Origin of the sequence: Rhodococcus sp. IEGM 1302 (genome assembly GCF_030056935.1) — a bacterium.
Lineage (GTDB): Bacteria > Actinomycetota > Actinomycetes > Mycobacteriales > Mycobacteriaceae > Rhodococcus_F > Rhodococcus_F qingshengii.
The window spans coordinates 1-56,602 of record NZ_JASHKY010000008.1; the positions used below are offsets into that span (position 1 = coordinate 1).

Below are 56,602 nucleotides of genomic sequence, written 5' to 3' on the forward strand. Positions count from 1 at the left end.
TTCGTCCGCAAGGTCAAGAACAAGGAAGACGGCGTGAAGCTCATGGGCTTCGGGCACCGCGTCTACCGCAACTACGATCCGCGCGCTGCGCTGGTCCGCGAAACCGCGCACACCATCCTCGCCAAGCTCGGCGGCGACGACGAACTGCTCAACATCGCAATGCAACTCGAAGAGGCCGCCCTCACGGACGACTACTTCATCGAGCGCAAGCTCTACCCGAACGTCGACTTCTACACCGGCCTCATCTACCGCGCGATGGGCTTCCCGCCGCGCATGTTCACGGTGCTGTTCGCCATGGGCCGTCTGCCCGGCTGGATTGCGCACTGGCGTGAAATGCACGAGGATCCGGCTACGAAGATCGGCCGCCCGCGCCAGATCTACACCGGCTACACCGAGCGTGACTACAGAGACATCACGTCCCGCTGACGCGTGACCTAGCGATATCACCACCCGCTAGTCTTCTGTACCCAACATTTCGCCTCAACGAGGAGGACCCATGAGTAGCAAGCCCGTAATCGAGTTCCAGGAAGGCCCCGCGCCGACCGATCTGGTCATCAAGGATCTGGTTGTCGGAGAAGGCGCCGAAGCCGTTCCCGGTGGCACCGTCGACGTTCACTACGTCGGTGTCGAGTTCGAGTCCGGCGAAGAGTTCGACTCTTCCTGGAGCCGTGGCGAGTCCATTCAGTTCCCGCTTCGTGGCCTGATCAAGGGCTGGCAGGACGGCATCCCGGGCATGAAGGTCGGCGGACGCCGTCAGCTCACCATTCCGCCGGAGCTGGCATACGGCCCCGCCGGTGCAGGGCACCAGCTTTCCGGCAAGACCTTGGTCTTCGTGATCGATCTGCTGGACGCCAAGTAATCCACTGTGCGCCTTTATTAACCCCCCGCGGTTAATAAAGGCGCACAGCACAAGCAGCCCCGCACCGTCAGGTGTGGGGCTTTCTTGTGTGGTCAGCTCGCGGTCTTTCGTCGGTAGAGCCAGTTGGACCACACGAATCCCACGGCGGCGATGCCCAGGCACCACGCGAGGGCGATGGCCGCGCTGTTCCCGATCGGCGTGCCCATCAGGAGTCCGCGCACAGTCTCGATGATCGGAGTCACCGGTTGGTGCCGGGCAAACCCCTGCAGCCAGGACGGCATGGTCTCAGCCGGTACGAAAGCAGTGCTGACGTAGGGCAGGAACATGATGGCGAAGGTGAATCCGCTTGCAGCCTCCGGGTTCTTGGCCAAGAGTCCCAAAGCTGTCGAGAGGTACGACATGGCAAAGACGAAGGCGACGATCACAGCGGCGACGCCGAGCCAGCGCAACGGATCGCTGGTCGGGCGAAATCCCATGATCAGCGCAACCACGACCACGATCGCCGTAGTCAGGACGTTGCGGACGACGCTGGCCAGTACATGACCGGTCAGGACCGACGGCGGAGATATCGCCAAGGTCCGGAAACGGTCGATGATCCCGTCCTTCATGTCGCTCGAGACGCTGACCGCGGTGGTCGAGGCGCCGAAACCGGCGCACAGAAGGATGATTCCGGGCACTACGTAGTCGAAGTACTCGCTACCGGTGTTGATGGCGCCGCCGAAGACGTAGACGAACAGCAGCATGAGCATGACCGGAAGGGCTATCGCGGTGATCATCGAATCCGGACTGCGCAGAACGTGTTTGAGATTCCGGCGGAGCATCACCGCGGAATCGATTGCAATGGTGGAGGTCATCGAACGCTCGCAATCTCGGGTTGGCCTGATCCGGTGAGCGCGAAGAACACGTCGTCCAGATCCGGAGTGTGAACGGAGAACTTCTCGACGGTGATCGACGGATCCTCGATCGAGTCGAGGATCGCTTTGATCGACGGAACTGCCCCGTCGGAAGGGATGTGCAGGGTCAAGGTCTCGGCATTCGAATGCGCCTGCGGCAGTGACGCCGCGGCGAGTTCGAGTTGGGCCAGGTTCTCGAATTGCAGTGCGACGTGGCCGCCGGGAACAAGGCGTTTGAGTTCGTCCGGTGTTCCCTCGGCGACGATGCGGCCGCCGCTCAGCACGCCGACCGTATCGGCCAATTCGTCTGCCTCGTCGAGGTATTGGGTGGTGAGGAAGATGGTGACGCCTGACGCTGTGAGTCCTCGAACGATCGACCACATGTCGTGGCGGCTTCGCGGGTCCAGGCCGGTGGTGGGTTCGTCGAGAAAGACGACGTCCGGTCGGGCGACGAGGCTCATTGCGATGTCGAGTCGTCTGAGCATGCCGCCCGAGTAGTTGCCGGCGCGTTTGTCGCCGAAGTCCGTCAAAACGAACTGGTCGAGCAATTCCTCGGCACGGCGACGGGAGTTCTTCCGGCCCAGGTGATTCAGTTCGCCCAGTAGGGTGAGGTTCTCGAATCCGGTCAGCAAGGTGTCGACGGCTGCGTACTGCCCGGTCACGCTGATGCGCCGCCGAACGTTCTGTGGATCTCCGGGCAGTGAATGCCCCGCGACCATGACCTCGCCTCCGTCGAAGGGGATGAGGGTGGTGAGAATTCTTACGGCCGTGGTCTTTCCGGCGCCGTTTGCGCCGAGGAGGGCGTACACCGATCCGGCCGAGACCGCCAGGTCGAGTCCAGCCAGTACCTGTTGATCGCCGTAGCGCTTACGGAGTCCGCGGACCGAGATTGCGGGGATCGTTCCTGACATCGAGACCTCCAAGTAAGAACTGTGTATGTCATAAACTCGTGTTTATAGCGTACACAGTTCTAGGATGATGGCAAGAGTGAAGAGTGGGAGCTTATGGATCGCGGAGCGCTACCGAGAGCAGTTGAACTGGCCTGGGGACTGGACCAGCCGGGAACGCGGGGTCCGAAGAAGGGGCTCAGTCTCGAGCAAATTCTCGACACCGCGATCGAATTGGCCGACGCAGAAGGCGTCACCGCTCTGTCGATGGGCCGCGTGGCCAAAGCGCTCGGGTTCACGACCATGTCGCTCTACCGCTACGTGGCAAGCAAAGACGAACTGATCGAACTGATTTCGGATCGGGTGATCGGGCCGCCGCCGGTAATTCCCGACGGCGTGACCTGGCGCGTCAAGCTCGAGGCGTGGGCGAATCAGGAGTACGCCACGATGCTGAGTCGACCGTGGTGGCTCAAGCTGCCCATCACGGCTCCACCGACCGGGCCCAACAACATGGCGTGGCTCGACGCGGGTCTGAGCGCCCTCGACGGGGTCGCCCTGAGCGCCGCGTCGAAGTTCCAGGTGGTGACCAACGTGTCGTTGTTCGTCATCGGCCGCGCTCGATTCTCGGCTGACCTGGCGTCTCGTTCAGCGCAGTCGGCAGACGACGACGTCGCATACGGCGCTCTCATTGCTCGTGTCATCAATCGGGAGGGATTCCCCTACCTGAGTGCCGCAATCGAGGAAGGCGGCTTCGAGGACGGCAGCCCGGAGGGTGAGGCCGCCGGCGACGATGCCTTCGATTTCAGTTTCTCGCTTGGCTTACTTCTCGACGGAATCGAGAAGCTGGTGCAGCGGTCAGGACACCAGCGCGGTGGCGCTGACGTCGTCGATGATCAGATCGGTGATCAGCCCGCCCCGTAGTGCTCCCTCCAGGGCCGGCAGTTTTGCTGTTCCGGCGACGATGCACACGCGCCTGGCGACCTTCTCGAAAAGGTCCAGTCGCGGGCCGCTCGCGCGCTCGTTGAGTTCGATTCCGCGGTAGCTCCCGTCCGACCGGAAGAAGACGGTTGCGATGTCGCCGACCACTCCGTCGCGTCGAAGTGCTTCTGCTTCATCGGGTTCGAGGTATCCGGCGGTGTAGACGTGACTCGGTACGTTGCCGCCTGGTACGCCGATGCTGAAGACTGCCAGGTCCATTCGCTTCTGCATGTCCAAGACGCGTTTGATGCTTCGTTCGCGCCACAGTTGCTCCCGAGTTTCCGGGTAGTCGAAGAAGGCAGGCACCGGAAATCCTTGTGGCAGAGCACCGTAGGCGTCGGCGATGGTTCTGATGATGTCGCTGGCGTAAGAGATTCCGGTGGTGCGAGTATTCGCGGCGCCGTTGAGTTGCACGACGTACGAGTTGTACGTGCGTTTGGGGGCAAGGTGCTTGCTGACTTCACTGAGTGTGGTTCCCCAGGCGATCCCCATCACCATGTCGCTGTCGAAGAACGACGCCAGCAGGCGTCCGGCAAAGGTTGCGACCTTTTCGAGTCGCTCGAGATCTCCCACCAGTTCCGGCACGGTCACCACGTGGGCGCGCACTCCGTACCGTTCCGAGAACTCGCGTTCGATGCGAGGAGCCTGGCCGTGCGGGGTGCTGATCTTGATCTCGACGAGACCCGAGGTGCGCGCGTAGGTGATCAATCGGGAGACGGTGGATCGGGACACCCCCATGTCGCGGCCGATGGCAGCCATGGTCTGGTCCTGGAAGTAGTAGAGGCGTGCGGCCTGAACTGCGTCGGCGATGCGCGGGTCCGCCGGATCGGAGGTAGCGGAGTCCGAAGTGGGAGTTTCCATGGGTTCGTCCTGTCTGCACGTACGTGCAAGAGCATTGAACCGAATCTTATCCGAGTAGGCCCAGGCTGAGGCGCTCGATCACGCAAAGTCCCAGAAGTGTGTCTGTTACCCGCGTTACGGTGCGCAAATGGGGCATTTGCACATATGTGCACGAGCTATGCGTGAATGTGCAAACGGCCTTACGCTACGGGTGCAGCAATCCAAACTATGACATGCATCACAACGAAGTGAGGGTGGGGATGGAGAAAGCCAAGCGATTAGGGCTTCCAGGCGAGTTGGCAGCCGAGTTCGCCGGAACGATGATCTTGATCTTGTTCGGCGTCGGAGTTGTGGCGCAGGTTGTGTCCGGCGGGAGCGGTGGGGGTCTCGGCGGACACGACAGTATCGCGTGGGCCTGGGGACTCGGCGTCATGTTCGGCATCTATGTCGCAGGCCGGGTGACGGGTGCTCATCTGAACCCCGCAGTGACCTTCGCCTTTGCGATCTTCCGGGGATTCTCCTGGCGCAAGGTCCTGCCCTACACGCTGGCGCAGACCGCTGGAGCCTTTGTCGCGGCCCTGATCGTCCGGTGGAATTACAACGACATGCTCAATGCCATCGATCCCGGACACACAACGGCGACTCAGACGATCTTCTCGACGATGCCCGGAAACGGAACGCTCCCGGTCAGTCTGGGATCAGCGCTGATAGATCAGATCATCGGCACGGCGATCCTGTTGTTCCTCATCGTTGCGGTGACCGATACTCGGGGAACTCCGCCGCTCGCGAATCTTGCGCCCTTCGTCGTCGGTTTGATCGTGGTGGCAATCGGATTCGCATGGGCGACCAACGCGGGTTACGCCATCAATCCGGCCCGTGACTTCGGTCCGCGGCTGGCGTCGTATCTCACCGGTTACGGCAGCGCCTGGCGAGATCAGTACGGGAGCCTGTATTTCTGGGTGCCCATCGTGGGGCCGCTGATCGGCGCTCCGATCGGGGTGTTCCTCTACGACAAGCTGATTGGTCGATTCCTGCCTGACGAGTCGGTGGAGAAGGCAGCCGAGGAGCCGGCCACGATACCGGCCTGATGGCGAATCATCATCTCTGACAGTAAATCTTTCGCACTTTCTTCGACACCAAAGGGGTAGCACGATGGCGCAGTTCGTAGCCGCGATAGACCAGGGAACCACCTCCACGCGATGCATGATCTTCGATCACAGTGGGCACGTAGTCGCTGTCGAACAGCACGAGCACACACAGATCTTTCCGCAGGCAGGCTGGGTCGAACACGATCCGATCGAAATTTGGGACAACGTCCGCAACGTCACCGCGGGCGCCTTGGCCAACGCAGATCTGACCGCGGCCGACATCGCATCCGTCGGCATCACCAATCAGCGTGAGACGGCAGTGGTCTGGGAACGAGCAACCGGAAAGCCCGTTTACAACGCCATCGTCTGGCAGGACACACGCACCGATCGAATCTGTACTGCACTCGCCGGCGAAGACGGCCCCAGGAAGTACACCGAAGTCACCGGATTGCCGTTGGCCACGTACTTTTCGGGCCCCAAGGTCAAGTGGATTCTCGACAACGTCGAGGGCTCGCGTGAGAAGGCCGAAGCAGGCGAGTTGTGCTTCGGCACGATGGACACCTGGGTGCTGTGGAACATGACCGGCGGCGTCGACGGCGGAGTGCACGCTACCGACCCCACCAACGCGTCGCGCACCCTGTTGATGGATCTCGACACTCTCGCTTGGGATTCGGCGATCTGCGCCGACATGGGCATCCCCGAATCGATGCTCCCCGAGATTCGCAGCTCGTCCGAAACTTTCGGATTCGTGCGCGAACGCGGAACGTTGTCCGGCGTGCCGATCGCCGGAATCCTCGGCGATCAGCAAGCAGCGACTTTCGGTCAGGCCTGCCTCTCGCCCGGAGAAGCGAAGAACACCTACGGAACCGGCAACTTCGTGCTCCTCAACACCGGCACCGAAAAGGTGATGAGCAAGAACGGCTTGTTGACGACGGTCTGTTACAAGATCGGTGAGCAGCCAACGGTTTACGCACTGGAAGGATCGATCGCCGTGACCGGTTCGCTGGTCCAGTGGCTTCGAGACAACCTCGGCATGATCGACAACGCGGCCGACATCGAGGTGAACGCGCGCTCTGTGGACGACAACGGTGGCGCGTACTTCGTGCCCGCGTTCTCGGGCCTGTTTGCACCGCATTGGCGCGCGGATGCACGCGGTGCGATCGTCGGTCTGACAAGGTTCGTGAACAAGGGGCACCTTGCCCGGGCGGTGCTCGAAGCGACTGCGTACCAGAGTCGTGAGGTGATCGAGGCGATGAACCTCGACTCGGGTGTCGACTTGAAGGTTCTCAAGGTCGACGGCGGAATGGTCGCGAACGAACTCCTCATGCAATTCCAGGCCGATCTGCTCGACGTCGAGGTGATCCGCCCTGTCGTTGCGGAGACCACGGCATTGGGCGCTGCGTACGCCGCTGGTCTCGCGGTCGGGTACTGGGAGAGCGAGGACGACATTCGCAGCAACTGGGCGAAGGACAAGAGCTGGACGCCGTCGATGGATTCGGCCGAGCGTGAGCGCCTGTATGCAGGCTGGCAGAAAGCCGTCACTCGGACACTCGACTGGGTCGACGCAGACTGATCGCGGCGCCCCCATTTCTACCTATTTTCAAGTGAAGGAACAGTTTTCATGAGCACAGCACAAGCATTGAGTCCGTCCTCGCGGGCGGAGTCGCTGAAGAAGTTGGAAGAAACCGAACTCGACGTCCTCGTTATCGGCGGTGGCGTGGTCGGAGCGGGTAGCGCGCTCGACGCCGCAACTCGCGGTCTGAAGGTGGGCTTGGTGGAGGCTCGTGACTTCGCGTCCGGAACCTCGAGCAGGTCGAGCAAGCTGTTCCACGGCGGACTGCGTTACCTCGAGCAGTTCAATTTTGCGCTCGTGTTCGAGGCACTGCGTGAGCGGTCGCTGGTTCTGAATTCGCTGTGCCCGCATCTCGCGAAGCCGGTGCCGTTCATCTACCCACTCGAGAAGTTGATCGACCGGCCGTACGTCGGTCTGGGCATCGGCGTCTACGACGTGATGGGCGCAGGCCGCGGGGTTCCCTCACACCACAAGCATGTGGGCAAGAAGAAGACTCTCGAATCGTTCCCTTCCGGAAAGCGCTCTGCTATCCGGGGTTCGGTCAAGTTCTACGAGGGTCAGGTAGATGACGCCCGCCACACGATGATGCTGGCGCGCACGGCGGCCGAGTACGGCGCGCTGTGCGTCAACAGCACCCGCGTAATCGGCTTTCTCCGTGAGGAGGACCGCGTAGTCGGGGTGAAGGCCGTGGATCTGGAAACAGGTCGCGCGTTCGAGATCCGTGCTCGTCAGGTCATCAACGCCGCCGGTGTGTGGACTGACGAGATTCAGGAAATGGTAGGTGGTCGAGGACAATTCCAGGTTCGCGCTTCGAAAGGTGTGCATTTGGTCGTCCCGCGAAACCGCATCAACTCTGCGACCGGAATCATCACGCGGACCGAGAAGAGTCTGCTGTTCGTGATTCCGTGGGGAAGCCACTGGATCATCGGTACGACGGACACCGACTGGAACCTCGACCTCGCCCATCCGGCAGCGAGCCGAAGCGATATCGACTACATCCTCGGACATGTCAACAAGCTCCTTCAGGACGAGTTGACGCACGAGGACGTCGTCGGTGTGTACGCGGGGTTGCGTCCGTTGCTGTTCGGCGAATCGGATTCGACCAGCACTCTCTCGCGTGAGCATGCGGTGTCGAGTCCGGTCCGAGGTTTGACGGTGGTCGCCGGTGGCAAGTACACCACTTACCGCGTGATGGCCAAGGACGCTGTCGATTCCGCGGTGCACGGATTGGAACAGAAGGTGCCGAAGTCCTGCACCGAGCGTATCCAACTTGTGGGTGCCGACGGCTACTTTGCCGCGCACAACAATCGGCATCTCACCGCTGAGCGCACGGGACTGCACGTTTCGACCATCGAGCACCTACTGGGTCGGTACGGCACTCTGGCTGACGAGTTGTTCGAACTCGTCGAGGCGCGACCGGAACTGGGGCAGCCGTTGGACTCCGCCCCCGAGTACCTCAAGGCGGAGGTCCACTACGCTGCGAGCCATGAGGGTGCACAGCATCTCGACGACATCCTTACCCGTCGTACCCGCATCTCCATCGAGGTTACCGATCGCGGCGACGCGGCAGCAGCGGAAGTAGCCGAACTGGTTGCGCCGGTGCTGGGTTGGACTCCCGAGCACATTGCCGAGGAGATCGAACACTACCGGTTGCGTGTCGCAGCCGAGCGGGAATCTCAGGAGCAGCCCGATGACCTGACCGCTGATGCGGCGCGCCTCGGTGCACCGGACGTTCGCACCGGAGTCGCTGTCGGACAGGTTTGAGTCCGAGACACCACCAATGATCGGCCGGGACCCTGTGTCCCGGCCGATCGACCGAACTGCCTCGGTGTCAATCGAACTCGTCTGCCGAACATTCGGGGAGGTCGATCGTCACCACCGCGCCCCCGTTCGGATGGTTCGCGAAGTCGATACGAGCGCCGATGACCGCCGCTTGTCCCACTACGATCGTCAAGCCGAGGCCCAGGCCCGAGTTCGGGCCGCGTTCGACGGAGTTGGTCTGAAATCTCTTCGGCCCCTGGCGAAGCCACTCTTCAGTGAACCCGACGCCCCGATCCCGGACCGTGATGCGGGAGTGGTCGACGTGGACATTGATCGGCGACTTTCCGTGATTGCGAGCATTCAAGATCAGGTTGGCGATGATCCGCTCCAGTCTGCGCGCGTCGGTGTACGACACGGGGGTGCCGTGAACACTCACTTCACACTCGACTCCTGTGGTGGAAATCGCGTGACGCACCACCGGTGCCAGTTCCACCGATTGGATGTCAGCCTGCTCGGAGGTGGTGTCGAGGCGTGCTACTTCGATGACGTCCTCGGCGAGCCTCCTGAGTTTATGGACGCCGTCGCGCACCAATTCGGTTGGCCTACCGGGTGGCAGGAGCTCTGCGGCGCCGACCAGTCCGGAGATGGGTGTTCTGAGATCGTGCGCGATGTTGGCTGTCACGCGCTTCTCGGCGTCCAATTGTCCCCGTAGAGCATCGGACATCGCGTCGACCGCATCCGCCAGCTCGGTGATCTCGTCGTCGAAAAGCGACCAGGTGACCGAGCGGACGCGGATGTCCGCTCCGGTAGACACTTTGCGAGCCGCACGGGCGGCCGAGCGCAATCGATACGACATCGCGAGTCCAAGCAGAACACCCAGGACGGCACCCGCTGCGATCACTGCGATGGTGGCGTTGCGAAGTGTCCGATCGACGCTGGCGATCGATTCCCGCTGCGCGGTGTACGGGACGCGAATCGCCACCACCTGAGTGTTGACGTCGGCAGCAGCCCAGACAAATGGCTGGTCCCCGCTGTCGACAAGGTAGGTGGCACGTTTGCCGCCCGCCACGGCCTGACGCAACTCTTCCGGAACGTCGAGACCATCTGTGGTGGCGCGGAACAGTGCACGCATGCTGCCCGTTTCGTCCTGCAGCACCAGTTGGAGATTGCGATCAGCTGCCGCCCGCGCTGCATCCTCTTGGTTGTGTGAAAAGGTTTGATGCATCACGGTACTGAGCGTGATCGAGGCGACGGCAATCACGAACGTGATGGCCGCCGCGATCTTCCACTGAAACGACAACCGCCTCCCGGTGGACGGGAGCTTGGCGGCGAGATCCCGCGATCTCACCGATGGTTGTCCATCGTGTAGCCGAACCCCCGGACGGTCCGGATCTGTTCGGAGCCGATCTTCGTGCGCAATCGCTGAACGTGAACGTCGACGATGCGCGTATCGCCGCCCCAGTCGTAATCCCAGACGTCCGAGAGCAGTTCGGAGCGAGACCAGACTTTGCGCGGCACACTCACCATGACCAGGAGCAGCTTCATTTCGGTGGGTGTGAGAGCCACTTCGGCGCCCGAACGCGTGACGGTCACCAACTCGCGATCGATCTCCAGATCGCCGAGAGTCACGATGTCTTTCTCCGTACCGGAATGGGATTCGACCCGCCGGAGCACACTTCGGATACGGGCCACCAGGACACCGCTGTCGAAGGGCTTGGTGACGTAGTCGTCGGCACCGGCTTCCAATCCGAGAACGATGTCGACCGGGTCGTCGCGCGCGGACAGCATGATGACCGGCACCGACAGTTCCTCACGAATGCGTCGGCACAGGCTGATTCCGTTCAGGTCGGGAAGCATCACGTCGAGGACGGCGATATCCGGCTTGGCGTCGACCGCCATATCCATTCCGGTCAACCCACCCGATGCGGTGATCACCCGAAACCCGTTGCGTTCGAGATTCAATTGCGTTGCTTCGCGTATGACAGCGTCGTCTTCGACCAGCAAAATCAACGGATCGGTCATCGGCCTTCGCTTTCATGGGAACGGAACACTCTCAAACCCTTCACCGGTCCACTTGTATGCAGTCGACGATTGACAGAACTCCGGAATGCCGGGGTCTTTGCACAGGTCGACCATGACCGACAATCCTCCGGTTGAGCCGACGACGTAGCGTCCTGGGTCTTGCACTCCGAAGACTTTGTGAGCGCCCGATTCGTCGATCTGGTAGACGAATCCGGCGACCATGAAGCTGACCGGTGGGGCCGGTCGTCCCCAGATGCCGACAGACTCGCAGGTGAAGACATTGACGACGGCATCTTGCCAAACGGCGCCTGTCACGGGGGAATACCGGATTTCGAAGGGGAAGTTCGCATCACCGCACAGTCGGAGACTGTCCTTGACCGCATCGGACACTTCCGGGTCTGCTCTGAGGAGGGCAACAGGATCGATGCTCAAGCCCTGTGAGAGATCCGAGGGGTCGAGTGATGCTGCGATATTCGGAGTGGGTTCTGATTCAGGCTCGGTGGAACAGGAGGCGAGAGCAAACGCGACCGGCAGGCAAACACCGGCGAGCATTGCGCGGCGACGGCGATCAATCACGGATGAACTCCATTCCATCCCAGTGGAACTCGGTCCGAAGCGGTGGACGGGGGCAACATTCGAACTCCGGTGGCCGCGGATCCGTTTCCAGGACAGACAAACTCGCGGCGCGTTGACCGCTGACGATGAACTTTCCGCGCTCTTCGACGGAGAACAGGCGCTCACCCAGTTCGGGATCGTCTTCACTCGAACCGGCCTTGCCGCTGCGGTAGACGTAGCCGGCAAGGTTGACCGAAATCGACACTCCGGTCCCGGGTTGGTGGGCCGGTTGGCACGGATACACATTCATGACGACGAGTTCGGTCTCCGGCACGATACGCGGTGCGCCTGGATCGAGAAGGATGGACCCGACCGAGATCGGATACCAGTCAGGGCACGACCGAAGTTCTGTCTTCACTCCCTCGGACACCCCAGGATCGTCGAGGAGCGCCCGGCCCAACCTCGAGTTTTCGGCAACCCGTCTGGCCAGGTCTGCAGGTTGTGTGACGGGCAACCCGGTGGAAGCGACATCGCCTTCGATCACAACGCCCTGGGTGGACGCGCAGCCGGTGATCACGGACGCTCCGAGGGTTGCTGCCGCGAGCGCTGTACCGAACAGGCTGCGAGTACGGTCTGATCGACCGCCGCAGATGTCACTCCGATACAACACGTTCCCCTCCCCGGCCGCTGCGAACCCTCTCATCGGCATGTGCGTTTTCATACGATCACAGGTGATCTCGATATCGGAGTTTTGCCACCCACCGTTACGTAATCGTATGAATGTCAGGACCGTCGAGAGTTGGTACGCGACCGACGGAATTCTGTTACGAAACCGATGGAATCAGGCTCCTAGAGTGAGTCACGTCGGTGTTCACCGCTTGGGCGGAACGAGCTGATCCGCGTATCGAGGAGTGTGAGAGCAAATGCCTGAACTATTGCTGACCAACAAGACTCGGCGTCTGCGAGTGCTGCTCGCCGTACTGACGATCGGGGTGGTGTGCGCGATGACAGGGTGTTCGAGTGATGACAACAGCGCTCCAGGAGACGAACCGACGACTACATCGGTGGTCGCGGCGTCTACGACCCCACCGCCGCTGACCGCAGCGACCACTTCGGAGACAGTCGAAGGCTCGAACTCGGTGGGCGGCGGTACGGACGCATCCACCCCCGGAGTCCCGGCGGGCGGAGCAGCGCCGGCCTGGACCCCGGTCTCGACCAGCGCGGTTGCCCCTGCGGCCCCTGGTCCGGCTACCGAGTCGACCAAGTGCACCGATCAGATCAATTATGTGGGTGACCCTCGTTCGAATGCGGAGATCAACAGCATCGGAGAGCAGATGGGTTCATGCCCGGCGCCGCTCCCGCCCGATGCCGTCGAGCCCTCCGAGAAATGCACCGACCAGATCAACTACGGCGCTGACCCTCGTTCCAACGCCGAGATCAACATCATCGGGGAACAAACCGGGATCTGCCCCGAGCCGATACGCCCCTAGCGACTTCAAAACCTGAGCAGTAGTCGGGAATTCGACCAAGAGCCGAAGCAGGGGGAGATCGGAATGACAAGCAGGGCAGGTGGACGTTCGATCGACAGTGTTGCCGACGATGCGTCCCGAGGGGATCGGGACGCGATTGCAGAACTCCTTCAACGCATCGTGCCTCTGGTGACGCGGCGCTGCCGTGCCGAACTGCGACCGCTCGACGCTGATCGTATTGCCGTCGGTATCTGCCGATCCGTCCTGTCCGACATTCGGCGACGTAGACGTGCCGGAGAAGCGTTCCTCGCGCATCTGTACGACGCGATCAGTCGCGAAATCGATTCGCTACCCGCCTCCAGTCGACTCACTCTGCCCTTCGGTGATCTGTCGGCCGCAGAACGCAACGTCTTGGTAGCTCGCATCGTTGTCGGCTTCGACGTGCGCGAGACGGCGCTGTCACTGAGAACGACAACGAGCGCCGTCGAACTCGCCCAACACCGCGCGCTGGCCAAGATCAGACGCGACAGCCTGAGCGGCGCCTGAATCAACGCTCGAAAGTCAACAGCTGCAACCCTTCGCAACTCCCGGCAACCTCACGCAACTCTTTCCCTTCGCCCGTGACCTGCACGACACTGCATGGCGACGAGTGATCGAGAACGAGGAGTGTGACTGTGGTTCAACGGACGGCGCAGAAGCCGACAACCCCAGGATCGAAAAAGACCGGCGCCAAGCCTCATTCGGGGCTGGACCGGGATGCATTGCTGAAGGCGTACGAGAAGATGTCGCGCATCCGTGCGTTCGAGGATCGACTGCACGAAGAGAATGCAACCGGTGACATCCCCGGCTTCATTCACCTCTACTCGGGCCAGGAAGCCATCGCGGTGGGAGTGTGCGAGAACCTGAGCGACGCCGATTACATCGGATCCACTCACCGCGGTCACGGGCACTGCATCGCCAAGGGCTGCGATCTGAACGGCATGATGGCCGAGATCTTCGGCAAGGACGACGGCCTGTGTCGCGGTAAGGGCGGCTCGATGCACATCGCCGACCTGTCCGTGGGAATGCTCGGCGCCAACGCGATTGTCGGCGGAGCCCCGTCGTTGGCGATCGGCGCTGCACTGAGTGGTAAGACGCTTCGAAACGGTGTCATCGCAGCGTCGTTCACGGGTGACGGTGGATCCAACCAGGGAACCGTCTTCGAGGCGATGAACATGGCTGTGGTGCTGGACCTTCCGATCGTCTTCGTGATCGAGAACAACGGATTCGGTGAGGCCACCGGAACCGACTACGCAGTTGGTGCACCCGACATCGCCGCGCGCGCCGCATCCTTCGGCATGCCTGCCGTCAAGGTGGACGGCACCGACTTCTTCGCGGTCTACGACGCAATGGCGGAAGCATCCGAGCGCGCCAGGATCGGCGGCGGCCCCACCACGATCGAGGCGGCGGCATTCCGTTGGCACGGCCACTTCGAGGGTGACGCGCAGCTGTACCGCACGGCGGAACAGGTTGCGCAACTACGGGAAACCAAGGATCCGCTCAAGAACTTCCGTAGCAGCGTGGATGTGAAGAAGGTCAGCACCGCTGATCTGGACGCGGTGGACGAGCAGTCGCGAGTGCTGGTGGACGAGGCGGTAGCGAAGGCGCGTGCCGCGGCGTATCCACCCGTCGAGAATCTGCTGACCGATGTCTACGTGTCGTACTGAGGAGCCCGAGATGACAAGCGTGGAAGCCGAGAACGTGTCGAAGAAGACCTACCGCGAGGCCGTCAAAGAGGCCATCGCCCAAGAAATGCAACGCGACCCGAGCGTCGTTCTCATCGGTGAGGACGTACGGGGTGGGCATGCCGGTACCAATCCCGATCTGGAGACGAAGAAGATCGAGGCATTTGGCGGTGTCCTGGGTGTCACCAAGGGATTGTGGACGGAGTTCGGATCGGAGCGTGTAATCGATACCCCGATCACCGAATCCGCGATCATCGGAATGGCTGCCGGAGCCGCACTGACCGGACTGAGGCCGGTCGCCGAGCTGATGTTCATGGACTTCTTCGGAGTCTCCTACGACGCGCTCTACAACCAGGCTGCCAAGTTCCGCTACATGTTCGGTGGCAAGGCCAGAACCCCGCTGGTGGTGCGAGGCATGATCGGCGCAGGGTTCTCCGCCGCTGCGCAGCACTCTCAGTCTCCGTACAACGTGTTCGCGGCGGTGCCTGGTCTGAAGGTAGTCGCTCCGTCCAATGCCTACGACGCCAAAGGCCTTCTCATCCAAGCCATCCGGGACGACGATCCCGTCGTCTTCTGTGAGCACAAGGTTCTCTACGACCTCAAGGACGAAGTGCCGGACGAGCCGTACGCGATTCCTTTCGGCGTCGCCAACTACACCAGGCAGGGCGACGACGTCACGATCATCGCGTTGTCCGCAATGGTGAACCGCGCCAACGACGTAGCGGACAAGCTGGCCGCCGAGGGTATTTCGGTCGAGGTTGTCGATCCTCGTACCGTCTCACCATTGGACGAGGACGGCATCCTCGAATCCGTCGCATCGACTGGAAGGGTCGTGATCGTCGACGAATCCGCCGCCCGCTGCGGTTTCGGGCACGACGTAGCCGCGCTGATCGCCACCAAGGGATTCAACTACCTGAAAGCGCCGATCGAACTGATCACGCCGCCGCACACACCGGTTCCGTTCTCCCCGACCCTCGAAACTGCCTGGCTGCCTGACGCGGCGCGCATCGAAGAGTCGGTTCGCAAGCTGGTGAGAGCCTGATCATGGCTGACATCAAAGCTATCGACATCCCCAAATGGGGGCTCTCCATGGAGGAGGGGTTGGTCAACGCGTGGCTCATCGAGGAAGGTGACTTGTTCACCAAGGGCCAGTTGATCTGTGAGATCGAGACCAGCAAGATCACCAACGAGCTGGAGGCGCCGTTCGACGGTGTTCTCCGCAAGATCGTCGGCACACCGGGGCAGACTCTGCCCGTCGGCGCCGTGATCGGTGTGTCCGCCGATGCGTCCGCGACGGATGCGGAGATCGAGCAGTTCCTCGCCGCCCGCGGCGCAACCGCGCCGGCGGAAGAGCCGGCACCGTCACCAGCTGCTGCGCCGGCGGCTCCCGTGACACCTGCGGCTACACCGGCTGCGAAGGTGGTTGTTGCAGCGAAACCTGCACCAACCGGTTCCACCGTCGTACCGAGTGTTCTGCAGGGCACGACGCAGAGCGACGTGTTTGCGAGTCCTCGCGCACTCCGACGTGCCGAATCGCTCGGAATCGATCTCGCCGCCGTAGTGGGTACCGGTCCCCTCGGGCGGATCAGTGTCCGCGACATCGACGACGCGATTCGTGACGCCGGTGGCACTGTTGCGCCGGTAGTGCCGGCCGCGAGATCCGGCCTCCCGCTGCGATCGACCGCCGACGACAGTGCCGTGCCTGCCACCCCGGTCGCACGCAGAACTGCCCGATCACTGGGCGTCAACCTGCATGACTGTCGCCCGACGGGTTCGCGGGGGCGCGTCTGCGTCACCGACGTGCACGACGCCGCTCGTTCCGCGCAGCTCCTGCCGGAGGCGGCGGCTGAGACCGAATCTGTTGCGGCCGAACCCGAGTACGACACAATTCCTTTCACCCCCATGCGATCGGCAATCGCCGGTAGGTTGCAGGCGTCCAAGCAGCAGGCACCCCATTTCCGGCTCACCGCAGACCTCGAGCTCGATGCGCTTCTCGCTCTGCGCAAGGAGATCAATTCGACCGTCCCGGCGGTCAAGCTGTCGGTCAACGACTTCATCGTGAAGGCTTGCGCCGCTGCACTGATGAAGGTGCCGGACGTGAACGTCCAGTTCGATGCCGCGAACGAATCGGTTCTTCGATTCGCGTCGGCGGATGTCTCGGTGGCAGTTGCACTTCCGACCGGGCTGATCACGCCCATCGTGCGTAGCGCGAATACCAAGTCGTTGGCGGACATCTCGGGTGAGGTGCTCTCGTTGGCCACCAAGGCGAAGACCGGCAAACTTCGTCCCGAAGAATTCCAGGGCGGAACCTTCACGGTGTCCAACCTCGGCATGTTCGGGATCAAGGCATTCGACGCGATCATCAATCCGCCCCAGGGAGCGATCCTTGCCGTAGGTGCGGGGGAGAAGCGCGCGGTGGTGGTCGGTGACAGTGTTTCTGCCCGGACCGTGATGACCGTGACCCTCTCGTGCGATCACCGGGTTATCGACGGAGCCCTGGGTGCGACCTTCCTTCGGGAGCTCCAGCGCTTTGTCGCTTCTCCCGCGCTGATGTTGGTGTAAGGGGCTGTGGTGGAAAACAATACGTCGCATAAGTACGACGTTCTTGTCATCGGTGGCGGCCCCGGTGGTTACGTGGCGGCGATCCGGGCTGCCCAGTTGGGGTTGAGCGTCGCGCTGGTAGAACGTGATCGCCTCGGAGGTATCTGCCTCAACTGGGGTTGTATCCCCACCAAGGCGATGCTGCACGGCGCGGACGTCGCGCATACCTTGAGTGAACTTGACACATACGGATTCAGTTCGGCGTCTGTCCAGTTCGACATCTCGAAGTTGGTGTCGTTCAGCCGAGGGGTTTCGGAGAAATTGTCCGGCGGTGTTGCCTACCTGATGAAGAAGAACGGCGTCGACGTCATCTCAGGCACCGCGAAGTTGGTGGACAAGGGCGTCGTGTCCGTGGAAGGTCAGACGTATCGAGCCGACCACGTGATCATTGCAACCGGCGCCCGGCCGCGTTCGATTCCCGGGGTTGCCCCCGACGGTGATCGGGTGTGGACCTACTTCGACGCGCTCGTCCCGAAGGAACTGCCGAAGTCGCTGCTCGTGATCGGGTCCGGCGCGATCGGAGTCGAATTCGCCAGCCTGTACCGCGATCTCGGAACCGAGGTGACCATCGTCGAGATGGCACCACACATCATGCCGGTCGAGGACGAAGAGATCTCGGCCTTCGTTCGCAAGCAGTTCGAGAAGCGTGGCATCACGATTCACACCGGAGCCTCGGTGTCGGCGGTGACCGTCGGCGACGACGCCGTCCAGGTGAATGTGCAGACGAGCGACGGTGTCGAGTCGTTGACCGTGGACCGGGTGTTGGTGGCGGCCGGAATCACCGGCAACGTCGAGGATCTGGGGTTGGAGGCTCTGGGCGTCGAGATCGAGCGCGGTGCGATCGTCACCGACCAGTGGTGCCGTACCAGCGCTTTCGGGATCTATGCGATCGGTGACGTCGCGGGCGCTCCATGTCTGGCGCACAAGGCAAGCCACGAAGCTGTCCTGTGCGTCGAAAAGTTGGCAGGCGTGCCCGACGTTCATCCGCTCGATCGCGACTACGTTCCGGGATGCACGTATGCCCGCCCACAGGTGGCGAGCCTGGGTCTGACGGAGAAGCAGTGCGCCGGTACTGGTCGCGCGCTGCGGGTCGGACACTTCGACCTGCAGGCGAACGGCAAGGCACTGGCGATCGGCGAGGCCGAAGGCTTCGTCAAGACGATCTTCGACGCCGATACCGGGGAACTTCTCGGCGCGCACATGGTCGGTCCGGATGTGACCGAGCAGATTCAGGGTTTCGGGATCGCTCGATCCCTCGAAGCCACCGGCGAGGATCTCGCCGAGGTCGTGTTTGCTCATCCGACGCTCTCGGAGGCAATGCACGAGTCTGTGCTCTCGGCGCTGGGGAGACCCCTCAACGCGTGAGTACCGTTCGCGTGCGTGAACGCCGTCCTTTCGTTCACGCACGCGAACAACTCTGCAACCGGGTGCAACGCTCGCTTTCGATGACCCCGTCACATAGGACTGGAGTGTGATCGGCGAAACGAATCGACTCGAACCGGCCCTGGCCAGTGGTGAAGACCCGGCGCAGTACGCACGTGTTCTCGAATCCGTGTACGAAGCAACGATGTCGGGACGCAAGCCGCCTGCGCGTCCGCGCTCCGTCATCGCGAATTCGTGGTCGCGTTTGCGTGCGCTCGGACTCGATCCGGACCGGTGCTCGATCACCGAGACGGGCCGCGAATCCGAGATCGAAGAAGGCAGACGCGCAGCCGGCATGGCGGAGATCTTCGGCGAGGCGGTGCACGGTCTGGCACCACTCGTCGGCCCGGACGACGCGAATCTGATCGTGGTGGCGGACCGCTACGGACGTATCCTCTGGCGACACGGGGCCAGTCGAATGCTGGATCGGGCCGAACGGCTCGGGATGATCGAGGGTGCGTCGTGGACCGAGGAAGCTGTTGGTACCAACGGGATCGGCACTTCCTTGGCATCAGGTTCGGCAGTGCAGGTGTTCTCGGCCGAGCACTACTCGCGCTCGCAGCATCCGTGGACCTGCTCCGGGGCGACGGTTCGAGATCCGCGTAGTCGCCGGGCCATCGCCGTCGTGAACGTCGCCGGCGCAGCAGAGACGGTCCACCCGTCGACTCTCGCTCTGGTGGACAGTGTGGCCAGGCTGGCGGAATCCGCACTGCGGGAGAAGCATCGAATCGGATTGGATCAGCTCCGGATGATCTCGGCATCGACGCTGGCTCGCGCGAGTCAGCCGACAGTGGTCGTGGACCGCAGTGGCTGGGTCGCGGCGGTGGACTCGATGGCGCCGATCTACAGAATCGCACTGCCGAAAGTGATGAGCAGCGGCGAGCATTGGCTCCCGTCGCTCGGACTATGTATGTGCGAGCCGCTTCCGGGTGGTTGGCTCGTCCGCCCTCAGATGGATCCGGCGTCCGGAACGGTTTGTGCAGAAGTCGAATTGGATGTGCAAGATCCGAATGCGATGGAATTGCGGTACTCCTCGGCAATGGGGAGCTGGAGTATCGACCTCAGCCCGCGCCATTCGCAGATCCTCGTGGCTCTGACACAGGCGCCCGAGGGCCTCACGGCCTCGCAGCTCGCCTCACAGTTGTTCGGCGATCCGCGCAAGACGGTGACCGTCCGGGCCGAGATGTCGAGGTTGCGTAAGCGATTGGCCGGAATCCTGTTGGCTCAGCCCTATCGCTTCGACCCGGCGGTGCGGGTAAAAACCGCCCCTGCTGTGCGCCTTTATTAACCGCGGGGGGTTAATAAAGGCGCACAGCAGAGCGGCGCGAACGCCGCACCTGCGCGTACTCGTAGCCGTTCTGCCAGGTCACGGTGGCCACCAGCACCCAGATGATCCACGTGGCGCTCATGTGCGTGCCGACGATGCCCATGACGATGGGGATGGCGGTGCACGGGAGCGCCCAGCCGAGCAGCCACCGTCGGTCCGATCGCGCGAACAGCCCTGCCACCAGGCTGATTCCGAAATAGACTGCGATGCTTCCGCACAACAACCACCGCAGGTTCGCGGGCGTGTGCTCCGCACCGTGTTCGGTTGCCGCTCCGAGCCCCGCGACCAGAACCGCGATAGCGCCGGTGGTGAAACAGTGCAGCGCCATGTCGATGCGAGCGGGAAACTTCTCGGGCTGCAGGTGCGGAACACCGGCGTGGCCGTAGAGAAGCGAGAGTGCCCACATGCCCGAGAGCAGGACAAACGATCCGACTGCGAGGCTGACCACCGTCGAGTCCCAGGTGAGCTTCGAGGCCGCAGAAATCACGAGGATCACACCCTCGCCCAGCACGATGATGACGTACAGGCCCAAGCGCTCGGCAAGGTGAGCCCGATCGGAGTGCAGGGCTTCGAGTTCGGGCATCCGGTCGTCCTTGAACCCCCGAACCTTGATGATGCGGTCGAGCTTTTCCTGCGCGTCTTCCATGATCGCGCTGCCGGAGACGACGAACATGATCAGCAGGTCGATGGCCACACCGGCGGTCCAGAGCCAGAACCGAGTTTCGCCCTCGAACCAGAACGAGACGATCCACGGGATCACACCGAGAGACATCTGGGCGATCGGCCAGTCCACGACTATCTGGCCGTTGTGCCACACCCGACTCGCCAGCAGACGTACGGCCACGTAGGCGACAGCGAAGGCCAGCGCATGGTTGTCGTGGATGCCGGCCACGGCCGCCATCATGACGGCCAGTCCGAACATGGCGATCAGCATGCTCGGGATCCGGACACGGTCACCGGCAACGTTGCCGTACATCGTGAACGTCGCCCACGCGGTCCAGAACGCGAGATAGAGCAACGCGTAGAGCGCGACATCCGACCACGACGGCGAACCGTGGAGCAGGTGAGCCAGCTGACCGATACCGGCAACCACGACGAGGTCGAAGAACAATTCGATCCATGACGCGTGTCGCTCGAGCACCGCCTTCTGCTTCGAGTCTGGTTCATTTCCGAGTTCCGACATACAGCTCAGTATCGGCTATCGGCATCAACAGTGCTGGTAGGCGGCGAAGTTGTCCGTTCTCTCGAAGTAATGCATATGCTGTCCGATGAGTGATCTGGATCATAGTTCGGGTGAGGTGGTCGACGTGCACGGTAGCGGTGACGTCGCTCTGTCCGCTGCGGACTACGACCGTGTCTTCGCTGTCTTCGACTACTGCTCGGCCGCGAGAACGCTCGATCAGCTCAAGGATCTCCTCATGGTCGCGCTCCATGATCACTACCGCTGTCCCAACACCACCTTCCTTGCCGGCCCGACCTTCACGACGGCTTTCGCCGACCCGGATCCGGTGACGACCGGGCGGATCACGCCGATCCTCGACGAGTACCAAGCGCACTGGTACCTCGACGACGTTTTTGCGACGGCGCAATCGCGGGCAACGCTGTTGGCATCTCCCGCCATCACGCACACTCAGTTGGCCGACGTCCCTTCACAGTCGGCGACGTACCTGCGAGATTTCCTCTATCGCAAACGCCTTCACAGCGCGTCGGTGATGCATCTCCAGTTGGCCCACGGCGGTCACGGTCTGGTGGGGATTTTCGATTCAGAAGGCAAGGATCTGTCGGGGCGCGACATCGTGGGCTTGGGCATTCTGGGCAAGCAATTGTCGCTGTTGTGTCAGACGCTGCCCGGGCAACGCGAGCCGGGATGGCGAGAGAAGCTGACGCCCCGGCAGATCGATCTCGCGGAGTTGTTGGCGGACGGCCATACCAACGACGAGATCGCGGTGATCCTGTCGCTGAGTCCGGACACGGTGAAGAAGTATGTAAGCCGCATCCTTGCTCTTCTGGGCGTTCGCAACCGTGCCGAGTTCGTGAAGTTGGTCTACGCGCAGAAACTTGCCGATCAACGCGCTTGAGATTGTCCACTTTCGTGCACTGTGACCGCGGTCACGGCACGGATAGCGTTTTCGGTGCACGGCCAGGAGTTGGCCCACAGCACTAGGAGAACTCATGAGTAGGCTTCGTTTCGGGTATTTCATGGCACCGTTCCACGTCCCCGGACGCAATCCCACCGCCGCACTGCAGCGTGATCTCGAACTGGTCGAGTACCTCGACCGGTTGGGCTACGACGAGGCGTGGTTCGGTGAGCATCACTCTGCCGGAAGCGAGATCATCGCGTCGCCGGAAATCATGATCGCTGCAGCCTCGCAGCGCGCACCTCGGATTCGTTTCGGCACGGGTGTCACGTCGTTGTCGTATCACAACCCGCTGTGGGCAGCGGATCGAATCATGCAGTTGGATCACCTGACTCAGGGGCGCACCATCTTCGGAGTCGGGCCCGGTTCGTTGCCCACCGACTCGGCGATGATCGGTCTGAACCCGACGGACACCCGAGAGTTGTTGCAGGAGAACCTCGACATCGTCGTGCGCCTTCTTCGTGGCGAGACGGTTTCCGCGAAGACACGAACCCACGAGCTGTACGACGCCAAGCTGCAGCTCGCTCCGTACTCGGAGAACGGCATCGAAATCACCGTGGCCGCAGTGGCCTCCCCGACAGGACCTCGCCTGGCCGGTACGCACGGTCTCGGTCTGCTCTCCATCGGAGCAACCTTGTCCGCCGACGGTTTCGACGCCTTGGCGCACCACTGGAATGTGATGGAGGAACGCGCTGAGGTCAACGGGACGACGGTGGATCGTCGGCAGTGGTCTCTTGCCGGACCTTTCCACATCGCCGAAACCGAGGCGGAAGCACGCAAGCAGGTCGAGTACGGCATCGAGGAGTGGTTCGACTATTTCCAGCACGTCGCGGCCTTCCCTCAGATGGCGGTCTCCGGTGCGCGTCTGAGCGAGATGATCGACTTCATCAACGAGGCCGGGATCGGTGTCATCGGCACACCGGAGCAGGCCAGACGTCAGGTACAACGGCTGTGGGACCAGTCCGGTGGTTTCGGCTGCATGCTGCAGATGGGTCACGATTGGGCGAACCCGCAGGACACCCGACGTTCGGCAGAGTTGTTCGCGCAGGAGGTCTTTCCGCACTTCCAAGGGCAGGCGCAGGCGACGCTCGACGCGGCAGCTCACGCGCGCGCTGTCAGGGAAGGGCATGCAAAGGCGCAACTCGACGCCGTCGACCACATGACGAAGAAGTACGCACAAGAGTTGGCAGACAAGGGCTGACATCGTGAATGTCCCACAGGGCAACCGGGCGTTGCGTTTTCGAGAAGCCATGGCGCACGTGTGCTCACCGGTCGCCGTCGTCACGGCAATGGACGGCGACCGGCCGCACGGCACGACGGTCAGCGCATTCATGTCGTTGTCGATGGACCCGCCGATGACCGCGGTGGCTCTGGATCGACAGTCGGAAGTTCTCGGCCTCATCGAAGGAACGCGGAGGTTCGCGATCAATGTCCTCGGGACCGCGCAAAGCTCACTGGCGGTTGCCTTTGCGAGGAAGGGCCGTGCGAAGTTCGACGGTGTCGAGTGGGCGGAGCATCTCGGTGTTCCGAGACTGCCGGACGTATCCATCTGGATCGCGTGCACCGTTGATGCCGTCGTGGACGGTGGTGATCACAAGATCGTGACAGGATCGGTGGACGAGGTCGAGCACCGCGAGTCGAATCCACTGACCTACCACCGGCGTGTATTCGGTACGCACGCACCGACGTCAGTGCTCTAGGAAGGAGAGCCATGTATGTACTGGTGGACGACGGCCGCGTCAGCATCCACGATGTGGACAACCTGAAGGCCTTTCACGTCGAGGTGAGTGCCGACATCTCCGAAACCGAACTGGACGAACTCTTGCGCCTTCAGGATTACGGATACGTCAGCGGTGGTAGTGCATTCATCTCGGTAGCCCGCGTTCGCGAGAGCACCACGGACGTCGAAGGTGTTGCCGCGATGGTCGACTACGCCCAGAGCAAAGGCTGGGTGGACGAGGACGGCGAAGCACTGCAGGCTCACGTCGTTCGCCAAAAGTAGCGGAACGGCTCAGACCATGTCGTTCTTCTGCAGCCACCGCAGTGTCGGCCAACCGCAGAACACCGGGAGCCAGCAGGTCAGCACTCGGTAGAGCAGGACCGACGGGACCGCGATACTTGCCGGCAGTCCGAATGCGGACAGACCACCGATGAGGGCGGCCTCGACGGCTCCGACGCCACCCGGTGTCGGAGCCGCCGAGGCGAGCGTCCCACCGATCATCGTAACGATGGTGACGGTGATGAACGTCGTTCCGCCGCCGAATGCTTCGACGCTCGCCCACAGAGCCAGGGCGGCACCGAGAGTTGTTGCGGCGCTGCCGCCCACGATGATGAGGAAGCGGGTCGGGTTTCGCGCGAGTTGGCTCAGTTCACCCAACACCTCGGTGATCTGAGGACGCAGATCGTCGCGCAGCCACCCACGGAGTTTCGGGATGAACATGAATGCACCGAGAACTCCGAGCGCTACGCCGCCCGCCAGGTACAGAACAGTGGATCCTGGGATGAAGTGCGAGAGGTTCGTATCACGTCCGGCGACGATCGAGAAGAAGATCAGCAAGCCGACGTGGGTGACCACCTGAACCGTCTGTTGCAGCGCGACTGCGGCCGTTGCGCGGACGGTACCGAGCCCGCCCTTCTGCAGGAACCGCACGCTCAGCGCGAGCCCGCCGACTCCGGCCGGAGTTGTCGTCGCCGCAAAGGTGTTGGCCACCTGCATGATCAAGAGGTTGCGGTAACTGACCATCGACGACGCACAGGCCCACAGGGCCGCAGCCGCGCCGACGTACGTCAGTGCGGAGACGCCGAGGCCGAGCAGTGCCCACCACCAGTTGGCCGTCTTCAGTTCGGTGATGAACGCGGGGACCTGGCTGATGAAGGGGTAGGCGACGTAGACCAGACCGATGAGCAGAACGAGCTGGATCAGCTGGTTGCGACTGAATCGGGTGACCTGTGCGGGAGCGACCTTTTCGATCCCGTTCTTGGCACCGACCTCGTCTCGGATCTCGGTCATCAGTTTCGCGGAATCCGTGACCGTCCGCCGAATTCGGTTGGGCAATGCAGCGGTGGTCAATCGGCCGGAGGCGGCGAGAATCGTGTCTGCGCCTTGCGCTCGAATCGCGGCGTCCACCGCTGCATCGACCCCGAACAATGATGCGGTGGCGAAGAGAAGTTGTGCGTTGTCGGACTGCATCTGAACTTCGGTGGCGCCGAATTCGGAGTACGCGTACCCGCCGAAGAGGATGGTTCCGCCTTCGACACGAATCTCGGAAGCGCGCAGGTCGCCGTGCGCCATCTGGTGCACGTGAGCGGTATGCAGTGTTTGCCACAGCGCGTCGATCAGTTTGGTGGATTCTTCCTCGCCCGCCTGGTTCTCGACGGCGACGGCAAGGGGGATGCCACGAGGACTCGGGCGCGCGTACATCTCCCACCCGCGATCGAGTACCGAGATTGCGACGGCCTTGGAACTGGCCAGACCGATGTCGGCGAAAGCGATACCCATGAGCGCTCGGTGTTCGACGGCGCGACGAAGTGATCCGTAGGGCGGCGGAGTTTCACGGTTCCGGAACGAGATCCAACGGAACGTCTGTCGAATTGCTCCGCTGCTTCGCTGGTTCTGTCCGTACAACTCGACGACGAGTTCGTCGAAAGGTTCGTCGTCCGGTGCTTGATCGATGGCTGCGGACATGACAAGAGGCCCGATTCCCGAGGGACTCACGACGCGGAACGCGGTGACGCGGTAACCGCGCCGCGCGAGTACGCGTACTGCCGAGTCCAACGGCACTTCGAGGGCAGGGGTGCCGACGGCGAGAACGATCACCGCGCCGATCAGGTAACCGACGGCGAGACCCAGCATCGATCGTGCGGGAACGATCGAGCTGACGATCAGATGGATGGGAGCGAAGAGCAGAAGCAGCGTCCACCAGGCTCGTCGCCACTTCTTCGGAAGCCACGGGCCCGAGACGGTGAGCACCGCCGCGAGCATCGCGATCCATCGCGGATCGTCGAGGAATTGAGACAGGAAGGTGGCGTCGAGTCGGTCCGGCACGTCGAGGTGCCATTTCGGTGCCGCCAGGCCTGTTCCGGTGAAGGACAGCGCGACACCGGCGCACAGGCCGGCGGCGGCGTATCCGGCCAGCAACTTCCACCGGCGCCCGACGATCAGGCCGATCAGGATGGCGAACGGTAGCGCCAGAATTGCGATGCCGTAGAGCAGGTACACAGTGTCGGACAGGCTCGGCGAGAGAACACCGACGATGTTGGACACCGACGTTTCGAGGGCGTCCCACTGACTTCGAGTGATCAGAGATCCCGCGATCACGCCGCCGAGCAGCACAGCAGCGATCGCAACCCGCATGATGTCGCTCGTACGGCGGTGCAGTGGTGGCAGGAGGCTTCCCGTTACCGGGATCTCCCGTCCGTCTACTCGCATCTCGCCAGAACTCTCTTCTCTCGGGGTTACCGACCGTCTCAGTTACCTCGATCAAGGTACCGCGTGAGGGTTCGGCGACTGGGAAGCCGGACCTGTCGTTACCTCCTCGATGCCAAGCAACATTCTCTTCGGACCCGCGGGAGCGGGCTTCGGCGCGTAAAATTCACTTTCCGGACGTTCGTTCATTTCGACGACAGGGAGTGCGTATTCATGAGCCCCGACGCCAGCGGTGTGGACGGTCGGGTTCCTGACCTGCCGACCCCGTCGACCAGAATTTCCGTCACCGAGGATTACGCGGCCGAGATCGACGAGCTGTCGAGTCTCAAGCACAAGCTCGGCGTGCTGGAGCCTTCGGAGTTCGCGGATGCCTGGAAGCAGGGTTACCCCTACGCGAAGAAGATGTCGCGCCGCGAGTACGAGCGGAAAAAGCGGCGTCTGCAGATCGAGCTGCTCAAGCTGCAGTTGTGGGTCAAGGAAACCGGTCAGAAGGTGCTCATCATCTTCGAAGGTCGCGATGCTGCCGGTAAGGGCGGGTCGATCAAGAGATTCACCGAGCATCTCAATCCCCGTGGAGCCCGCGTGGTCGCGCTCGAGAAGCCCACCGACATCGAGCGGACGCAGTGGTATTTCCAACGCTATGTCGCACACCTACCCAGCGGCGGCGAGATTGTGATGATGGACCGGTCCTGGTACAACCGCGCCGGCGTCGAACGAGTGATGGGTTACTGCACGCCGACGCAGTATCTCGAGTTCATGAGAGAGACCCCGGACTTCGAGCGGATGCTCGTCAACTCCGGGATTCATCTGCACAAGCTGTGGTTCTCCGTCAGCCGCGAAGAGCAGTTGGCGCGGTTCGCGGCCCGCCGAACGGACCCGGTGCGTCAGTGGAAGCTCTCACCGACCGATCTGGCTTCGCTCGACAAGTGGGACGACTACACCCAGGCCAAGGAAGCCATGTTCTTCTACACCGATACCGGGGATGCGCCCTGGACGGTGATCAAGAGCAACGACAAGAAGCGCGCTCGCCTCGAGGCGATGCGTCACGTGCTCGCCAGCTTCGACTATCCCAACAAGGATCACCGGGCTGTCGGTACTCCGGATCCCTTGATCGTCGGGCCGGCGTCGGCCGTATTCGAAGAGGGCGAGCACGTGAACGTGGAGTTGCCTCAGCTCTAGCGCAGGTGATCGCTCAGATCGAACTGGCCTCTGCCCACAGATTGATGCCGCTGTCCTTGGCGTGCTGATCTATGGAGGCCAGTTCGGCTGCGCTGAATTCGAGATTGTCGAGCGCGCCGACGTTGGTTTCGAGTTGGGCGACACTGGACGCACCGATCAGTACCGAGGTGACCCGCGAATCGCGGAGTGCCCAGCTCAGTGCCAGCTGAGCCAGCGACTGGCCGCGGTCTGCCGCGATGTCGTTGAGCGCGCGGATGTGGGTGAGAGCGTCGTCGGTCAGCCACGACGGATCCAGTGACTTACCTTGAGCTGCACGGGAATCCTCGGGGACGCCGTTCAGATAGCGATCGGTGAGCATGCCTTGAGCGAGTGGTGAGAACGCGATGACGCCGACGCCGAGATCGTCGACAGCCGACAGCAGGTCCTGCTCTATCCAGCGGTTCAGCATCGAATAGCTCGGCTGGTGGATCAAGAGCGGAACCCCCGCAGCGGCGAGCAGTGCGGCGATTTCACGGGTGCGCTCCGGCGAGTACGAACTGATACCCGCGTACAGGGCCTTGCCCTGCTCGACAGCGCTGATCAGGGCGCCCGCGGTTTCGTCGATCGGAGTTTCGGCGTCAGGGCGATGGCTGTAGAAGATGTCGACATAGTCGACGCCGAGTCGTCCGAGCGACTGATCGAGGGACGACAGCAAATACTTGCGGGACCCACCGAATCCGTAGGGGCCGGGCCACATGTCCCAGCCGGCTTTGGACGAGATGACCAATTCCTCGCGGTACGAAGAGAAATCCTCACGCAGGATCCTGCCGAAGTTCGTCTCGGCGCTTCCGTACGGGGGTCCGTAGTTGTTCGCAAGATCGAAGTGGGTGATTCCGAGATCGAATGCCCGCCGCAGAACTGCGCGCTGGTTCTCGATCGGTACGTCGTCGCCGAAGTTGTGCCAGAGGCCCAGCGAGATGGCCGGGAGTTTGAGACCGCTCCGACCGGTTCGGCGGTACGGCATGGCTTCGTAGCGGTCCTGCGCGGCGACGTACTGATCGGACATGGTGCCTGCCTTCACATCGTTGTGTCTGCGGTTGAGCGTTCACTCCCGACCATTATCGCCGACGGCGCTCAGGTGTGCCGGCCGCTGGAGGTGTGTCAGTCAAAATGCTTGCGGTTTAAAGCAATTCGATCGATCTTTTGGACCGATGTTCAGGTTCGAGTCACAGTGCCGGGCGGCGGTGACGTCGACCACGTCTGGGCTCGCATCTAAGGGAACGGTAAGGAATCGCGGTTACCATGGTCACAGTCGATCGGCGATACCGATCGCCGATTCGCTTCGAACATGTTGCCCAGCAGCCGGATCCGGGGTCCGGCGAGGAGATCTATGTCGACGCAGTCCGTAGTGCACGCACAATCATCCGCAGACGAGAGCGTCGTGGGGGATTCGTCTCCGCCGGGTGGTGGAAGCCGGCGATATCTCGAGCAACTGATCAGATACGACGTGCCGGCGTCGCTGGTCGTATTCCTGGTGGCGCTTCCCCTGTCATTGGGAATTGCGATCGCCTCCGGGGCGCCGATCATGGCAGGTCTGATCGCCGCAATCGTCGGCGGAGTGGTGGTCGGAGCTGTGGGAGGTTCACCGCTGCAAGTCAGTGGTCCCGCAGCCGGCCTGACCGTGGTGGTCGCCGAACTGATCGGCAAGTTCGGGTGGAAAGTCACCTGCCTGATCACCGTCGGCGCCGGAATTCTGCAGATCGTGTTCGGGCTCAGCCGAATTGCCCGTGCGGCGCTGGCTATTGCTCCAGTGGTGGTGCATGCGATGCTCGCCGGTATCGGCATCACCATTGCGCTACAACAGGTTCACGTGTTGTTGGGTGGAAGCTCGGCCAGCTCGGCGCTGGACAATCTACGGCAGTTACCCGCACAGATCGGTGCCTTGCATGTCGAGGACCTGATGATCGGACTCGTCGTCATCGCCACCCTTCTCGGGTGGCGCTATCTCCCTGCCGGTGTCCGCAAGGTTCCGGCGGCGTTGGTGGGCATCGTATTGGCAACTCTCGCTTCGCTGGCGCTGCCGATCGACGTCGAGCGTATTGCTCTCGACGGATCTTTGCTGGACTCGATCGGACTCCCCGCTCTGCCCGACGGCCAGTGGCTCGGCGTCGCAACCGGCATCCTCACCATCGCCCTGATCGCCAGTGTGGAGAGTCTGCTCTCGGCCGTGGCCGTGGACAAGATGCACTCGGGCCCGCGGTCGAACTTCGATCGCGAGATGCTCGGCCAGGGCACCGCGAACATGGTGTCCGGGGCCATCGGCGGCCTTCCGGTCACCGGGGTGATCGTGCGCAGTGCGACCAATGTCGAGGCCGGGGCGAAGTCCCGCGCGTCGTCGATCATGCACGGCCTGTGGATTCTGCTGTTCTCGGCTGCGCTCGCCGGGTTGGTCCAGCAGATTCCGAAGTCTGCACTGGCCGGACTGTTGATTGTCATCGGTATTCAACTGGTCAAGCTGGCGCACATTCGGTTGGCGCGACGGACCGGTGATCTGTGGGTGTACGGCATCACGGTGGTCGGCGTCGTGTTCTTGAATCTGCTCGAGGGCGTCCTGATCGGGTTGGCGCTGGCCATCGCCCTCCTGGTGTGGCGTGTCATCCGCGCAACTGTCACCGCAGAAGAGTTGGGCGACAACGATTCCGGGAAGTTGCGCGTCCTGGTCGAAGGCTCGTGCACCTTCCTGGTGCTGCCCAAGCTGACGTCGGTGCTCGCCGGACTCCCACCGCGGTCGGACGTCACCGTCGAGCTGTCTGTCGACTTCCTCGACCATGCCGTCTTCGACGTCATCGAAGAGTGGGCGAGGCAGTACGAGTTGGCAGGTGGTTCGGTGATCATCGACGAAGTCGGCTCGGTGAGTATGGAGAGCGCGACCACCGGTCCGCCGAAGCGTGGCGCCGCAGTCACCGACCTGCGCGGCTTGCTCGCGCCGTGGGGCAGTTGGCAACCACAGGCTTCGGGGAGGAATCTGAGCAGCCCGCCGGCCTTGCGGCCCATTCTCGACGGGGTGTCCAACTATCATCGCCATCGCGCCGAAGCGATACGGCCGCACATGGATCAGTTGCGCGACGGGCAGAACCCCGACTCCCTTTTCCTCACCTGCGCAGATTCGCGAGTGGTGCCGAACATCATCACGAGCAGTGGCCCCGGTGACCTGTTCACCGTGCGCAATGTCGGAAACCTGGTTCCTGCCGGCGGCCGCGATACGTCGGTGGAAGCGGCACTGGCCTTCGGGATCGACGAGTTGGGTGTCAGTTCGGTGGTCGTGTGCGGACATTCGGGCTGCGGCGCGATGCAAGCACTCCTGACCAACGGTCCGTCGGAATCGGGAGTCGTCGGTGAATGGCTGCGGCATGCGGAGACGAGCTTGCAGGCCTATACGAGTGGCCATCCGGTCGCGCGTGCTGCGGCCGAGGCAGGTTTCTCGGAGGTCGATCAGCTCGGAATGGTCAATGTCGCAGTCCAATTGCAGACTCTCGAACGCCATCCTCTCGTCGGTCAGGCCCGTGTGGATGGTCGCCTGCGTATCGCCGGACTGTTCTTCGACATCGGCTCGGCTCGGGTCATCGAAGTGACAGCGTCAGGGATCGGCCAGTTGATCGAGACCTGAAGGGGCTATTCGGGTCCGGGCTGATCCCTGAGTTCGACCAGCAGGCGAGCCCCGCCGAGTGGACTGTCGTGAAATGTCGTCCGTCCGCCGTGCAGGGCCGCCTGCTGCGCCACCAGCGCCAGGCCCAAACCGGAGCCTGTCTTGCCTGCCGTCGATCCGCGAGTGAAGCGCTCGAACACGCTCGAGCGTTCCTCGGCCGGTATTCCGCAACCGTTGTCGTCGATCGTGATCGTGACGGTGTCCGGTGAATCTGCCGGGCGAGCGAGGGTGATGCGCACCGCGCTCGCGCCGCCGTGGCGGACTGCATTGGTGATCGCGTTGTCGAGGATCAACCGGATTCCGCCGGGAAGGGCCCGGATGCAATAGGGGAGTGGGGAATCCACCGTGACGACGCCGACGTCGAGCCCAGGATGATGTCGGCGTGCGTCGTCGGCAGCGATGTCGCAGACCTCGGTCAAATCGGTGTCCTTGAAATCCTCGGCCGTCGAGAGTTCACCCTTCGCCAGGCGCTCGAGGTCTCTCAGAGTTGACTCGACGCGGCCCTGCGCGCGGGCCAGATCTGTGAGGATCTCCCGTCTTTGTTCGTGATCGAGGTCGTGAATGGACAACACTTCGATGTCGGTTCGCATTGCTGTCAACGGAGTTCGGAGTTCGTGAGCCGAGGCGGACGCAAAATCTCGGGCGGCGGCAAGGGCGGAGTTGGTTGCGGCTTGCGCTCGAGCGACGTCGCTGAGCATCGATTCTGCTGCTGCGGCAAGCTCGTCCGCTTCACGGATTCCGGAAACCTCGGTGGCGAGATCGGGATCGCGCCTGGCGATCCGGCGGGTCAACTCCACGAGGGGGCGCACCGCCGGGCCACCGAACAACCATCCCAACGCAGCTGCGGCCGCTACGGCCCCGACGCCGAAGAACGCAACCTGTCGCTGTTGGTCGACTGTGATGTCTCGCGCTTCGGCATAGGGAACCGCCAGCGAGACAAGGGCATTGATCCCGTCGGCCTCGGCGGTATATGCCCGGTACTTCGTACCGTCCACGTCGACGGTCGCCGAGCCGACCGGTAGTTCGGGCAGTCGCGTCGGGGTACTCGATTTGACGGTTCCGTCGGTGTCGGAGCGGATGGTCACGGAAAAGGCGCCGCCGTCTCCGAACGCGCCGAGAAAAGGTCCCGCTGTAGCCGCATTGGCCACGATGACCGTCGATGCCGTCTCGAGTCGGCGGTCCAACTGCGCCAAATTGTTTCGTGCGATAGCCAGTGCAACGACCACACCGAGTGCGATGACGATGAACGTCGCCCCCAGTGCCGCGGCCGCGGCAACGCGAGTTCGTAGTGAGAAGCGGCGACGCTTCACGGGTTCTCCCGAAGCACGAACCCGACGCCGCGAACGGTATGCAGCAGACGAGGTGAACCGCCGGATTCGAACTTTCGACGCAGATAGCCGATGAAGACGTCCACGACGTTCGTGTCGGCGACGAAGTCGTAGCCCCACACCAGTTCGAGGAGACGTTCGCGAGTGAGCACGATGCCGGAATTGTGTGCGAGCACTTCGAGTAGCTCGAATTCGCGTTTGGTGAGCGGTACTTCCTTGCCGTCGACACGAACCCGGCGACCGGAGAGATCGATGTCGAGGTTTCCGACCCGCAGGGTATTCGTACCCTCGGAGTGATCGCCGGCCGGAGTGTTGCTGCGACGGAGCATTGCGCGGATCCGGGCAACCAGTTCGGCAAGAACAAACGGTTTGACCATGTAGTCGTCTGCACCGGATTCGAGCCCGGCGATGCGATCGTCGACCGAGTTGCGCGCACTGAGCACGCAGATCGGGATTTCGTTGCCGGCGGCACGAAGCGCCGTCACCACACCGGTGCCGTCGAGCACCGGCATGTTGATGTCGAGGACTACCGCGTCCGGTCGCTTGTCGGAGATCACTCGGAGCGCGTCGGCGCCGTCCACCGCCGTCAGTACGGTGAATCCCGAGAGCCGCAATCCGCGTTCGAGTGAGGTCAGGACGTCTGCGTCGTCGTCGACTACGAGGATTTTCGGTATCTCGGTCACAGCCCCATTGTGCCTTGCCTGGTACGTCGGGTTTCGCCGATCAGACCGGCAAGTCGGTACCGTCCGGACGCAGACCGGCCATGAACACCGCGACCAACCGCGGGACCAGGTTCGGCATGGCCTCGTCGGACAACTCGATTTGCGGGCGCGTCAGTTTGGCCAGAGCCATGACGAATTCGAGCGGTTGCAGATCGGCGCGAACCAGTCCGGCGCTCTGAGCGGCGCCGATCGTCGCGGTCATCTTCGTTTTCGTCACCTCACGCACCGCCAGAACTTCGGGCGCCAGCTCGGTGAAACTGCGTTCCACCAGTGCAGGAATGAGCGCACCCAGGCGCAGTTCCACGAGGCGGTCCACCAGCGTGTGCCACGCGTTTATCGGATCGGTGGACATTGCCGTGAGTGCGATGTCGGCAGCCTCGCGGACATCGGTCAGTGTTGCGACGGCAACGGCGGTCACGAGGTCCTGGCGCGTCGGAAAGTTTCGATACAGCGTGGCGATGCCCACTTTCGCGAGTTCTGCGACTGCATCGAGCGGCGCGTCGTGCCCGCGCTCGGTGAACACCGCTCGTGCGGCGTCGACTATTGCGTTTCTGCGTTCACGGGCATCGGCTCGCACATCCACCTCCGGTATTGACAGTTCATTCTAACCGGAGGAATATCTTCCACAAATAGTGGAGGAAAAACTTCCACTTAGGGAGGGTAGTTATGAACGCCGAAGTCGAAGCACAGGACCGCAAGAAGTTGGTGGCTGTGGTGTTGGGCTTGTCCGCCGTGATCGGGCTGATGCTGCTTGCCTTCGTACTGCCCTCGGTCAACAGTGGCCCGCACGAACTGAAGTTGGGCATCACCGGTCCAGCTGCGGCAACCGAACAGATCAGCACCTCGCTCGAGGCGAGTAAGCAAGGCGCCTTCGATACTCGAGAATTCGCCGACGCCGACGCCCTGCGTGACGCGATTCGGAATCGCGACGTGGTCGGCGGAATCGCCGTTGATGCCAACGGTCCTCACGTGTTGATCGCGACTGCAGGCGGAACCCCGATCGCCCAGACCCTGACCGGGGTGGCCAACGGCCTCTCGGAGGCCTCGGGGGCAAAGGTGCCCGTCGAAGACGTTGTGCCGCTGACTGCGGACGACCCGACCGGTGCTGGGCTCACGGCATTGGCCTTGCCCTTGGTGTTCGGCGGAATCATGCCCGCTGTTGTTCTCGTGCAGCTGTTTCCGCGCAGCATCGTCAAGCGAGTGTTGGGCGCTGCCGGCGTCGCGGTGGTCGCGGGTTTTGCACTGACTGCCATTCTGCAGTTCGGCACCAACAGTCTTGACGGAAACTACCTGCTCACCGCGCTCGCACTCACCATGGGCATGTCGGCCATCTCGCTTCCCATTTTGGGGCTCGAATCCCTGCTCGGGATGAAGGGGTTCGCGTTGGGCGCCGTCACGATGATGTTCATCGGAAACCCACTCTCGGGGATGGCCACAACTGCCGCGTGGTTGCCCGCAGGCTGGGGCGCATTGGGGCAGCTGCTCCCACCTGGCGCCGCAGGAGCATCCGTCCGTTCGATGGCGTTCTTCGACGGCCATGGCGCCACCACGCCACTTCTGGTGCTGGTGTGCTGGATTGCCGTCGGGATCGCGCTGTGCGTGGCTGCCGGCCGGAAGAAGGCGTCGACCCCCGTGGTCGAACCCGAGGCTGCGCTGGTCTAGTCGGTGCGGCTTGCGTACGGGTTCAGGTCGGGAATCGGCCAGACCCCGTCAACGCGTTCCACGGCCAGTTCGGCGACCACGGTGTCCTCGTCCATCGGTAGAGGTCGGAGGATTCGGGGCTTTTCCGCCTCCCATTCGACGTCGATGCCCGCGGAGGTCAGGGCGTCCTGATCGATGACGGCGACGACCAGCGGCAATGTGAGGTCGCCGAACACCAGATCGAGCACCGAAGCGAGTGCGTCCGGGGTCGTTGCGCGAATGAATCCTGCCTCGTCGTAACTGATTCCGCGCGTCGAGACCTCGTACTCACCGAAACGCTTGCATGCTTCCCAGTCGTCGGCGATGGCGACGTGGACGAGTCGTTGTCCGGTCATGCAGTGCTCCTGTAGTATTCGAATTAATGAAACGTCAACGTAGCATTAATTTACCGGCACGGTAACAGGGGACTTGATGGAGCAACCGCGCAGACGTGGGAGAACCAGTGACGCCGAGCGCGCCGAACGACGCAACGAGATTCTCGACGTCGCTGTCGACTCGTTTCGAGATGTCGGGTTCGCCCGAACTACCATCGAGGGCATTGCCACGGTGGCCGGCGTCGCCAAGCGCACCGTGTACAGCTACTTCGGCGACAAGTCTGCGGTCTTTGCAGCTGCGGTTGCGCGTCAGCACGCGTACGTCGACAATGCCGGCGAGGGCCAGTCCGACCTGCTCGCCGCTGCAGTGGACATCGTCATCGCCCTGCACAGCGACAACTCGATTGCGCTGCACCGCATGATGATCGCCGAGGCCGTGCAGTTCCCTGAATTGGCCGCAGCGTTCTACGAATCCGGCCCGGCCAAGTCGATTGCCTTTCTGGAGAAGATTTTGATCGATCAGCACGGCCAGAAGGCTGCGCTGTGCGCGGATCAGTTGTACACCTTGCTGCTCGGGGAGGAGCACCGGCGGCGACTGCTCGGGCTCACCTCCGAACCGACAGCCGAAAGAGCGGCGCAACTGGCGGCCCGCGCGGTGGGATGCGTTCTGAGATCTGATCGGTAGGCTCGACTGGGTGAGTAACTCTGTGATCTGGTTTCGACGCGATCTGAGGGTCGGTGATCTTCCGACTCTGACTGCAGCGGCGGATGCCGGCGGACAGACGTTGGGTTTGTTCGTCCTCGACGAGAAGTTGCTCGGACCGGCAGGCTCACCCCGCCAGAATCAACTGTTCGCCAACTTGTCGGCACTCGACAACCAGCTCGACGGACGATTGATGGTTGTTCGAGGTGATCCGGCAGACGTGGTGCCCCGCGTGGCGGAATCCGTTGGCGCCGAAGAAGTTCACATCAGTGCCGACTACGGGCCCTACGGCCGACGGCGCGACGCGGCCGTGGCCGAGAAGGTGGAGTTGATCGCCACCGGGTCACCATATGCCGTGGCGCCCGGACGCGTCACCAAGGCGGACGGTGATCCGTACAAGGTGTTCACGCCGTACTTCCGTCAGTGGATGGAACATGGTTGGCGGGGCCCCGCGTCGACCGATGCGGGGACGGTCCGTTGGTTCGATCCGAGCGAGAAGGACGGTGGCCCGCGCCGGGTGAGTATCCCCGCGCCGTCCGGCACCGTCAGCGATGTCGTCGGTGAGGCCGGTGCGCTCGAACAGTGGAAAGAATACTGCGAGAACGATCTTGACCGGTACGACGACGAACGAAATCGACCCGACCTCGACACCACGAGTCGGATGTCGATCCCGCTCAAGTACGGCACGATTCATCCGAGAACCATGTTGGCAGATCTCTCCAAGCGACTCGGAGACGGCGCTCAGGCGTACCGTCGCCAGCTTGCTTGGCGAGACTTCTACGCAGACATCCTGTTTCAGCGCCCCGACAGCGCGCGGAAGAACTACGACGACAAGTTCGACCGTTTACGTCACGACGGGGGAGTCGACGCAGACGCCGCCTTCACGGCCTGGTGTGAAGGCAAGACCGGCTTCCCGATCGTGGATGCCGGCATGCGGCAACTCGCCGCCGAGAACTGGATGCACAATCGGGTCCGAATGATCGTCGCGTCATTCCTGGTGAAGGACCTGCACATTCCGTGGTGGCGCGGCGCACGGTACTTCATGTCGCAACTGGTGGACGGTGACTTGGCCTCCAATCAGCACGGGTGGCAGTGGACTGCCGGGTCGGGTACGGATGCTTCGCCTTTCTTCCGCGTCTTCAACCCGATCACGCAAGGGGAGAAGTTCGATCCCGACGGCACATACGTCCGTCGGTGGGTCCCCGAACTTCGCGATGTTCCCGGGAAGGCCGTCCACTCGTTGAAGGCGATGCGCCCAGTCGACTACCCGGACCCGATAGTCGATCACGCGCACGAGCGTGAGGAGGCCTTGCGCCGGTACGGCGAGATCAAAGGCTGAGTGCTCAGTGATCTGCGGGCGCTACGCGGACGCGGTTTCCGTCCAGATCTGAAATGACAAACGTCAGACCGAAGACATCTTCGTTGGGTTCTTCGACGACCTCGACTCCCTTGGCCACCCACTCGTCGTGGATCGCCCGAATTTCGTTGCTCCCGCCGTCGACCAAGATGCCGACTTCGAAATTGCGCGGTGTCGCGGGATCGAGGTCGCGGGACTTGCCGCTCCACAGTGCAAGGACCACACCGCCGCCGAGGTCGAAGGTCATGTACCGAGGGCTGAGGACCTCAGGCTTCGCGTCGAACAATTCGCCGTAGAACGCTGCTGCGGAGGCGGCATCGCTGACGTAGATCAGAAACTGGTTGGGTAGTCGCACTGTGGTTTTCCCTCTCCCGTTGATGTTCGGGCCACCGGCAACGGGGCGTGTGCCGGGTCGTGCGGGGCTGCGTTCAACAATCCCCGCGCGCCGGACGAATGTCCAAGAACAAGTGCGTCTGAGAGGCAGATGGATTACTTATGACGACTGCTGCAGTCACACCACACTGAGGTGGTACCCGACGCTCAGGTTCGGGTAGTAGCCGTCGATGTAGCTCGAGATGAAGTAGTGATCAGGGTCGGTGGTGCGAGTTCCGTCGGTGTCGAACTGCGGATAGTCGTTGGCCATGAAGACTGCTTGTCCGCCGTCGGGAGTGGAATAGACGACGTCGACCGTCAGGCCGCGCGGGTCCTGGTTGTATGCCGTGACGATCTCGGTCTCGTGAGGCGCGAGCGACTGGCGTGGGCTCTGCATCCACTGTCCGTAGGGGTTGTCGGCGCCTTCGAGATGAATTGTCTGTTCGGTGTCGTTGCTGATCGTCATCGTGATGCTGTTGCCGGTTGTGGGAAGGGTTCCGGCACTGGCGATTCCGCTCAATCCCAATGTGAGGGCGCCGGCGGCCAGAGCTGTGATTGCGGCAACTACGTAGCGTGGGTTCGTCATCGTCGGTGTCCTTTGTCCGGGTGAGCGTTCGGTTGGCTCTCTCGAAGACAACTATGTCGGAGCAGATCGATGTCGTATGTCCACTCCCCGGACCCTGTGCAGGCGGAACGGTGTGTCCACCGATCGGGGGACACCTACTCCGACACCGAGACGGCTTCGACCTTTCGCTCGCCGGTGACCAGCAGTCCGATCAGTGCGGCCGCCGCGAGCACCATGACGAGTGCGCCGTAGCCACGCGTCGTATCCACCAATCCGACCTTGCCGACCAGGTAGCCGGCCAGCAAGGCGGGAAGACTGTTGGCCAGATATGCGATGACGTAGACGGTGGACAACAAACCCGCGCGTTCGTGGTTCTCGGCCAGCGGCATGACGGTGAGGATAGTTCCTTGGAATCCTGCTCCGAAGCCGATACCTGCAACAGCCGTACCGACCAGAATCAATACGGCAGAGGATGTTTCAGCACCGATGAGTGTGACGGCCACCCCGAGCACCAAGGCGGTGGTTCCGATCAGCATCACGGTCCGGCCGCCGAGTTTGCGGAAGGTGAGTACTGCTGCCGCTCCGAATCCTGTCAGTGTTGCGACCATGATGGCACCGATGAGGGAGCTGTGAACGTCAAGTGCGTTGCGCGCCAATGCAGGTCCGAGTGAGAGGTAGAAACCTCCCAGTGCCCAGACCGCGATCAGGCACGGTGCGGTCAGGGCAATCATCGTGCGCGCCTGACGAGGAACGGCCAGTGTGGGGCGCAGGGACTGCCAGGCTCCGGGGCGTCCGCCCGAAGTCTCGGGAGCGGCCCATACTCCGAAGATCTCGAGAATGACAAGCACGAGAAGGACCAGGTAGACAGTGCTGGTGGGCCGGGGCAGGTGCTCGCTGATGAGGCTCGAACCCACTGCTCCGACTGCAAGCCCCATCGTCGGAGCGACGCTGTTGATGATCGATCCTCGGCCCGGAGTGCGTTCGAGGTCGATCAATGCCGAACCCAGAGCGCTGATTGCAGCGCCGGTGGCAACACCCTGTACGACCCGGGCGATGAGCAGGATGGTCAAACCGTCGGCCGAGGCGAACAGCGCGAGCGAGACTGCCTCGAGCGCGAGTGCTCCGAGCAGGACCGGGCGCCTGCCGATGTGATCGGACAGGGATCCGGCGGTCAGGAGCGTGGCGAGCAATGCGAGAGCGTAGATGCCGAACACGAGAGTCGACGCGAGCGAGGAGAATCCCCACAACTGTTGATAGTGCTCGTACAACGGTGTCGGGGTCGCGGATGCGCCCAGGAACGTGGCGATGATGACGGCGATGAGTGTGAAAGCGACGCCTCGCCCAAGGCGTGGGCGTGAAGTGCTCTCGGTCTGTGGTGAAACGGTCGTTGTCATTGTCGTAGCGCTTCCCGTGCGGGTGGTGAAGACTTCAAACGCAAATACTTTGCGTTTGGGACGCTACGCCTGGCCGTAGCCTAATGCAACATCTTTGCGTTAGTATTGGATTTATGAGTCCGTCCGCAGGTCCGCGCCCCGGTGGCCGTAGTGCGCGCATCCAACAGGCCGTGCATGCGTCGGCGCGCAAGTTGTTGGAACAGCGTGATCGAGCCGAGATCACGGTGCCGATGATCGCGACCGATGCGGGAGTGACCCCGTCGACCATCTATCGGCGGTGGGGTGACATCAACGAAGTCTTTGCCGACGTCTCGATCGAGAGATTGCGCCCGGACGCCGACCCGCGTGAAACGGGCTCGCTCCGAGGGGATCTGACGGTTTGGGCGCAGGAGTACCTCGAGGAGATGTCTGCGCCTGTCGGTCGTGCTTCGTTGCGTGACGTGTTGATGAGCGACGATCAGACGCATGCACCGGACGGTACGAAGAAGTTCAAGTGTGCCTTCTTCTGTCGGACGCAGATCGACGTGATCCTCGCGCGTTGGCCGGAAGCTGCCGGCGTGGATGGTGATTCGGTGGTCGACCATGTAGTGGCGCCGATCATCTACCGAATTCTGTTCGACCTCGAACCGGTCGTGCCGCAGCGAGTTGCGGAATTGGTGGATCAGACGCTTGCCCTCGCGGCGCGGGTCGTTGCCGAAGGCTGATCGCTACGTAGTCGGGCGTGGACGTGCATGTCGTGCCAGCCGTCGGCGTGCCTGGCGGAGCTTCGTCGAACACCTTCTTCGCTGAACCCTGCTTTGGTGGCGACTCGGCACGATCGTGGGTTGTGGATCGAGTGTGCGAGTTCCAATCGATGAAACCCTACTTCGCGGAATGCCCACTCGGACAGTGCGGTTACAGCCTGGGTGCACAGTCCGCGGCCGCGCGCCGCTGGGGTCACCCAATACGCGAGCTCGGCAGTGCCGTCCCACAAATTCACCCCCTTTGCTGCGATTCGACCGAGGAGTTCATTTGTCTCGGGAGCGGCGATCGCCCAATGGCATTCGGATTCGCTTGCCCACCCGTCTCTCCACTGGGTGAGCCAACCCCGTGCTTCGTCGATCGAGTCGGCGCGGCGGATGTGCCAACGCTGAATCGACGGATCGCGAAAGGCTTCCATGACGGCCGGTGCGTCGTCGCGGGTCCAGGGTCGGAGAATCGCGAAAGTCCCGACGTGGATCGAGGGTTGGTCCATTCCCCGGAGATATCCAGCGGCGATAGCGGGCGTGGTCAACTTGGGCACGTGAAGCATCATCGCCTACCCGCCTGATGGCGGGCAATGGCGTGAGCTTTCCGGTCATTATCCCTGCCACTCTTCGTTCAGGCGGCGCGCAGATTCCAGAGTTGCGATGGCCTCTTCGGTGTCAACTCGCGCGAGGACCAGTGCACTTACCGTGCAGGAGAGAAGGATTCGAGTGCGGTCTGAGAGCGTGGCGTCTGTCTCGGTTGGAAACGCGGCGTGTAATCCACTGTTGATCGCGTCGGCGAGTTCTCGGCGGTAAGCGCGGATCACTGCGGCCACCGCATCGTCGTGCGCGCCGAGTCCGGCAGCCGAATTGAGAAGTAGGCAACCGCGCCGAGGTGAGTCGGCGGTCATGGTGCCGATCGCGTGCGCAAGCGAGGAAAGGTAGTCGTCGACGGCGTCTGCCCCGGGAGTTGTCGTGAGGCTGCACAGACGTGGCCGGATGACATGTTCGAGGTACATCTGCACGGCGGCGTCGAACAATCCGCGCTTGTTGGTGAACGAGTTGTAGAGACTTGACCGACTCAGCCCCGTCGCGGATTCGAGGTCGCCGAGTGAGGCACCTTCGTATCCGCGTGCCCAGAAAACGTCCAAAGCGGCAGCGACCACGGCTGTTGTGTCGAATTCTTGTGATCTGCCCATCAAAGCCTCGCTCTTTCTGTATCGTTCGGTCCAGTATATATTGGATCGAACGATACAGAATTCACTCGAAGCAACAGGAGTTCACCGATGAACGTCGCCGGCTACATCTTCGCGGGACTGGCCGCAGCAGTGCACGTATACATTTTTGTCCTCGAATCGATTCTCTGGACGGCCCCGAAGACCCGCGCCACGTTCGGCGTGAAGTCCGAGGAAGAGGCGATCACCACGCAGCCGCTCGCCTTCAACCAGGGCTTTTACAACCTTTTCTTGGCGATCGTGTCGGCGGTCGGCATCGTGATTGCGGCGACCGGCTCCGCGTCGGTCGGAATTGCCCTCGTACTGGCAGGCACAGGATCGATGGTTGCCGCGGGGTTGGTGCTGATTCTCTCGTCTCCCGACAAAGCCCGCGCAGCCGTCGTGCAGATGCTTTTCCCAGCTATTGCCGTTGTTCTGCTGGTAATCCACCTGCTTTGAGTGGTCTCTATCCGCCGCCGAGCACCAGTGATTCGATCAACGCAAAAGCACCGTTGAGTGCTCCGCAATCGAAGGCTTCGGCCAGGGCGTAACCGATGACAAGTTCGTCGGTGCTCGGCGTGCTCGACCAGACTGCGTCGGTCTGTCTGGGATCGGATTCCTCGTTCTTGGAGAAGTGCCCGATCCGCAATCCGTCGCGGGTGAATGCACTGTTCGCGTCGTCGACTGGGGCGAAGTTCAAACTCACGCCGTAGACGAGTGCCGAGACAGAGTACGAGCGACGGGACAGAAACCCTTTGCCGACAGTGAGTTCGACTTCGTCGCCACCGACAGTGAAGAACAAGTCGGCGGCGGCGCGCGTTCCGATGGGTGTGCCTTCACGGCGCGGGGCATCGACTCGACGCGTCAACAGAGCGTGTGAGTTGCCGTTTCGGACGTCGACGACCCCCGTGTCGACATCGAACGAGATCTCGACTTTTCCGTGAATCGGGTCCATTACGGCGTATTTGACCGTCACTGTGCCTACCCCCTGTAAGTGTGAACTCGGGTCCATAATACGTGGTGGGAGCGTTGTCCAGTATGCCCGAATCCAAAAAAATAGTGCCGAATGACGCGCGTTTGCGGCCAAATGCTTCTACGCTGGGTCTTGGGTTTGTTGCGCATCCCACAACGGTTTTTCCCACACCAGACGAGGAGCGCCTATGAGGTTGTCGACTACTTGTTCTGTTGCTACGAAGGCTTGATCAAGCCGGAATTGCCTCTGCCGGATGGTGCTCGAGACCCATCCGGCAGAGGCAATTCTGCATCAGTTCGGGCCTTCAGCCGCCGGCGAATTTTTCCGAGGTGCCGAGATCGATCGGCAACGCGATGCCGGTGATCCCGCGCCCGGCCGGCCCCACCAGATAGAACACCGCATCCGCAATCACTTCGGGGTCGACCCACGGGTGGGGCAGCAGATTCAGCTTCGACATGATCGGAGCGGTATCGGCGAGGACAGGATTCTCCAAGTCTGGACGGAACGCACGAACCATCGGTTCGTTGTCGATCATCGTCGTTCGCACATTGCCCGGGTGTACGGAGTTGACTCGGATGTCTGCCCAGCCGAGTTCGTTGGCCAGAGACTTCGCCAACCCCCGAACGGCGTGCTTGGACGCGGAGTAATGTGCAATCCCCGGCACGCCTCGAAGCCCGGCCATCGAGCTGATCAACACAATGGATCCACCTCGATTGCCGTTCATGATGTGCGGAATCGACACCTTGGTCGTCAACCAGACGCCGGTGACGTTGATGTCCATCAGCTCGCGGAACTCTTCGGCGCTCAGGTCCCAGGACAATTTCGCCGACGCCGCGATTCCCGCGTTGGCGATCACGATGTCCAGTCGGCCGAGTTTCTCGACTCCGGCGTCGACCGCTGATTTCAGGGCATCGAGGTCGCGAGTGTCCGCGACGGATGCGACGATACGCCGGCCCTGAGCTTCGACCAGGGCGACGGTCTGGGCGAGGTCGGCTTCGGTGGCCATGTCGTACCCCGCCGTTGCGACCGGCGCGCAGAGATCCACCGCGATGATGTCCGCGCCCTCGGACGCGAGCTTGACGGCATGCGCGCGCCCTTGACCACGCGCCGCTCCGGTGATGAATGCGACCTGACCGTCCAAATTGCCCATCGAACTTCCCCTGTCCGTGTGAATCGCCGAAACTGGAACGTGTTCATACTGCTACGTCCGGAGGCAGAGGGACAGGGGAATTCGCTGAATCCTTATCCGCGAAGGAGTTTGGACAACTCGTCCAATACGCTCGCGTCCTCGATGGTCGACGGGACCGTGTACTCCTCGTTGTCGGCGATCTGCCGCATGGTCTTGCGGAGGATCTTGCCGGAACGAGTCTTCGGTAGTGCGGCGACGACGGTGACGTCCCGGAACGTGGCGACGGCACCGATCTGGTCTCGCACCCGCGCGACCAGTTCCTGTCGGAGTGTTTCGGGATCGATGTCGACGCCGGACTTGAGCACGACATAACCGCTCGGCCGTTGCCCCTTGAGTTCGTCGTGAATGCCGATGACCGCGCATTCGGCGACAGCCGGGTGGCCGGCGACGACGGCCTCCATGCTTCCGGTCGAAAGGCGATGTCCGGCAACGTTGATCACGTCGTCACTTCGTCCGAGCACGAAGACGTAGTTGTCCTCGTCGATGTACCCGGAGTCGCCGGTGAGGTAATACCCTTCGAAAGTCGACAGGTAGGACTTCACGTACCGGTCCTCGTCACGCCACAGTCCGGCGAGTGTTCCGGGAGGAAGCGGCAGGCCGATCACGATGTTGCCCTCGGTGCCCGGACCCACGAGTTCGCCCTTGCCGTCGACGATTTCGACGCGGTATCCGGGGCAGGCGACGGTGGGTGAGCCCGCTTTGATCTCCATGGGTTCGAGGCCGCGCAGATTCGCGCAGATGGCCCAACCGGTTTCTGTCTGCCACCAGTGATCGACCACCGGGCGATCGAGAATCCGAGTAGCCCACTCGTAGGTGTCGGGATCCAAGCGCTCGCCGGCCGCGAAGAGTGTGTCGAGCGACGAGATGTCGTACTTGGCAAGCTCTTTTGCGTCCGGGTCGGCCTTGCGGACCGCGCGGATCGCTGTCGGAGCGGTGAAGAGTGCCGACACGTTGTATTCGGAAATGATGCGCCAGAACGCACCGGCGTCGGGGGTGCCGACGGGCTTGCCTTCGTACATGACCGTCGTGGCTCCGGCGAGCAACGGTCCGTAGACGATGTAGGAGTGGCCGACCACCCAGCCGACGTCGGAGGCGGTCCACCACACCTGTCCTGGGCTGATGTCGTACAGATTCTTCATGGTCCACGTCAGCGCAACGGCATGGCCACCGTTGTCCCGGACGACGCCCTTGGGCTTACCGGTCGTTCCCGAGGTGTAGAGGATGTAGAGCGGATCCGTCGCGGCGACCGACACCGGGTCGGCCGGGGTGGCGTCGGCGATCAGCTCGTCCCAGTCGAACCAGGCTGCGGCACTTGACTTGTAGTCGGAAGCTGCACCGGGAATCTGCTCGCGATTCTTCACGATCACGGTGTGCGCGGGAGTGGCGGACAGTTGCAGAGCCTTCTCGACCATCGGCAGGTACTCGATTGTTCGTCCGGGTTCGAGGCCGCCGGACGCCGTCACGAGCACCACTGGACCGGCGTCGTCGATACGGGTTGCGAGCTCCTTGGCCGCAAAGCCGCCGAACACCACCGAATGCACCGCGCCGATTCGCGCACACGCGAGCATCGCGATCGCAGCCTCGGGGATCATCGGCATGTAGATGATCACGCGGTCGCCCGCCACCACACCCTGATCTTTCAAGACGCCGGCGAAGAGTGAGACCTGCTCGAGCAATTCGGCGTAGGTGTACGTGGCCTTGGTGGGGACCATCGCGGAGTCGAAGATCAACGCGGTCTGATCGCCGCGGCCGTCGCGGACGTGCCGATCGAGGGCATTGAAACTGGTGTTGAGCGAAGCATCCGGGAACCAGCGATAGATCGGCGCGGCAGAATCGTCGAGAGCCTTCGTGGGGGCGACATCCCAGTCGACGGCCCGCGCAGCGTCGAGCCAGAACTTCTCCGGCTGATCCATGCTCTCGCGATATGCGTCGGCATACGTGGTGTGGGACGCCTGCTCGGAAGAGCTCATCGACGTGTGTCCTCTCGTGAACTTCGCTTACCGGTGACCTGAAACACCTTAGGTCACCGTCAGTGCGGTGCGCCTCAGTAGCGGTGCGGGTACCGTCCCTTTGCGCCGGGCGGGCCTGTCCCGTCGGCCAGTGGCGCGCAGGGGTGGGATAGGGCAGGGACTGAAAGGGGGGATCGATGTGACAGGTGCAGCGCAACGCGCAGGCTTCTGGGGAGTCCTCGCTCTGCGTGACTTCCGACTTCTGTGGACCGGCGACGCAGTCAGCGGTATCGGAAACGGTGTCACGACCGTCGTACTGCCGCTGATCGCGCTTCGCGAACTGGACGCGAGTAGCTTCCGGATCGGTGTGCTGGCATCGGCAGTGTGGTTGCCGTGGTTGATCGTCGGACTACCAGCCGGTGCCTGGATCGACCGGCTGCCTCGGCGCCCGATCATGATGATCGCGAACGCTGCGTGCGCGCTGTTCTTCGCGAGCATCGCGATCGCCGGCTTCCTGGAGGCGATGACATACGGCCACCTGCTCCTGGTCGCGCTGCTCACCGGTACAGCCACCGTCTTCTTCCAGGCGGCCTATCACTCGTATCTCCCCACGGTGCTCGCCGAAGCGGATCTTGTCGAAGGGAACTCGAAGATTCAGGGCGCCGAGGCCGCAACTCGGGTGATCGGCCCAAGCGTCGGTGGGCTGGTGGTTGCAACTGTCGGGCTCGCGGCCGGTCTGGTTGTCGACGCGTTCACGTTCGCCTTCTGCTTCGTATGCATCTGGCTGATTCGTGTGCAGGAGACCGTCCATCGCGGACAGAATCAGCGAGAACCGTTGCGACGCCAGATTGCGCTCGGACTGCGATTCGTCGCCGGTGATCCGTATCTGCGGTCGATCGTCGTCTACGGCACTCTGCTCAATTTCGGTCTCACCGGGTACTCCACGATCCAGATCGTGTTCCTGGAAAAGACGGTTGGCGTGGGGGAGTTCGGACTCGGGCTTCTCCTGGCGATTGCCGGGGTGGGCGGAATTGTCGGATCGATGATCGCGCGCCCGCTCGGCCGCAGATTCGGCACTGCCCGAAGCGTTCTCACCTGTCAGTTGGTGACGGGACCGTTCATCCTGTTAGCACCTCTGACGACGTACGGTGCCGGCCTGTTCTGGTTCTGCATCGGCGGCATGGTGATGGTTGCGGGCGTCGTGTCGTGCAACGTGGTGCTCGGCAGTTTCCGTCAAAGTTACTGTCCGCCGGACCGCCTCGGACGAGTGGTGGCAACGAGTATGTTCTTGCTGCACAGCAGCATTCCGCTCGGTGCGCTGACGGCAGGCTACCTCGGCGACGCAGTGGGACCGCGCGGGACGATGTGGATCATGGCCTGCCTGATCGCGCCGTGCGGATTGGTCCTGCTCTTCAGCCCGCTCCGCGGGATCCGCGATCTACCGAGTCGGCCTGCGGTCCCACTGCGGTAGAGGATTACTGCGGTAGAGCTGCGGCGGACTCTTCGCTTCGAATCGCGATGCGAAGTGTCGCGAGCATGAACAGTGACACTGCGAAACCGAAAAGCGCGCCGAACTGGTCCTGCGTGAACAGATAAACCTGCGTCACCAGGAGACTCACGATGAGGGATGCACGCAGGAGTCTCAGGGCTCGCAGGTACGGACCGCGGAAGAGGAACCACACTCCCAGAACCACAAGAACTCCGGTTGCGACGGTGGAGATCTGGACCACCAGGTCGGAGACGTCGTCGGCCTCGACGACGTTCTCGGAAACCAACGCGTAGATCACCTGGACAATCGCCAGAAGAGCCTGCAGTACGAACAGGGTCAGTACCAGTCGGCGGACGACCCGGTGCCGGAGCAGTTCCTCGGCACGGTGGAAGAACGCGTTGCGGCCACGAGTGATCTTCGATTCGATACCGCCGGTCGGCGGAGTCTGTGAATGCAGGCCGGCTTTGATCGAATCGACGAGGTCGGTGAGGCTGCGGTCTTCGACGCCGTCGAGTACGCGGAGGGCGTGGTTGTACTGGATCTCGTCGAGCTGACCGAGAGCGAGGTCCGAGAGCGCTCGCGCCCCGATGGCGAGCCGATGACGATCATTCATTCCGCGCCGAATCACCACCTCGCGCGCGGCAAGATAGAAGAGAACGAAGACGACGTACATGATCGCGATGGCAGGCTGGTAGAAGTAATCGACGTCGGCGGTGACGAATTTTCCGACCTCGTCAATGAAGAGACCGAACCCGATTCCGCCGACGAGCGTGGCCAGGTCACGCGTGCGAGAGCCTTCGGTGATGGCGGTCGCCACGATGGCTACGGCCATCAGCAATCCGCCCCAGAGAACGTGTGCGATGTGGAGGGCGCCGCCCCCGATCTGGGGATAGCCCGTTGCCGCCAGATATGCGCGGGTGATCAGCACGGTGGCGATGCCCGCGAACAGGAACAATTCGAAACGAGCGAGTGCCGCGCGGTCGTAACTGTGCGGCAGCGTCAGCGCATTCCGGTCCTTCGTCGTCATTGCGGAACTCCCAGGTTTCGATAGCGCGCGATACGGGAGGACTGGCGATCGGTGTCCGACTCTTCGGCAAGCACGAAGAGTTCGTGCGCTATCGCAGCCCCTACCCTCTTGGAGAATTCCACGGGTTCGTCGGCCGCGTCAGGCGTTTCGGGAATGATCGCGTCGATCACGCCGTCTCGAAGCAGATCCAACGAACGAATGCCCTGCGCTGCCGCCATCTCCGGTGCGTGACTGATGTCGCGATGGACGATCGCGCTTGCGCCTTCCGGCGGCAGGGGAGCGAGCCACCCGTTCTGTGCCGCGAGTACCCGATCGGCGGGCAGCAGCGCGAGCGCCCCGCCGCCTGTTCCCTGGCCGAGCAACACCGACACTGTCGGGGTCTTCAGCGTCACGAGGTCGGCGATGCAACGGGCGATCTCAGGGGCCAGTCCACGTTCTTCAGCTTCTTTGGACAGCGACGCGCCCAAAGTGTCGATCACGAGGACAAGCGGGAGTTGTAGTTCTTCGGCAAGTTTCATGCCCCGTCGCGCTTCCCTGAGCGCGGCCGGTCCCATCGTGGTGAGCGCGGATTGGCCACTGCGGTCTTGGCCGAGCAGGATGCACGGAAAGCCTCGGAAGCGGGCGAGCGAGAGCAAGATCGTCTTGTCGGTTTCACCCTGCCCGGTGCCGCTGAGCGGTACCTGTTCAGTTGCGGCATGGCGGAGCAACTGCCGGATGCCGGGTCGATCGGCCCGGCGCGAGAGCATCACCGACTGCCAGGCGGGAACATCGGGAATCTCGGGTGAGGGAATCGGGTCCGTGGCCGCCGGGGCCGGGGGATCGGTGAGCACGCACAACGCTCGGTTGACCAGCAGACGGAGGCGGTCGACGGGGACGACGCCGTCGATCACGCCGTTGCGATACAAGTTTTCGGACGTCTGGATACCGTCGGGAAACTTTTCGCCGTACAGCGATTCGTAGACACGGGGTCCGAGGAATCCCACCAGAGCACCGGGTTCCGCGACGGTGATGTGGCCGAGGGATCCCCACGAGGCAAAGACTCCGCCGGTGGTGGGATTGCGCAGGTAAACCAGGTAGGGCAGGTGTGCCGCTTTGTGAACAGCCACTGCCGCAGCGATCTTCACCATCTGAACGAAGGCGACGGTGCCCTCCTGCATCCGCGTTCCGCCGGAGGTGGGCGAGGCGAGCAGCGGGAGTTGTTCTGCCGTAGCACGTTCGACGGCGGTCACGATCCGCTCGGCCGCGGCGACTCCGATGGAACCGGCGAGAAAGCTGAATTCACAGGCAATTACCGCGACCCGACGGCCCCGAACCGTACCCACACCGGTGACGACGGACTCGTCAACTCCGCTCTTCTCGCGGGCCTTCGCCAGGTCTTCCGCGTATTTCGCGCCAGGTCCGACGTCGACGGGCGGGGAGTCCCAAGAGACGAAGCTCTCGGGATCGAGTACCGCAGTGAGTAGTTCTTCGGCCGAGATTCGCACAACGTCCTCCAAGTAAGCAGCACCCCGTCCAGGATGAACCTACCTGGACGGGGTGCTGCCGGGATCGTGTGGCGTCAGTTGTGTGCCGGATAAATCAGCGTCCGAACGCCTCTTTCCACGAAACGACCTTGCCGATGCGAAGGATGGAGCGCTGGTAGATCTTTGCCGCGATCATCGACAGCGCAGCGGTCACCACCAGCATCAGCAGAATCGTTCCCACGATCTGGAACGGAGAAGCAACACCGGCGGAAATGCGCAGGGGCATGAGGATTGCCGAGAACGGCGGAATCCAACTCAACACGTTGCTCAGGGTTCCTTCTGGATTGCTCACCGAAACGAAAGCCACGCTGACCATTGCCATGACGAGCAGCGCGAGAGGCATCGCGGTGGCGTTGACGTCCTCCTGTCGCGAGACCATGGACCCGGCCGCGGCGTACAGCACGGCGAAGAAGAGGAAGCCGAGAATGAACCACCCGAGAGTGCCGAACAGAACGCCGATTGCGGTGCCCGTCACGGTCAGGACGCCCGTCGCCAGTCCGGTGGCGACGCCCGCGACGGCATAGGCAGCCATCTGCATCAGGCCGACAGCACCGATTCCGAGAACCTTGCCCCACAACAACTGCAGTGGACGGAGAGTGGAGAGCAGCAACTCGACGACACGGCTGGACTTCTCCTCGACGACGCCCATCGCCACGTACGTTCCGAACAACAGGATCTGCATGTACAGGAGCACCACAGCAGCGATCGACATCGCTATACGTTGGCCCTGTTCGGGATCCGGGGGATCGATGGCATCGATGGTGACCACTGCGGTGGACGTGGCTTCGGCGAGCTGAGCCGGGTCGATCCCCGCAGCGGAAAGCGCATTCGATTGTGCCTGCTGTACAACTGAACTCTCGATGACGGCCCGCAGATTCGTGGCTACTTCCTTCTTGGTCACGACAGTGACGCCGCCGCCCGATCCAGCGATCACGGCCACGTCGAGGTCGCCGTCCTTGACTTGATCACGCGCGGTGCCGTCGTCGGAAACCTCCGTTACCGTCACCGGATTTCCGAGGGTGTCGCCGATGGACACCATCGTGGCACTGAGTGATTGGTTGCCGACCAAGCCGATCTTCGACTTGTCCTCGTCGCCGCCGGAGAAGAGCGAGAAGGCGATGATGCCGCCGATGATCGCGACCAGAATGATGACGTTGCTGATCACAAAACTCTTCTTCGAGATCTGCGTCATGAATTCGCGTCGGGCGACCAGCCCGATGGCTCGACCTCCGCTCAACTGGTTGCTCATGCGGCTACTACCTCTCGGAACAGATCGGTCAGTGACGGACGTCGTAGCGTGAACTCGTGCACCGGTCCGGTTTTCAATGCTGCGTGCAGGATCTGCTGATCGTCGGCCGTGCCGTCGACGCTCAGGAGCGTTCGGCCGTCGAGGTGGCTCAGTGTGGTGACACCGATCAGATGGTGTGCCCAACCGACCGGCGCGTCAGGGGCGAAGACTTCGATTCGGCCGTCGCCCTTGCCTCGTAGCTCGTCGACGGTTCCGATCTCTCGCATGCTGCCGCGGCTGATGATGCCCACGCGATCGCACAGGCGCTCCACCAGATCCAGCTGATGGCTGGAGAAGATTACGGGAACGCCGGTGCGAGCCTTCTCGACCAGCACGTCACTCATGACATCGACTGCTACGGGGTCGAGGCCCGAAAACGGTTCGTCCAGAACGAGTACCGATGGGTCGTGAACCAGCGCCGCCGCGAGCTGCACACGTTGCTGATTACCGAGGGACAGGGAATCGACGGTGTCCTTGACGCGTTCGGCGATGCCCAGACGTTCGGTCCACCGCTCAGTGGCCGCGTGCGCGTCGGCCTTCGACAGTCCGTGTAGCTCGGCCAGATAGGAAAGTTGCGCTCCCACCTTCATCTTGGGGTAGAGGCCGCGTTCCTCCGGCATGTATCCGATAGTGCGACGCACGTCGAGGTCGACGGGTTTGCCGCCGAGGCGAACTTCTCCCGAATCTGCTCCGAGCACACCCAGCGCAATGCGCATCGTGGTCGTCTTGCCGGCGCCGTTGCTGCCGACGAATCCGAAGATCTCGCCTGGGCGCACTTCGAAACTCAGGTTGTCGAGTGCGACGACGTCGCCGTAGCGTTTCGAGATGCCGTCGATCGTGAGGGTGGCTGACATGGGTCCTTCCCATCGGTCGAGTGGTGCGCTTCGGTAATACGGGTCAGAGATCGAACTCTTCCGAATCAATCGGATCCGGGTCTGGATTGGTCCACGAGAGAATCATCGCGGGCGTGCACGCGCCGATCAGCATTGCAGTCAGTGCCAATAAACCTCCCGTGTAAGGCAGCCTCTCTACATTCCACTGCACCGACGAGGTGAAAATGAGGAAAATGGCGACAATGAAGACCAACGTTTGGGTCACGCTGAGCCCGACGGAGCGAGCGTCGTTGCGTTGCTGGATCTCCCATTCGTCCAACGCCTGCCGCGGAGCATCCCCTTGCCGGCCCGACACGATTTGAAGTGAGGACCACGTCGGCAGGAACAGCAGGGTGAGGACCGGCCATGCCACGGCGAAGAGCGGATTGAACAGGCATGCTGTGCTGACGGCAACCATCGTGGTGAACAGGACCGCCAGGGCGACGACGAGTACGCGCCGACGTCGACGGGTTCGCCAATTCGGGAGCCAATGTCGGAACGTCTCCTCGTTCTGCAGGAACCGCCGAGTGCGGTGGGCCTGGTAGCGGTCGATCAGATTTGATTCAGGCACTTGGCTTTTCACTCCCCTCGGTAGTGCGGTCAGATCGGTAGACCTCCGTCGACGGTGCATTCCGGTAGACCTCCGTCGACAGCGGCCCGAACTCCGTCCGGGAGAACACCGCCTCCACCGGGAGGTCGAACACCCAGCAGATTCGGAATGCAAGATCCAGGCTGGGGTAGTGGTCACCGCGTTCGAGTGCCCCCACCGTCTGCGGATTCACGTCGACGAGTTGCGCAAGCTGTGCCCGGCTCATCTTCCGCTCGGCGCGAAGCACTCCGATGCGATTGAAGATGGGGAGCGCGTCTCCCCGCCGGACTGGGCTCATGCATCAAAGTGTTGTAAAAACCCAACAGTTTGTCAACACGAACCGCGATTGTTCCGCTTCTGGGGCGTGCCGGCGGATAAGGTTCGGGCAACGGAAGGGGCTTGGCATAGTGGTCGAACAGTTGGTGCTCGAAGAGTCCGGCCTGGTCGTGCAGGTGCGCGAGGATGGTAGCTACTGCGTGGGACCGCAAGGGCGCGAAGCGGTCTGGCGCGATCCGATGGAGAAGGGTGCAGTCATCGGTATCGGGCAGCACACTCCGGGGGATGTGGAAGGCGAATCGTGGTGGGTCGTGTACGGCCAGTCGGACATCGGGGCGGACGTCACCGTTCGACTCGAGGACGGGTCGCACGTGCCGGTTTCGCGCCTCGGTGAGATCTTCGCCAGTGAATGGGTGAGTACCCCGCAGCAGGCGTTGCTGTACCGGTCCGATCGCCCGGTGGAGTCGCAGCCCACTAAACTGTCTGTGCTGTTCGCCAGGCCGAAGTTCATGCCCAAGGCGGCGTTTCCGGAGAATGATCGCTTGTAGTTGAAGCGAGCTGCCGTCGGGAGGCTGGCAGCCATTTTCTCGAAACATTACGGTACGTACTGTACTGTTTTGGAATGACAACTTGGCCGAACGACCTCGCAGTAGTGCAAGTGCGCGTAGCGCGACCCACCGACAGGCTCGACGACGTGATTGCGTTCTATCGCGACTGTCTGGGATTGCCAGAGCTCTACCGGTTCTCCGGTCATGCCGGGTACGACGGAATCATGCTGGGTCTGCCGGATTCGAACTATCACCTCGAATTCACGACCCACGAAGACGGAAGCCCGTGCCCGGCGCCGACGCAGGACAACCTGTTGGTGCTCTACTTCGCCGGCGAGTCGGCGATGTACGAGGTAGTTCAGAGGTTGGGGGAAGCAGGGCACGAACCCGTTGGCGCCGAGAATCCGTACTGGGAGGAGAATGCGGGGATGACTTTCGAAGATCCCGACGGCTGGCGTCTGGTGCTCATGCCGCGGCCGGTGCTGTAGATGGTGCGCGCCCGCGACGAGCGGATCGACGACGCCGTTCTGGCGGCAACCCTGGAGTTGTTGGGGAAGAACGGATATGCGGAGCTGTCGATTGGTTCGGTGGCGACGAGAGCGGGCGTGCATCGACCCGCCATCTACCGGAGATGGCCGTCGAAGCGGCATCTGGTGGTGGACGTCGTCGTGGCGCACATCGGCACTGATCCAACGCCGGACACCGGCGATCTCAGGGCAGACCTGGTCGCCGGCATCACGACATTGGTTGTGGGGCTGAGCGAAACGGTAGTCGGGCGGATCCTGCCCGCGTTGGTCGCGGATCTGGCGGCGGACCCGGAATTGGCGCGGGATTTCCAGTCGGCATTCTTTCAGCCTCGACGCGATTCCACTGCGGCAGTGCTGGAATCGGCGCGCCTACGCGGCGACATACGGAGCGACTTCGACCTGGACTTCGTCCTGGACGCGCTGGCGTCGCCGATCTATTACCGAGCGTTGTTCCGTCACTTACCGCTGGACGCGCTCCTGGCCGAGCAGTCCGTCGATTCTGTGCTGCTGACGTTGACTCCCCACGAAAATTCTTGAAGCCGTTTCGATTCAGTTCAATTCGACTGGATCAGGCCCGACACGGCTGTCGGTGTTCAGCGCTGCGATGGCCGCTGACTCGTCGGCATCGAGTGCGAAGTCGAAGATTGCGGCGTTGTCGCGCATGCGTGCAGGCGTGACCGACTTCGACAGAACGGTGTGACCCTGTTCGAGATGCCAGCGCAGAATTATCTGTGCCGGGCTCTTGCCGTGTGCTGCAGCAATTTTCCCGATGGCCGGGTCGTCGAGGATGGTTCCTTGTCCCAATGGGCTCCAAGCCTCGATTTCGATGCTGCGACTCTGGGCGTACTCCCGAGAAGTGTGCTGTTGCAGTCTGGGGTGCAATTCGATCTGGTTGACGGCCGGGGTGGTCGCGCTGTGCTGGGCCAGCAGTTCGAGGTGCTCGGGCAGGAAGTTGGACACGCCGATCGCACGGGTGCGGCCGGAGGCGAGAATTTGCTCGAATGCCGCCCAGGTCTCGACGAACAGGCCCTTTGCCGGCGCGGGCCAGTGAATCAGATAGAGGTCGACGTAGTCGAGTCCGAGCTTGTCGAGGCTGGTGTCGAAAGCGGCGAGTGTTCGGTCGTGGCCCTGATCGTCATTCCACAGCTTGGTGGTGACGAACAGCTCTGACCTAGGGATATCCGAACCTGCGATGGCGCGGCCGACCCCGGCTTCATTTCCGTAGATCGCGGCCGTGTCGATGTGGCGGTAGCCGATCTCGAGAGCTGCGGCAGTGACCTCTTCGGTCTGTGCGTCCGGTACCTGGAAAACGCCGTACCCGAGTTGCGGGATGGTGATCGGCTCGCCGGTGGTTCCGTGAGTCAGTGTGCGGTCGGGGATCGACAACATTGAAGAGTGCCTTTCGGGACTGGGATGTGGCAGCTCGACGGGGGATCATGTCATCCGCGGGCCACCTATGCCGCGCATGCAACTATTGCGTGCGCCTGATAAATAGTTGCACACGCGGGTTGTCTGCGCAAGCAGAGTCGATCGGCTACTCCTCGAAGAGCTGTCCGTTCTCCATTCTCCACCGGCGCGTGCTTCGGGTGGACTGCAGCATGCGTCGATCGTGAGTGACCAGAAGGAGGGTTCCCTCGAACGACTCCATTGCCTGCTCGAGCTGTTCGATCGCCGGAAGGTCGAGATGGTTCGTCGGCTCGTCCAGTACCAGTAGGTTCACGCCGCGAGCCTGGAGCAAAGCAAGTGCAGCCCTTGTTCTCTCGCCGGGGGACAGGGAAGCGGCAGATCTGAGTACGTGGTGTCCGCGCAGGCCGAACTTGGCGAGGAGAGTGCGGACATCGGCATCGGGCCAGTCCGGAACCTGCGCACCGAAGGCCTCCACGACTGGTTGATCACCTTCGAACAATCCACGCGCCTGATCGATCTCACCGATCGCGACACCGGAACCCAGCGACGCGATGCCCTCGTCCGGGACGAGTTTGCCGAGCAGGACGTTCAGGAGGGTGGTCTTGCCTGCCCCGTTCGCGCCCGTGACGAGAATCCGATCGCCCCAGTCGATCTGCGTCGTGACCGGACCGAACGTGAACTGACCGCGAGTTACCTTGGCGCCGTTCGTGGTTGCGACAACGGAACCGGACCGCGGCGCCGCCGCGATCTCCATGCGAAGTTCCCACTCCTTGCGCGGTTCCTCGACGACTTCGAGTCGCTCGATGCGGCGTTGAGTCTGGCGGGCCTTCGCGGCTTGCTTCTCCGTCGACTCGGTCCGCAATCCGCGTCCGATCTTGTCGTTGTCCTTGGCTTTACGACGCGCGTTGCGGACGCCGTGTTCCATCCAGTTGCGCTGCATCTGTGCGCGATCTTCGAGATCGGAGCGGGTGCCTGCGTATTCCTCGAACGCCTCGCGTGCGTGCTGGCGGGCGATCTCGCGTTCGGCGAGGTACGACTCGTAGCCGCCGTCGTACACGGCGATGTCCTGTTGTGCCAGATCGAGTTCCACGATTCCGGTGACGGTGCGCGAGAGGAACTCGCG

General features: G+C 62.5%; 58 protein-coding genes (1 of these 58 cut by a window edge). 28 read left to right on the plus strand and 30 right to left on the minus strand.

What is annotated here, in order from left to right; translation table 11 throughout:
* On the plus strand, positions 1-426 hold a 426-nt coding region (locus QM609_RS14295; protein WP_283337298.1), incomplete at its 5' end, for a citrate/2-methylcitrate synthase.
* 70 nt (positions 427-496) lie between these two features.
* Entirely contained in the window at positions 497-859 is a 363-nt protein-coding gene (locus QM609_RS14300; RefSeq protein WP_003940440.1) for an FKBP-type peptidyl-prolyl cis-trans isomerase, read from the plus strand.
* Positions 860-951: 92 nt separating this feature from the next.
* Here QM609_RS14300 and QM609_RS14305 read toward each other — a convergent pair whose 3' ends face one another.
* Both QM609_RS14305 and QM609_RS14310 read right to left on the minus strand, forming a co-directional pair.
* Positions 952-1,713, minus strand: a complete 762-nt coding sequence (locus QM609_RS14305) for an ABC transporter permease (protein WP_050654710.1) — start codon at positions 1,711-1,713, stop codon at positions 952-954.
* Entirely contained in the window at positions 1,710-2,663 is a 954-nt protein-coding gene (locus QM609_RS14310) for an ATP-binding cassette domain-containing protein (RefSeq protein ID WP_050654709.1), read from the minus strand. The genes QM609_RS14305 and QM609_RS14310 overlap by 4 nt, the downstream gene beginning before the upstream one ends.
* A gap of 93 nt (positions 2,664-2,756) precedes the next feature.
* Between QM609_RS14310 and QM609_RS14315 the strand changes: the two genes are divergently transcribed.
* Positions 2,757-3,560 carry a TetR/AcrR family transcriptional regulator gene (locus QM609_RS14315; RefSeq protein WP_007733476.1) on the plus strand — a complete coding sequence of 268 codons (804 nt, stop codon included), beginning with the start codon at positions 2,757-2,759 and terminating at the stop codon, positions 3,558-3,560.
* Here the strand turns inward: QM609_RS14315 and QM609_RS14320 are convergent.
* Positions 3,495-4,478, minus strand: coding sequence for a sugar-binding transcriptional regulator (locus QM609_RS14320; RefSeq protein ID WP_007733475.1), 984 nt, complete (start codon positions 4,476-4,478; stop codon positions 3,495-3,497). The two genes, QM609_RS14315 and QM609_RS14320, sit on opposite strands and share 66 nt — an antisense overlap.
* A 239-nt stretch (positions 4,479-4,717) precedes the next feature.
* Here QM609_RS14320 and QM609_RS14325 point away from each other — a divergent pair, with 239 nt between their 5' ends.
* The 3 genes from QM609_RS14325 to QM609_RS14335 all read left to right on the plus strand — a co-directional run bounded on the left by QM609_RS14325 (position 4,718) and on the right by QM609_RS14335 (position 8,882).
* A complete protein-coding gene (locus QM609_RS14325; protein ID WP_003940085.1) occupies positions 4,718-5,545 on the plus strand; it encodes an MIP/aquaporin family protein in 828 nt (275 codons plus the stop codon).
* 64 nt (positions 5,546-5,609) lie between these two features.
* Positions 5,610-7,118 carry a glycerol kinase GlpK gene (gene glpK / locus QM609_RS14330; RefSeq protein ID WP_007733474.1) on the plus strand — a complete coding sequence of 503 codons (1,509 nt, stop codon included), beginning with the start codon at positions 5,610-5,612 and terminating at the stop codon, positions 7,116-7,118.
* Positions 7,119-7,166: 48 nt separating this feature from the next.
* Positions 7,167-8,882, plus strand: coding sequence for a glycerol-3-phosphate dehydrogenase/oxidase (locus QM609_RS14335; RefSeq protein ID WP_007733473.1), 1,716 nt, complete (start codon positions 7,167-7,169; stop codon positions 8,880-8,882).
* A gap of 67 nt (positions 8,883-8,949) precedes the next feature.
* On the opposite strand, the gene QM609_RS14340 is transcribed toward QM609_RS14335, so the two are convergent.
* From QM609_RS14340 to QM609_RS14355, 4 genes are read right to left on the minus strand one after another with little or no spacing between them, the layout of a single operon-like run.
* A complete protein-coding gene (locus tag QM609_RS14340) occupies positions 8,950-10,227 on the minus strand; it encodes a sensor histidine kinase (protein WP_050654708.1) in 1,278 nt (425 codons plus the stop codon).
* Positions 10,224-10,901: a response regulator gene (locus QM609_RS14345; RefSeq protein ID WP_003939990.1), complete on the minus strand. Its 678-nt coding sequence runs from the start codon at positions 10,899-10,901 to the stop codon at positions 10,224-10,226. The genes QM609_RS14340 and QM609_RS14345 overlap by 4 nt, the downstream gene beginning before the upstream one ends.
* 12 nt (positions 10,902-10,913) lie before the next feature.
* On the minus strand, positions 10,914-11,477 hold the full coding sequence (locus tag QM609_RS14350; RefSeq protein ID WP_007733471.1) for a hypothetical protein: 564 nt from the start codon (positions 11,475-11,477) through the stop codon (positions 10,914-10,916).
* Positions 11,470-12,126 (minus strand): hypothetical protein, encoded by a 657-nt coding sequence (locus QM609_RS14355; protein WP_003939689.1) that lies wholly within the window; start codon positions 12,124-12,126, stop codon positions 11,470-11,472. The genes QM609_RS14350 and QM609_RS14355 overlap by 8 nt, the downstream gene beginning before the upstream one ends.
* Positions 12,127-12,379: 253 nt before the next feature.
* Between QM609_RS14355 and QM609_RS14360 the strand changes: the two genes are divergently transcribed.
* From QM609_RS14360 to QM609_RS14390, 7 genes are all read left to right on the plus strand, one after another.
* Positions 12,380-12,946, plus strand: a complete 567-nt coding sequence (locus QM609_RS14360; protein ID WP_042451198.1) for a hypothetical protein — start codon at positions 12,380-12,382, stop codon at positions 12,944-12,946.
* A gap of 63 nt (positions 12,947-13,009) precedes the next feature.
* The gene (locus tag QM609_RS14365) at positions 13,010-13,471 is read left to right on the plus strand and encodes an RNA polymerase sigma factor SigD (RefSeq protein WP_007733468.1); all 462 of its coding nucleotides are present in this window, start codon (positions 13,010-13,012) and stop codon (positions 13,469-13,471) included.
* Positions 13,472-13,707: 236 nt separating this feature from the next.
* Positions 13,708-14,631, plus strand: a complete 924-nt coding sequence (locus QM609_RS14370) for a thiamine pyrophosphate-dependent dehydrogenase E1 component subunit alpha (RefSeq protein WP_042451488.1) — start codon at positions 13,708-13,710, stop codon at positions 14,629-14,631.
* A 10-nt stretch (positions 14,632-14,641) separates the two neighbouring features.
* Positions 14,642-15,691 carry an alpha-ketoacid dehydrogenase subunit beta gene (locus QM609_RS14375; protein ID WP_007733466.1) on the plus strand — a complete coding sequence of 350 codons (1,050 nt, stop codon included), beginning with the start codon at positions 14,642-14,644 and terminating at the stop codon, positions 15,689-15,691.
* A gap of 2 nt (positions 15,692-15,693) precedes the next feature.
* Positions 15,694-17,211, plus strand: a complete 1,518-nt coding sequence (locus QM609_RS14380; protein ID WP_050654706.1) for a dihydrolipoamide acetyltransferase family protein — start codon at positions 15,694-15,696, stop codon at positions 17,209-17,211.
* A gap of 6 nt (positions 17,212-17,217) precedes the next feature.
* A complete protein-coding gene (lpdA, locus tag QM609_RS14385) occupies positions 17,218-18,615 on the plus strand; it encodes a dihydrolipoyl dehydrogenase (protein WP_050654705.1) in 1,398 nt (465 codons plus the stop codon).
* A 106-nt stretch (positions 18,616-18,721) separates the two neighbouring features.
* The gene (locus QM609_RS14390) at positions 18,722-19,960 is read left to right on the plus strand and encodes a helix-turn-helix domain-containing protein (protein ID WP_050654704.1); all 1,239 of its coding nucleotides are present in this window, start codon (positions 18,722-18,724) and stop codon (positions 19,958-19,960) included.
* 10 nt (positions 19,961-19,970) lie between these two features.
* Here QM609_RS14390 and QM609_RS14395 read toward each other — a convergent pair whose 3' ends face one another.
* Positions 19,971-21,182, minus strand: coding sequence for a low temperature requirement protein A (locus QM609_RS14395; protein WP_050654703.1), 1,212 nt, complete (start codon positions 21,180-21,182; stop codon positions 19,971-19,973).
* A gap of 85 nt (positions 21,183-21,267) precedes the next feature.
* Between QM609_RS14395 and QM609_RS14400 the strand changes: the two genes are divergently transcribed.
* The 4 genes from QM609_RS14400 (at position 21,268) to QM609_RS14415 (ending at position 24,139) form a co-directional block, all read left to right on the plus strand.
* Positions 21,268-22,077, plus strand: coding sequence for a helix-turn-helix transcriptional regulator (locus QM609_RS14400; RefSeq protein ID WP_283337299.1), 810 nt, complete (start codon positions 21,268-21,270; stop codon positions 22,075-22,077).
* Positions 22,078-22,171: 94 nt separating this feature from the next.
* Positions 22,172-23,338, plus strand: a complete 1,167-nt coding sequence (locus QM609_RS14405; protein WP_007733459.1) for an LLM class flavin-dependent oxidoreductase — start codon at positions 22,172-22,174, stop codon at positions 23,336-23,338.
* Positions 23,339-23,387: 49 nt separating this feature from the next.
* Positions 23,388-23,837, plus strand: coding sequence for a flavin reductase family protein (locus tag QM609_RS14410; protein ID WP_007733458.1), 450 nt, complete (start codon positions 23,388-23,390; stop codon positions 23,835-23,837).
* Positions 23,838-23,848: 11 nt separating this feature from the next.
* Entirely contained in the window at positions 23,849-24,139 is a 291-nt protein-coding gene (locus tag QM609_RS14415; RefSeq protein WP_050654702.1) for a hypothetical protein, read from the plus strand.
* A 9-nt stretch (positions 24,140-24,148) separates the two neighbouring features.
* Here the strand turns inward: QM609_RS14415 and QM609_RS14420 are convergent, their stop codons facing one another.
* Positions 24,149-26,566 (minus strand): lysylphosphatidylglycerol synthase transmembrane domain-containing protein, encoded by a 2,418-nt coding sequence (locus QM609_RS14420; protein WP_007733454.1) that lies wholly within the window; start codon positions 26,564-26,566, stop codon positions 24,149-24,151.
* 210 nt (positions 26,567-26,776) lie between these two features.
* Here QM609_RS14420 and ppk2 point away from each other — a divergent pair, with 210 nt between their 5' ends.
* The gene (gene ppk2 / locus QM609_RS14425; RefSeq protein ID WP_050654701.1) at positions 26,777-27,742 is read left to right on the plus strand and encodes a polyphosphate kinase 2; all 966 of its coding nucleotides are present in this window, start codon (positions 26,777-26,779) and stop codon (positions 27,740-27,742) included.
* 13 nt (positions 27,743-27,755) lie between these two features.
* On the opposite strand, the gene mgrA is transcribed toward ppk2, so the two are convergent.
* A complete protein-coding gene (mgrA, locus tag QM609_RS14430; protein ID WP_050654725.1) occupies positions 27,756-28,787 on the minus strand; it encodes an L-glyceraldehyde 3-phosphate reductase in 1,032 nt (343 codons plus the stop codon).
* Positions 28,788-29,111: 324 nt separating this feature from the next.
* Here mgrA and QM609_RS14435 point away from each other — a divergent pair, with 324 nt between their 5' ends.
* Positions 29,112-31,388, plus strand: coding sequence for a SulP family inorganic anion transporter (locus QM609_RS14435; RefSeq protein WP_050654700.1), 2,277 nt, complete (start codon positions 29,112-29,114; stop codon positions 31,386-31,388).
* Positions 31,389-31,393: 5 nt separating this feature from the next.
* Here the strand turns inward: QM609_RS14435 and QM609_RS14440 are convergent, their stop codons facing one another.
* The 3 genes from QM609_RS14440 to QM609_RS14450 are packed head-to-tail and all read right to left on the minus strand — an operon-like array spanning position 31,394 to position 34,054.
* Positions 31,394-32,737, minus strand: a complete 1,344-nt coding sequence (locus QM609_RS14440; RefSeq protein WP_003939972.1) for a sensor histidine kinase — start codon at positions 32,735-32,737, stop codon at positions 31,394-31,396.
* Positions 32,734-33,438, minus strand: a complete 705-nt coding sequence (locus QM609_RS14445) for a response regulator transcription factor (protein ID WP_003939853.1) — start codon at positions 33,436-33,438, stop codon at positions 32,734-32,736. The genes QM609_RS14440 and QM609_RS14445 overlap by 4 nt, the downstream gene beginning before the upstream one ends.
* Before the next feature lie 40 nt (positions 33,439-33,478).
* On the minus strand, positions 33,479-34,054 hold the full coding sequence (locus QM609_RS14450; RefSeq protein ID WP_050654724.1) for a TetR/AcrR family transcriptional regulator: 576 nt from the start codon (positions 34,052-34,054) through the stop codon (positions 33,479-33,481).
* Between the two features lie 89 nt (positions 34,055-34,143).
* Here QM609_RS14450 and QM609_RS14455 point away from each other — a divergent pair, with 89 nt between their 5' ends.
* Positions 34,144-35,139 (plus strand): hypothetical protein, encoded by a 996-nt coding sequence (locus QM609_RS14455; RefSeq protein ID WP_050654699.1) that lies wholly within the window; start codon positions 34,144-34,146, stop codon positions 35,137-35,139.
* Here the strand turns inward: QM609_RS14455 and QM609_RS14460 are convergent.
* Positions 35,136-35,513, minus strand: a complete 378-nt coding sequence (locus QM609_RS14460) for a DUF952 domain-containing protein (RefSeq protein WP_050654698.1) — start codon at positions 35,511-35,513, stop codon at positions 35,136-35,138. The two genes, QM609_RS14455 and QM609_RS14460, sit on opposite strands and share 4 nt — an antisense overlap.
* Positions 35,514-35,589: 76 nt before the next feature.
* Between QM609_RS14460 and QM609_RS14465 the strand changes: the two genes are divergently transcribed.
* Positions 35,590-36,177, plus strand: a complete 588-nt coding sequence (locus QM609_RS14465) for a TetR/AcrR family transcriptional regulator (RefSeq protein WP_050654697.1) — start codon at positions 35,590-35,592, stop codon at positions 36,175-36,177.
* A gap of 10 nt (positions 36,178-36,187) precedes the next feature.
* Positions 36,188-37,534: a cryptochrome/photolyase family protein gene (locus tag QM609_RS14470; protein ID WP_047270918.1), complete on the plus strand. Its 1,347-nt coding sequence runs from the start codon at positions 36,188-36,190 to the stop codon at positions 37,532-37,534.
* A gap of 4 nt (positions 37,535-37,538) precedes the next feature.
* Here the strand turns inward: QM609_RS14470 and QM609_RS14475 are convergent, their stop codons facing one another.
* The 3 genes from QM609_RS14475 to QM609_RS14485 form a co-directional block, all read right to left on the minus strand.
* Positions 37,539-37,907 carry a VOC family protein gene (locus tag QM609_RS14475; protein WP_003939994.1) on the minus strand — a complete coding sequence of 123 codons (369 nt, stop codon included), beginning with the start codon at positions 37,905-37,907 and terminating at the stop codon, positions 37,539-37,541.
* A gap of 156 nt (positions 37,908-38,063) precedes the next feature.
* Positions 38,064-38,510 carry a hypothetical protein gene (locus QM609_RS14480; protein WP_047270917.1) on the minus strand — a complete coding sequence of 149 codons (447 nt, stop codon included), beginning with the start codon at positions 38,508-38,510 and terminating at the stop codon, positions 38,064-38,066.
* Positions 38,511-38,644: 134 nt separating this feature from the next.
* The gene (locus tag QM609_RS14485; protein WP_003940229.1) at positions 38,645-39,883 is read right to left on the minus strand and encodes an MFS transporter; all 1,239 of its coding nucleotides are present in this window, start codon (positions 39,881-39,883) and stop codon (positions 38,645-38,647) included.
* A 113-nt stretch (positions 39,884-39,996) separates the two neighbouring features.
* Between QM609_RS14485 and QM609_RS14490 the strand changes: the two genes are divergently transcribed.
* Positions 39,997-40,587, plus strand: coding sequence for a TetR/AcrR family transcriptional regulator (locus QM609_RS14490; protein WP_050654696.1), 591 nt, complete (start codon positions 39,997-39,999; stop codon positions 40,585-40,587).
* Here the strand turns inward: QM609_RS14490 and QM609_RS14495 are convergent.
* Both QM609_RS14495 and QM609_RS14500 read right to left on the minus strand, forming a co-directional pair.
* Positions 40,545-41,165, minus strand: a complete 621-nt coding sequence (locus QM609_RS14495; protein ID WP_050654723.1) for a GNAT family N-acetyltransferase — start codon at positions 41,163-41,165, stop codon at positions 40,545-40,547. The genes QM609_RS14490 and QM609_RS14495 overlap by 43 nt on opposite strands.
* A gap of 57 nt (positions 41,166-41,222) precedes the next feature.
* Positions 41,223-41,807, minus strand: coding sequence for a TetR/AcrR family transcriptional regulator (locus QM609_RS14500; RefSeq protein ID WP_050654695.1), 585 nt, complete (start codon positions 41,805-41,807; stop codon positions 41,223-41,225).
* An 87-nt stretch (positions 41,808-41,894) separates the two neighbouring features.
* Between QM609_RS14500 and QM609_RS14505 the strand changes: the two genes are divergently transcribed.
* On the plus strand, positions 41,895-42,281 hold the full coding sequence (locus QM609_RS14505) for a DUF1304 domain-containing protein (protein WP_003939752.1): 387 nt from the start codon (positions 41,895-41,897) through the stop codon (positions 42,279-42,281).
* Between the two features lie 7 nt (positions 42,282-42,288).
* On the opposite strand, the gene QM609_RS14510 is transcribed toward QM609_RS14505, so the two are convergent.
* From QM609_RS14510 to QM609_RS14520, 3 genes are all read right to left on the minus strand, one after another.
* Positions 42,289-42,798 carry a hypothetical protein gene (locus tag QM609_RS14510; RefSeq protein ID WP_228232225.1) on the minus strand — a complete coding sequence of 170 codons (510 nt, stop codon included), beginning with the start codon at positions 42,796-42,798 and terminating at the stop codon, positions 42,289-42,291.
* Between the two features lie 301 nt (positions 42,799-43,099).
* Positions 43,100-43,945: a mycofactocin-coupled SDR family oxidoreductase gene (locus tag QM609_RS14515; RefSeq protein WP_020970454.1), complete on the minus strand. Its 846-nt coding sequence runs from the start codon at positions 43,943-43,945 to the stop codon at positions 43,100-43,102.
* A 92-nt stretch (positions 43,946-44,037) separates the two neighbouring features.
* Entirely contained in the window at positions 44,038-45,954 is a 1,917-nt protein-coding gene (locus QM609_RS14520) for a propionyl-CoA synthetase (RefSeq protein ID WP_003940009.1), read from the minus strand.
* A 178-nt stretch (positions 45,955-46,132) separates the two neighbouring features.
* Between QM609_RS14520 and QM609_RS14525 the strand changes: the two genes are divergently transcribed.
* Positions 46,133-47,404, plus strand: a complete 1,272-nt coding sequence (locus QM609_RS14525) for an MFS transporter (protein WP_050654693.1) — start codon at positions 46,133-46,135, stop codon at positions 47,402-47,404.
* 4 nt (positions 47,405-47,408) lie between these two features.
* Here the strand turns inward: QM609_RS14525 and QM609_RS14530 are convergent, their stop codons facing one another.
* From QM609_RS14530 to QM609_RS14555, 6 genes are all read right to left on the minus strand, one after another.
* Complete coding sequence (locus QM609_RS14530; protein WP_007733419.1) at positions 47,409-48,449, minus strand: hypothetical protein; 1,041 nt, start codon at positions 48,447-48,449, stop codon at positions 47,409-47,411.
* On the minus strand, positions 48,446-49,933 hold the full coding sequence (locus QM609_RS14535) for an acetyl-coenzyme A carboxylase carboxyl transferase subunits beta/alpha (RefSeq protein WP_003940141.1): 1,488 nt from the start codon (positions 49,931-49,933) through the stop codon (positions 48,446-48,448). The genes QM609_RS14530 and QM609_RS14535 overlap by 4 nt, the downstream gene beginning before the upstream one ends.
* A 94-nt stretch (positions 49,934-50,027) precedes the next feature.
* Positions 50,028-51,221, minus strand: coding sequence for an ABC transporter permease (locus QM609_RS14540; protein ID WP_283337300.1), 1,194 nt, complete (start codon positions 51,219-51,221; stop codon positions 50,028-50,030).
* Complete coding sequence (locus QM609_RS14545) at positions 51,218-52,114, minus strand: ABC transporter ATP-binding protein (RefSeq protein WP_003939757.1); 897 nt, start codon at positions 52,112-52,114, stop codon at positions 51,218-51,220. The genes QM609_RS14540 and QM609_RS14545 overlap by 4 nt, the downstream gene beginning before the upstream one ends.
* A 43-nt stretch (positions 52,115-52,157) precedes the next feature.
* The gene (locus QM609_RS14550; RefSeq protein ID WP_003939943.1) at positions 52,158-52,703 is read right to left on the minus strand and encodes a hypothetical protein; all 546 of its coding nucleotides are present in this window, start codon (positions 52,701-52,703) and stop codon (positions 52,158-52,160) included.
* A complete protein-coding gene (locus tag QM609_RS14555) occupies positions 52,696-53,019 on the minus strand; it encodes a helix-turn-helix transcriptional regulator (RefSeq protein ID WP_003940147.1) in 324 nt (107 codons plus the stop codon). The genes QM609_RS14550 and QM609_RS14555 overlap by 8 nt, the downstream gene beginning before the upstream one ends.
* 109 nt (positions 53,020-53,128) lie before the next feature.
* On the opposite strand from QM609_RS14555, the gene QM609_RS14560 reads away from it, so the two are divergent.
* From QM609_RS14560 to QM609_RS14570, 3 genes are all read left to right on the plus strand, one after another.
* Positions 53,129-53,545, plus strand: a complete 417-nt coding sequence (locus QM609_RS14560; RefSeq protein WP_003940252.1) for a hypothetical protein — start codon at positions 53,129-53,131, stop codon at positions 53,543-53,545.
* Between the two features lie 74 nt (positions 53,546-53,619).
* Complete coding sequence (locus QM609_RS14565) at positions 53,620-54,033, plus strand: VOC family protein (RefSeq protein ID WP_021332241.1); 414 nt, start codon at positions 53,620-53,622, stop codon at positions 54,031-54,033.
* The gene (locus QM609_RS14570) at positions 54,034-54,609 is read left to right on the plus strand and encodes a TetR/AcrR family transcriptional regulator (protein ID WP_003939856.1); all 576 of its coding nucleotides are present in this window, start codon (positions 54,034-54,036) and stop codon (positions 54,607-54,609) included.
* A gap of 12 nt (positions 54,610-54,621) precedes the next feature.
* Here QM609_RS14570 and QM609_RS14575 read toward each other — a convergent pair whose 3' ends face one another.
* Both QM609_RS14575 and QM609_RS14580 read right to left on the minus strand, forming a co-directional pair.
* Positions 54,622-55,461 carry an aldo/keto reductase gene (locus tag QM609_RS14575; RefSeq protein WP_003940402.1) on the minus strand — a complete coding sequence of 280 codons (840 nt, stop codon included), beginning with the start codon at positions 55,459-55,461 and terminating at the stop codon, positions 54,622-54,624.
* 145 nt (positions 55,462-55,606) lie between these two features.
* On the minus strand, positions 55,607-56,602 hold the 3' portion of the coding sequence (locus QM609_RS14580) for an ABC-F family ATP-binding cassette domain-containing protein (protein WP_030535395.1). Its footprint extends 636 nt past the window's final position; only the last 996 of its 1,632 coding nucleotides appear in the window; its start codon lies beyond the right edge, outside the window; the stop codon is at positions 55,607-55,609.

Coding starts and splice junctions, on each gene's coding strand:
- QM609_RS14300 (WP_003940440.1), top strand. CDS start 497: ATGAGTAGCAAGCCCGTAATCGAGTTCCAGGAAGGCCCCGCGCCGACC.
- QM609_RS14305 (WP_050654710.1), bottom strand. CDS start 1,713: ATGACCTCCACCATTGCAATCGATTCCGCGGTGATGCTCCGCCGGAAT.
- QM609_RS14310 (WP_050654709.1), bottom strand. CDS start 2,663: ATGTCAGGAACGATCCCCGCAATCTCGGTCCGCGGACTCCGTAAGCGC.
- QM609_RS14315 (WP_007733476.1), top strand. CDS start 2,757: ATGGATCGCGGAGCGCTACCGAGAGCAGTTGAACTGGCCTGGGGACTG.
- QM609_RS14320 (WP_007733475.1), bottom strand. CDS start 4,478: ATGGAAACTCCCACTTCGGACTCCGCTACCTCCGATCCGGCGGACCCG.
- QM609_RS14325 (WP_003940085.1), top strand. CDS start 4,718: ATGGAGAAAGCCAAGCGATTAGGGCTTCCAGGCGAGTTGGCAGCCGAG.
- glpK (WP_007733474.1), top strand. CDS start 5,610: ATGGCGCAGTTCGTAGCCGCGATAGACCAGGGAACCACCTCCACGCGA.
- QM609_RS14335 (WP_007733473.1), top strand. CDS start 7,167: ATGAGCACAGCACAAGCATTGAGTCCGTCCTCGCGGGCGGAGTCGCTG.
- QM609_RS14345 (WP_003939990.1), bottom strand. CDS start 10,901: ATGACCGATCCGTTGATTTTGCTGGTCGAAGACGACGCTGTCATACGC.
- QM609_RS14360 (WP_042451198.1), top strand. CDS start 12,380: ATGCCTGAACTATTGCTGACCAACAAGACTCGGCGTCTGCGAGTGCTG.
- QM609_RS14365 (WP_007733468.1), top strand. CDS start 13,010: ATGACAAGCAGGGCAGGTGGACGTTCGATCGACAGTGTTGCCGACGAT.
- QM609_RS14370 (WP_042451488.1), top strand. CDS start 13,708: ATGTCGCGCATCCGTGCGTTCGAGGATCGACTGCACGAAGAGAATGCA.
- QM609_RS14375 (WP_007733466.1), top strand. CDS start 14,642: ATGACAAGCGTGGAAGCCGAGAACGTGTCGAAGAAGACCTACCGCGAG.
- QM609_RS14380 (WP_050654706.1), top strand. CDS start 15,694: ATGGCTGACATCAAAGCTATCGACATCCCCAAATGGGGGCTCTCCATG.
- QM609_RS14395 (WP_050654703.1), bottom strand. CDS start 21,182: ATGTCGGAACTCGGAAATGAACCAGACTCGAAGCAGAAGGCGGTGCTC.
- QM609_RS14400 (WP_283337299.1), top strand. CDS start 21,268: ATGAGTGATCTGGATCATAGTTCGGGTGAGGTGGTCGACGTGCACGGT.
- QM609_RS14405 (WP_007733459.1), top strand. CDS start 22,172: ATGAGTAGGCTTCGTTTCGGGTATTTCATGGCACCGTTCCACGTCCCC.
- QM609_RS14410 (WP_007733458.1), top strand. CDS start 23,388: ATGGCGCACGTGTGCTCACCGGTCGCCGTCGTCACGGCAATGGACGGC.
- QM609_RS14415 (WP_050654702.1), top strand. CDS start 23,849: ATGTATGTACTGGTGGACGACGGCCGCGTCAGCATCCACGATGTGGAC.
- QM609_RS14420 (WP_007733454.1), bottom strand. CDS start 26,566: ATGCGAGTAGACGGACGGGAGATCCCGGTAACGGGAAGCCTCCTGCCA.
- ppk2 (WP_050654701.1), top strand. CDS start 26,777: ATGAGCCCCGACGCCAGCGGTGTGGACGGTCGGGTTCCTGACCTGCCG.
- mgrA (WP_050654725.1), bottom strand. CDS start 28,787: ATGTCCGATCAGTACGTCGCCGCGCAGGACCGCTACGAAGCCATGCCG.
- QM609_RS14435 (WP_050654700.1), top strand. CDS start 29,112: ATGTCGACGCAGTCCGTAGTGCACGCACAATCATCCGCAGACGAGAGC.
- QM609_RS14455 (WP_050654699.1), top strand. CDS start 34,144: ATGAACGCCGAAGTCGAAGCACAGGACCGCAAGAAGTTGGTGGCTGTG.
- QM609_RS14460 (WP_050654698.1), bottom strand. CDS start 35,513: ATGACCGGACAACGACTCGTCCACGTCGCCATCGCCGACGACTGGGAA.
- QM609_RS14465 (WP_050654697.1), top strand. CDS start 35,590: ATGGAGCAACCGCGCAGACGTGGGAGAACCAGTGACGCCGAGCGCGCC.
- QM609_RS14480 (WP_047270917.1), bottom strand. CDS start 38,510: ATGACGAACCCACGCTACGTAGTTGCCGCAATCACAGCTCTGGCCGCC.
- QM609_RS14485 (WP_003940229.1), bottom strand. CDS start 39,883: ATGACAACGACCGTTTCACCACAGACCGAGAGCACTTCACGCCCACGC.
- QM609_RS14490 (WP_050654696.1), top strand. CDS start 39,997: ATGAGTCCGTCCGCAGGTCCGCGCCCCGGTGGCCGTAGTGCGCGCATC.
- QM609_RS14500 (WP_050654695.1), bottom strand. CDS start 41,807: ATGGGCAGATCACAAGAATTCGACACAACAGCCGTGGTCGCTGCCGCT.
- QM609_RS14505 (WP_003939752.1), top strand. CDS start 41,895: ATGAACGTCGCCGGCTACATCTTCGCGGGACTGGCCGCAGCAGTGCAC.
- QM609_RS14515 (WP_020970454.1), bottom strand. CDS start 43,945: ATGGGCAATTTGGACGGTCAGGTCGCATTCATCACCGGAGCGGCGCGT.
- QM609_RS14520 (WP_003940009.1), bottom strand. CDS start 45,954: ATGAGCTCTTCCGAGCAGGCGTCCCACACCACGTATGCCGACGCATAT.
- QM609_RS14530 (WP_007733419.1), bottom strand. CDS start 48,449: ATGACGACGAAGGACCGGAATGCGCTGACGCTGCCGCACAGTTACGAC.
- QM609_RS14540 (WP_283337300.1), bottom strand. CDS start 51,221: ATGAGCAACCAGTTGAGCGGAGGTCGAGCCATCGGGCTGGTCGCCCGA.
- QM609_RS14545 (WP_003939757.1), bottom strand. CDS start 52,114: ATGTCAGCCACCCTCACGATCGACGGCATCTCGAAACGCTACGGCGAC.
- QM609_RS14555 (WP_003940147.1), bottom strand. CDS start 53,019: ATGAGCCCAGTCCGGCGGGGAGACGCGCTCCCCATCTTCAATCGCATC.
- QM609_RS14565 (WP_021332241.1), top strand. CDS start 53,620: ATGACAACTTGGCCGAACGACCTCGCAGTAGTGCAAGTGCGCGTAGCG.
- QM609_RS14570 (WP_003939856.1), top strand. CDS start 54,034: ATGGTGCGCGCCCGCGACGAGCGGATCGACGACGCCGTTCTGGCGGCA.
- QM609_RS14575 (WP_003940402.1), bottom strand. CDS start 55,461: ATGTTGTCGATCCCCGACCGCACACTGACTCACGGAACCACCGGCGAG.